This window comes from Burkholderia sp. Ac-20345, from assembly GCF_017104825.1.
Taxonomy (GTDB): Bacteria; Pseudomonadota; Gammaproteobacteria; order Burkholderiales; family Burkholderiaceae; genus Burkholderia; species Burkholderia lata_B.
The window spans coordinates 57,672-110,197 of record NZ_JAAGPO010000010.1 but is presented as its reverse complement, the minus strand read 5'-3'; the positions used below and the strand labels follow the sequence as shown (position 1 = coordinate 110,197).

The following is a 52,526-nucleotide window of genomic DNA, read 5'->3' as shown; positions in this document are numbered from 1 at the left end:
ACAAGTTCTTCAGCGTACGGCCCGGGCCGTACGCTGAAGAACTTGTTCCAGGAGCGCGGCGTGCCCGCCTGGCAGCGCGACGTGCCGCTGCTGTTCGCCGGCGACTTGCTGATCTACGTGCCGCGCCTTGGCGCGAACCGCGATGCCGGCCTGTCCGGTAACGGGGCCTCCGGCGACGGCGGGTGGCGCCGGATCGAGTGGCGTCCGGACCTGCTGATCGCATGACGGCGGCAGGCCGCCGGCGGCGCGATGGCGCGCGTATTTTCACCATTTGGTAAACAGCGCCGGAACGGCCCTGGACGCGGCGAGCGGCTTGTCAAGCGGGCCTCTATCGGGTACGCTCGGTCGTTTGCTCGGCTCGATTTTTGAGCGATTTGTGCAGGTTTTCCGCGTGACGTACCCGGTTTGCGCGGCCTGATCGGCCTTCCGGGCAAAATCCGTCACGCTTGCGTGTTGCGTCCCAGCCGTCCCCCTCGTCGTCCGTCCACAGCCACAAGCCGCGTGACCGAACGGCTACGCGGCCTGCCCAGCGCGCCCGTGCGGTTTCTCCTCCAGTTCAGAACGACAATGGCACTCATCGTACACAAATACGGCGGCACTTCGATGGGCTCGGTCGAGCGCATCAAGAACGTCGCGAAACGCGTCGCAAAATGGCATCAGGCCGGGCACCAGATGGTGGTCGTGCCTTCGGCGATGTCCGGCGAAACCAACCGTCTGCTCGGTCTTGCGAAAGAGATTTCGAGCCAGCCGAGCCCGCGCGAGCTCGACATGATCGCGTCGACCGGCGAGCAGGTCAGCGTCGGCCTGCTGTCGATCGCGCTGCAGGAAATCGGCGTCGAGGCCGTGAGCTACGCGGGCTGGCAAGTGCCGATCAAGACCGACAGCGCGTTCACGAAAGCGCGCATTCACTCGATCGACGACGAGCGCGTGAAGGCCGATCTGAATGGCGGCAAGGTCGTGATCATCACGGGCTTCCAGGGCGTCGATCCGGACGGTCACATCACGACGCTGGGCCGCGGCGGCTCGGATACGTCGGCGGTGGCGGTCGCGGCTGCGCTGGATGCCGAAGAGTGCCTGATTTATACGGACGTCGACGGCGTCTACACGACCGATCCGCGCGTCGTCGAAGAGGCGCGACGCCTCGATCGCGTGACGTTCGAGGAAATGCTGGAAATGGCCAGCCTCGGCTCGAAGGTCCTGCAGATCCGCTCGGTCGAATTCGCCGGCAAATACCAGGTGAAGACGCGCGTGCTGTCGAGCCTGACCGATCCGCTGATTGCGCTCGACGAAGAAATGCGCTCGGGCACCCTGATTACTTTTGAAGAAGACGAGACCATGGAAAAGGCAGTCATTTCCGGCATCGCGTTCCAGCGCGACGAAGCACGCATTGCTGTGATGGGCGTGCCCGACAAGCCGGGCATCGCGTATCAGATCCTCGGCCCGGTCGCGGATGCGAACGTCGACGTCGACATGATCATCCAGAACCAGAGCGTCCAGGGCAAAACCGACTTCACGTTCACGGTCGGCCGTGGCGATTACCAGAAGGCGATGGACATCCTCACCAACCAGGTGAAGGGTCACGTGAACGCCGAGCAGGTGCAGGGCGACCCGAAGGTGTCGAAGGTGTCGGTCGTCGGCGTCGGCATGCGTTCGCACGTGGGCGTCGCGAGCAAGATGTTCCGCACGCTGTCGGAAGAGGGCATCAACATCCAGATGATCTCGACGTCCGAAATCAAGATTTCGGTGCTGATCGACGAGAAATACATGGAGCTGGCCGTCCGCGCGCTGCACAAGGCATTCGAACTCGACCAGGCATCGTGAATTTTTCGTGATGCATTGAAGAAAATGCATCACGGAAATTGACGTGCGGTTCGAAACCCTATATTATTTCGTTCTCGTCGCACTGCCTCCCTGGTGCGAGCGAAAGTTTGGGAGACGTGGCCGAGAGGTCGAAGGCACTCCCCTGCTAAGGGAGCATCTGGGCCAAAACCTGGATCGAGGGTTCGAATCCCTCCGTCTCCGCCAAAAGCGGTGAGAAAGCCCCGTAAGTTCAAGGACTTACGGGGCTTTTTGTTTTTCAGCCCATCAGCAGGCCCATCATTGGGCATTGGCTTGCCCGCTGCCGACCGAGCCCATTCCTCAAGCCATGAAGGGCAGGATTTCGTTTTCGAACTTGCTATAGGCGTGTGTGCGGCCAGTTTGGCTCGGGGAGGGCGTGGGAACATTCCCGCCCCGTTATACTTGCAGAACTTACGAGAGCAATCCAACGGGGTCCAAGTGCAAGGTCGCGTCAAACTTCCATCCGGTCCGCTCATCGAGTATTGGAGCTTCTGCATGGCCATCGCCGAGGCTGTTTGTCCGACGAGTGAGGGACACTACCAAGGTGTCGAGTGCATCGTTGGCAAGCTAGTGAAGCATCATGGTTGGATGGTGCTGCCAGCAGACAACGAGGAGTGGTCGACCCCGGCCGAATTCCAGCCGGTACTCGCGTCCGACGGCGGACGCACACTGGGTCAACTGCTCCCGGATCGGCCCGATGCGCATCAAATGCATGCGCTCGAGTTGCCTCTTGAGCCGGCCTCGTCGCATCAACTGGTTGAGCTACCGACGCCGTATGCGCTTAGTGTGGACGATCGGCGTGCACTGCGAGAGATTCTGCGCGGCCTGCCGCCCCTGCGGTATCCGATCTCGGACGACGAAAAGGCGGCGTTTCTCGATGCCTGGTTCGACTTGAAGGAGCGGCCTTTGTGGGAACCCATTCTGGTGACGGCCGCAGATATCGAGCGCTACAGGAAGGAGCAGAAGGAGATTCAGAATCGCCATCAACAGATCTTACGCGACGAGTTTGCGCGCGGTCAGCTCAGGGCGGTCGATGCTGTACATGCGCCAGTGGCGTCACTGGTGCCGGGCAGTTTCATTCCAAGGGAATCTGCGATTTCCTATTTGAACCGTTGCGGCCTTGTTCCTGACGACGGTGATGTAAGCGTTGATACTGAGCGCAATGAGCAATCGAGGGAGCCCGAGCGTACGCTGGCTCCGGCGACTATGCCGTTTGAGGCTCGAGCGCCGATATTAGAGCAATCTATGGCGCCGCCGCGGGCTGCGGCTGAAGGTTCCGTTGGCGATGTCAAAGCGAATGCCCCGAACTCAAAGGGTACTCAAGTCGATGTAGCCGTGTTGTCAAAGATTGACCCTGGCATTGAGAAAAAGAAGGTCAGCAAGGTTGCCCGCTTGCCGCGCGTGATCGAGCTAACTGGACTTGGGCGCAGCTCGATATACAACCGCATGGACTCACGGTCGAGGTATTACGACCCGACCTTCCCCCGATGCTTCTCTCTAAGCACGAGCGAGAACGGTGCGGTGGGGTGGGACGAAGAACAGGTCTGTGCATGGGTGACTGCGCAAGCCGCGAGCGCTCCAGGTGAAAATTGAAGGGCCTTCTCAAAAGCGCGCTCGAACAACGGTCGCTATTGCGGCGTGAAAGCGGTCAGGCTGCCGAATCGCTTGGCCGCTGGACGCGATCGGGTAAGACATGTCGAGCAATAATAGCGCCGGCTGCAATAGTTGATCATCGACTTTCAAGCGCTGCTGTTCATACACAGCTCGCGCCGATTCTGATAGCACATGAATAACGAAAACGGTAGCTCCGAATATAACGAAGACGACACTGCTGAATCTGCACCGCCTACCTCGGCGGTTGCAAGTGAACTGGACGACGTGGAACTGGTGGATAGTGCTTCTTCTCCGGCAGCGGTGAGCAGGCAAGAGCAGGCTGAGCGCCGGAGCAGGCCTAAGTTTCCCGAATTCGAACCCGAAGATGAGCCGTTTCCATGGCAGGTACTGCCGGAGACTATTCGAGGTGCCGTTATCGAGATTTGCAGGAACGATAAGGTTGCTGTACCGATTGCCGTGCAGGCCGTCATATCGGCCGTATCTCTCTCATGTCAGGACCTGATCTGGATAGATCGTGGCATTGGCGAGAATTCGGTGTGCTCGCTCTATATGTTGACTGTTACAGATACCGGGGCGCGAAAGTCGCGGGCAGACGGCACCGTAACATCCGCCATCGAAGTCTACGACAGGGGGAAACGGGCCGAATACTCTGCACGAATTGAAGAGGGGACGTATCTGTCGAAGGAGCGGCGGCGAACTATCGCGGAACTGGAGAAGGATTCCCGCGCATGGCGGCGGCAGATACGCACACTGACCATTCGCGGGCCGAAAGATGACGGCAAAACAGTCGAGGCCGCCAAGGCAGAACTCGAAGAAGTCGAGCGCAGGCTTGCAGAGCTCAGCCGGGAAGAGTCTGAATACCGTGAACCTCGCCTGCAGCGAGTGCTCTATTCCAAAATTCCGATTCGTCAGCTGGAGCAAAGCCTGGCTGAGAATTGGCCATCCGCCGGTCTGTTTTCAGATGAAGCCGCCGGTATCTTGAATGCCCGTGGCGAATCAGATATGTCGAGTCTCGACAAGCTTTGGGAGGGCAAGGCGATCGATGTTGTCGGGCGTACCGCCCGGGAAAGCTTCTTTGTCGAAGATCCGCGTCTCACGATGTCGCTGATGGTGCAGCCGATCGTATTTGACCGCTTCCTCGAGCGTAAGGGTGAACTGGCGAAGGGGATCGGCTTCATGTCTCGCGTCCTACTATCGAGGCCGGACACACCATACGGAAAAAGGATAATCGACACTTCGGTGCCGAGATTGACCGACTGGACCGAGTTGTTCAACAGCCGGGTCCGTGTACTCCTGTCTCATGGCCATTCCGACATAGCTCTGCGCGCGCAGGGGCGGAAGACGCTCTATTTCTCACAAACGGCGCAACAGGCGTGGGAAAGGGATTTCAACGAAATGGAGAGGGCGACAGCAGATGACGGGATACTGGTCTACGAGCGGGAGTTCGTAAACCGATATGCCGAGCACGTCGCGCGACTTGCCGCGCTATTTCATTTCTTTGAGCACGGGAAGCTGGACGGCGAGAACGGAAGCGACGATGCCGCCGAAAGAGAAATACCAGAGGCGACAGTTACTTCGGCCATTAGGGTGGTGGAGTGGTATTTGAGGGAATTCAAAAGAGTGTTCAATCCCGAAGTGGCAATGCGCGAGATGGCGCGCTATGTTCTCAAGCGATTGAAACAGATGCTGGACGGGAAAAACGGTGGACAGCTTCTGGAGCCTTTGGGAGGAGGGCTGGATCACCCAAATTGCCGGGTTCCCTATCAGGACCTTCGCACCAACTGTTCTCGTTACGGCCTGAAGAAGACGGAGAAGTTTGACCAGGTGGTGCGCTGGCTGGCGAGCAAAGGCAACATCTCGATCAGGGAGAGGGAAGTCAGGCAAGTGGGAATGGTCCGAAACCCTCCAAATCTTGAGCCGAAGTCGATTGAAATCCGATATGACCCTTTGGAGCACTGGAAAGACCCGCGGGAGCAATACAAGTTTCGTTTTGATCTTCGTGACTGATCTAGGAGGGGACGCATGATCGCGTAGTTCGGTGCCTGGTGCGCCGACGGTATGGCACCTATATGTGCGGGCTCCAAAATTAAAAGATATGACCGTGATAAATAAAACCTCGCCTTTTTCGCCCTAAAAGGTGAAAAAGGCGATGTATATATGTTCGATGTAGGAGAATTGTTTCTTGTGTATGCTGCGACGTAGCTCGGGGCAGCGTGATGGCGCACCTCGCTGAGGAATTTCACGAAGTCGAACGGGGGGCAGTCGGACAGGATCAAGTCCAGCGGATGCTGGTGCCTGTCAGGGTGATTCTTCAAGGAATGCCCAATACGCTCAATGCTCGGGCGAAGTGAAAACGGGGAATGGGAATACCTATTCAACCATTCCCCTCATGTTCGAGCTTATTCCTTGATCAGGAAGTCATCCTGAGTTTTCCCTGAATTCAGGCCCTCCATGTACCAGCGAGGCCGTTTGCCATGACCACTCCAGGTTTGGCCATCTTCGGGATTGCGGTATTTGGGCTTGCCTGCCGTTCCCTTTGTCGTGGCCGTTGTGGTCTTCTCCTTCCTGTTCCCCGTAGAGGGGCCTAAGCCCAGGTCTTCGGCAGTCAGTTCGTACTTGGCGATCTCGGCTTTGATTCGCTCAATGGCGGCAGGCTTCTCTTCCGCACGGATCTCGTGCGCTCTCTTGATGAGTTCGTCAGCTTGCTGCAATAGCGCTTCGAAGCTTTCCGACATGGACATTTCTCCCCGTTTGGAATGTTGAAATTAGGCAAGCTGGGATTGTCTCATGAAGTCGTATCGGTGTGTTTGGCCAGCCACTGATAAGGCCACGGGAGGACGTCCGTGGGCATTGGCCGAGAGTGTTTGTGGACTGTGAGAGATTCGGTGATCGATAGTCCAATACGCTAACTCGTCTTGCCGTAGAAGAAACGAAAGCTCGTGTTGACTGGGTTCTTTGACGTGTGACTTGTCGGCGTATCAATGCTTCTTCTGTCAATGAATTCCGGATTAGTACGTTGTTATATCGTTCCTAAAGATAGCAGACGAGTTGGCGTCTACACATCCTTCCGAAGAGGTGGCGAGTTAGCATATCACTATATCCGCACCTACTGACTACTCTCGAGGTCGATGCTGACTTTACATTCCAACCTCATCATCGGAGGACAGCAGTAAGCAACCGATCAGATGAAATCTTCTCTTTGTGTCAAGTTGAGGTGTTTTTTACTGGTGTCCTGAATGCTAGGGAGGAGTGGCGCGCTTGCGGTAGATAGGCTGCCCTCTCAACGATTCGGATTGAGTCGATCGCATGAATCGACGACACCGCGGTTACCTAACGATTCAGGACAAAGAATGAACATCGAGATCGAACTCAATGGTTTTGACCCCCACCAGCTTGAGAACGAAGATCAGACAATCAAGCCGTATCAGACTCTCCGCTTCGATCTGAAAGGAGACAAGGTCGAGTCCGCCTACGGACTGTGTGAGGGAGGTATTGCCGGTGACGTTGACTACATCACGCAGTGCGTGAAGAGGGTGATGCGCAGCGAGCGTCAGCTGTTCCATTTGGTTCCGGTGAGGGCGAATCCAGAGGCTCGGCCGAATACGTTGAGTATCAAGCCGAGTAAACTCGGCGAGTGCTTGTTGAAGTGTTTGAAAATGGATCTGGATCGTGTGATGGACGAGTATCCCGTTATCGGGAAGCACAATCGGTACTTTGATGTGTTCCGAAGTGCGATGACGCGCGAGATCAAGCTCGAGAGCGGCGCAGCACCACTTAACGTTTTCGCCAGAGAACGGTGGCTGTGCTACCGTGACCAGAATTTCTGGTTGGACGAGACGTTGACCTTGTTCGTCGAGAGTCTGAACGGGATCGTGGCGGAGATTCGTCGAGAAGCTAATAGCGAAGCCTTTCGCAGCTGGAAGAAGGCATTCGAGAGGCAGCCCAATGAAAACAAGGATACGTTGTGGTCGCTGATCCTCGCTTGCTTGAATGTGAACCACCATCTATCGATATTGCGGTTTGACTTAGGGTATGCGCAGTACTATTGCGACTCAGAGCTCTCGGGAGCGATGGCGATCACCTACGATGACGTGAGGCGTCATCGAGCCGAACTCAGGCGCTTTCTCAAGCAGGAACTGAAAAAGAGGTTGCGTCCTGGTGCATGCAAGGGCATGGGTTTCGCAATCAAACTGGAGTACGGCTTGGACAAGACGTATCACTTCCATGTCATCGTGATCCTCAATGGAGATGTCGTCGCCGAGGACATTTCAATCACGGAGATGATCTGCGATTACTGGAAAAATACGATCACGAATAGCAAGGGCGGAGCGTACAACTGCAACAAGGCTAGCTACAAGGAGTGCGGCATTGGTTCGGTGCGGTACTCCGATGAGAAGTTACGAATTCTCGAGGCGAAAGTTGTGCCGTACGTGACGAAGCCAGATTTCTATATCGGAATGGTGAAGCCTGAGGGGCATCGCTCGTTCTGGACGAGCCATCCGCCGAAGATAGTGGCAAGAAGAACGGGGAGAAAGCGCAGCAAGGCAGAATCGTGGCGTATTGTCGATAACTCACGACATGCGAAATAGCTCTTCTCGAACTCGCCTGAATGTGACGCCGTGCTCGAGGTGAACGCGCACGGGAATGATCAACTCAACGCGCTCTGGTAAGTTGGAGGCGTGCGCGAGGCAGCGAATGGCGCCGGTGACAGTGCCTTCGACAGCAGAGTCGGGCCGGAAGGTTATCTCCAGGGCATGTGGTTCGTATTGATGCCGGAATTCGTCGCATTCCAGTATCCATTCCGTGGCTTCTTCTGTAGGGCGTTGGGGTTTCCAGTAAAGGCTGTTCGGATCGTGACGTTGTCGTGCCCAGCCGTCTGTCAGGGCAGGAAAGTGGCGTTCGAGGTTGGGTGCAAAGGTGCCAGACATAGCGTGGAGCGCCATAAAGCGATCAGCGATGTTCACATACGCGCCAGCCGGCGCAGTCGGCGGCGCGGTGAACAGCGGTTTCTCTTCATCCTCATCGTCGAGATCGTCACTGTTCACGGGGACGCCGAAGGCGATCGCGCCTTCAGCCTGCAACGTTACGAGTAGATTCTTCGCCGGCTGCTGCCCGGCATTCCCGATTACGAGCGTCGCGGTCGAGAACAAGCCACCGTTCAACCGGTGATGTACGTTCTCGAGCTCGGATCTGATCTGCCGTAACCACTGCGGGTAGGCATTCTTCTGGTAGTGGTCGATCTCCTGCGCGCTTGCCGACTTCCATTCTTGAAGACGACTGACGTATCTTGCAAGGCTGGAAAACTTATCGTGAGGATTCGTTGGCGGCTCCTGAGAAAAGTCGCTCTCCATCGGGAACTGTGCGCGGATCTCACCCATCAGGGTTTCAACTTCGGCATTAGTTAGCGCCGGAAACAGCGTGACTGTCGCCGCGATCCGGTGGTCCGGAATATCGGGTAAGGAAAAAGTAAGTTCGGGGTGTTGGCTGGACAGACGCGAGACTGTTTTGCGCAACTCCTCGATCGTCTTGTCGCGCTCGTCCTTTTCCGGCGCCAACTTCCATTGGGCTGGCAGACGCTTGAAGGGAAGCTGCTCCGACTTAGCCGTCGTGAGCGCCGCCGTGTCATCAGAGAGGAACGTTACCTGAACGCTGGACTGGCGGCGTTTCACCCACAACGCTTCCGCGACGATCTGATCGTCCGAATTCTGCAGGTCCAGTTCCGGAAAATCCTCCGCCTTGATTCTCGGCATGAGAAGTTCAATGCTGACGTTGAAATTCCGGACGGTAGTGGTGATTCGGTTGTCGTCGGAGTCGATCACCTGAGCAAAAAGTGCCCAAGCCTTGCGGGCTCTCGACGCCCTGCGGGCATTGCCACCATCCTTGTGGTTGTCGATTTCACGTTGGACGGCGCGCGGGACGGCGATAGTCACATCGGGGTCCGCTGTAACCATCGACCAGTCGAGCGTATGGTAATCAAGACACTGCAGGAAAAAGTTCGTGTCCGGTACAAAGATGTGCATGATGCGCGCAGGTGTTCGGCTATCTTGGCTTTGGAGCGACAGGATAGCGCTTTTCTGACGCCTCGCATTAGGTAGCGCTCGGAACGGCAGTTTCCAACCGGAGAAGGGCCGTCCGCCGAAACAGCGAGATTCGATGCCGGCACGCTGGTATTGTCGCCGCCGACTGGCATGCTATCGACCACGATTGGTGTTCAGGAAATGTAGACGAGTGCCTCGCGTGTCGAGCGAATATAAAAGGCCGATCAACTGATGTGCTTAATGCGTCTGCCATCCGCGGGCATATTGGCGTACCACACGCAATCCAACGGTAGCACACCCTCCAAGAACAACTAGGTTGGCCCATGTGCTCCCCGATGGGAAGATGACCGGCACCGTATACCTTCCCGCGAAAGGTGAGTCTAATGAACAACGACTCGGACGAAATTGCCGATCTCCGGCGCCTCGTGATTTCATTGAGCGACGAGTTGGAAATTGCCTCTGAGGACGTGTATAGGCTGATGCTGCGTCTCGACGCCTATCAAATGGTCCTGGAGGGGCTGTGCGTGACGCACTCGGATCGGCAGACTGTCTTACGCGAGGTCGATACCCAGATTGAACAGCTCACCCGGATGCCGGCTACTGAGCCGAGGGTACAGGAGCGGTACATTGGCCAGATCATGGAGCACCTGGGACCGCCACTCATTGCTCTCAGTCGACGTCGTCGGCCATCGGACTGAATAAGTCGCGAAGTCCTGCGCAGTCGCGAGAGCCATGACCATGCCGATCCGATCGGCAATGCACTGGGCCAGAATTCAGCGCAGGGAGAACGGCGGTTTCGGGCATCGACGGCCGTCGATGCGTGCTTTTGCATATTCGACCGCAAACTGGCAGGCGGCTTTCTCCGATGCGAAATAGCCGAGAACGCCGAAGGCTTCCTGCTTCCCGCCCTTGTGTGTAACCAGTGCGGTTGCAGCATAGCCGGGCATCGAGACCGCAGCCAGCGGCATGATGGTCGATGTCTTGTATCCCACGGGATCGGCATGCATAGCAGTCTCTCCGTTGTCACCAGCTCAGCAAGCCAGCATAACTCGACAACACTACGTCATGATGATAGACCGGCGGGTGACCGACGCCAACCTATTAATGCCTATCGTCTTGCCAACATATCGGTGACGAAACGCCGACGGTGCTGAAGCTGGTCGTCGTCCGGCGCCGGATACGTGCTTGCAGAGCGTTGCGTCTCCGTAAGGTGAACTGGCCGCCGCGGTTCTTAATGAAGGCGATCCAGATGAAGCGTTGTGCGACCGAACAACACTGGATTGGCGACCGCCTAGTCGCCTGAAGGATCTACCTGATTTGCGATGCGGCGTATCGCCAGGTCGATGGTCGCATAACAGTTCCGTGATCAGGCAGCGTGAATTCCTGGGCGACCTTTCGGGTGGGAAGACGTATGGACGGCTTCGCCGGTCGCCGTACTTGCGAGAGTAAGTGCGAGTCTATTGACATTGGATTTTTGAAGGGCGATAGAATCAAGCGGGCATCGGCGACGCGGGGATTCTGTCAACCATTTGCCTTGTTCAAAACAGCTAAAGCAAAGGGCTGGCTCGGCGCAAAGCGTTTGGGCTGATGCAGACGGAGACCACAATGAATAAAGTAAAGACCGTCGTACTTTTGATCGGGATTTCTTCTTTGCAAGCGTGCAGTGTTCCAGTCGATCTTGGAAAAGGAAGTGTGCTTGGAGAGGGTGGCATCCCATCAACACGTGCCGTGTTACGAACAGAAGGCGTGACGGGGGGAGTTGAGGCGTTTATTACAGCCGAGTCGTCCGAATCGAAAAAGAGCGATCTCAAGATGAAGGTAGATCAGGCGTTGGCACAAGACTTTGCCGACACCCTTGCCGCGTGCAACAAGGTTTTTGCGGGTTACGAGAATCAGGCCAGCAACCTGAAGTGGACGTCATTCGGGATTGCCATGGTAGGCACGGTAGCGGGGGCCGTCATTGTGCCGGCCTTGGCTGCAAGTGCGGCAGCGCATAAGGTCGCCATCGCTGCATGGGGCGGGCTATCTGGTGCGGCAAATTCGGCTCAAAACATCCTGAGCCAGCAAGGGTTATCTGCCCAGGACGTGGTGAAGACCAGGGAGCAGATACGGACGAGGTTCGAAGAGGCCATGACCGCGTATTTCGACCCGAAGAACGACGAGGACGCACGTATTGCGGCCCTGCAGAAGGCCGCAGTGGCCTGTGTCAGCTACGCCATCCAATCGCCGTCAACCCAGGTGCAGGGCGGCACCAAATGATCCTGTCGGATCTGATGTTTCGCGGATAAGGAGACTTGTGATGTCACATTTTGTCGCGTGCAGAAGGCCGGTCCTCGACAGAGGTTCTGCGCCTTACAGCTTTCTCGAGGAACTGGTAACTTGGGGGAAGACGGCCGATCCAGTCATATTTCAGCCAAAACCAATTTACGAAATCTACTCGGATGTCGAAGCCCAACTCGGACCGTACCCGCCGGAGAATCTCGAATACCGGAAAGCGGTGATGCTAGAGGTCTTGCGCGTGCTTGCTGGCTTCGAAAGCTCATGGAAATGGGACGCTGGCAGGGATACAACTAATCCCGGCTCCGATAAGCCATGCACAATGGAAGCCGGTGCGTTTCAGGTGTCAGGCGATTCAATGAACTTCGATGCTTCATTGCGCACGTTTACGAGGAAGGTTGCTGGGACCGACGACTGCAATACTTTCCGCGAAGTCACAAAATCAAATCATTCGTTCGCAATCGAATACTGCGCACGCCTGCTTCGATTCACCATCGATCACCATGGTCCAATCAAGCATCACCAGATTCAGGCGTGGCTGAGCCGTGATGCGGTTCATGAGTTCATCGCTGCTCTCAACGACAATTCGTGAGCCGCATTGTACTAATCCCGCGACTTCGACGATCGCACATAGGCTCGCCACGATCGAGGCGCAGCTGCATCTGATCCTAGGTTTCGTAGGTGTGGTCGTCGTCGAAGGGCCGCCTGCTGCAACTCACGTCTTGCCCTTGCCGAGGACGACGAGATCATTGCAAACCACGCGGTCGGTAGTTCTGCTGTGTCTGCTGGTCAAGGAGATCCACGGAGCTGTTATGGCGGGTCGTCTGACGCGCACCTAGCGTCGACCTTCAAGTTTCTCGAGTGCGCTGGCAACCTAGGCGATCCGGTCGGACCAACTAGACGTGACGCTTAGGCAAGGCGCGCACTCCGGCGCGGCCGGCGCCCCGTGAGTTGCGGGCCATCGAGATAAGCAGAGCAGGGACATCCTCGTTGCCCGTATGAAGCACCGCGTTCCTAGCCAGGATTTGCTCAACATGCACTTGGCGGCCGGGCAGGGCGGCGCTGCTCCGGTGATGCAAATTTCAGTTGACGAATTCCGGAATTTGCACAAAAATCCGGTTGACGTTTTCCAGAGTTTGCATATTTACAAGGTCCCGCACTGATGAATCTGCCGCTTCCGGAAGTTTTTCACGCCGCGCTTCGCGGCGACCGTCTCGAAATCATCGCAAACATCCTGATCGATGAGCATTTCACGACGCTAACCGACCTCCAGAGCGAGTATGACGACGGCTACTCTCGGGGCACCACGCGCTTCGCCCGTCAGAAGAACAGGCTCAAGTCGGTTGCCCTGTCGGGGCAATACGACTGGCTTCAACTGCTGCATGCCGGCAATGACCTAGTTTTCACGATCGAGGGTATTCCGTGCCGGTTTGCGACGGACGATCCGGTGAATCCGACTAAGCCGGCAGTTCTTGATGCGACGCCGATCCAGCAGTCTTTTTTCGATGAGGTGGAAAGCGGCGTGCCGTGCAAGTTCTGCTTCATTCTTGACGGTGGTTATGCAGAAGCAGACGATCCGCGAGTCGTGTTCGTTGGCGAGGACATGACGGGGGGGGCGAAGTGTCGCTGGACGTCGGACGGTACTAAGGCACTTCACGCGGTTTCTGCTAACACCCCGCCGGCGAAGGACATTGGTAAGGCACCGGTCGGTCCCAAGCGGATCGACTCTGACAAGACTGGAACTTCTGACGCACCATGACTTTTATTGGATCGAACCTGCGGGTCGCGCGGCTATTCCATGGTTTGTCGCAACAAGAGCTGGGCGAGCACATCGGTTGTTCCAAGCAGTTTTTGAGTCGTCTGGAGTCGGGGGGCGATGTACCGACGGCGGCGCTTGTGTCAAAGCTCTGCGACCAACTTGCAGTCTTGCCTGAATTCTTCGTTGAGCCGGACCCGATGCCGATCGCCGATGAGCAATGCCACTTCCGAAAACAACTGACGACCAAGGTAGCACTTCACCAGATCGCCCGCGCAAGAGGGGAATTCCTGAAGCGGATGATCAACGTGATGGATGAGCACTTGGAGTTGCCTCGGTATGACTTTGAGGAAGGCGATGCCTCATCCGCGGAGGCGATAGAGCAGGTAGCAGAACGCGCACGTGAGCATTGGGGATTGGGCCTTGGCCCTATCCAGAACATGACGCGCATTGCGGAGAATGCCGGCGCTGTTGTGATGCCGATCAATGGGCTGGCTCCCGAGATTGACGCGATCTCATTTGCGACGCGGCGTCCGGTTATTGCGATGAACTCTGAGGGGCGCTCGTCGTGCCGCGCCCGTTTTGGGATCGCGCACGAGATCGGTCACTTCTGCTTGCATATCGGTATCCAGACGGGGGATAAGGTAACTGAATCCCAGGCGAATCGGTTTGCCAGTGCCTTTATGATGCCTCGTCGGTATTTTGCGGCTGAATGTAAAACAGCAATGCGGGGTTCGCGTCTGAATTGGACCGTGCTTGCCGATATTAAGCTCCGTTGGGGAGTCTCGAAGGCTGCGATTCTCTATCGTGGACGGCAGCTCGGTGTGTTTACAGACGAGCAATATCGAAGTGGCGTGATCGGCCTGACACGGCGAGGGGAAGCGCGATCCGAGTTCGAGGATAAAGACATGCCCCTTGAGTCGGCCGACTTGATCACGGACGGCATTCAAGTCCTGCGCGAGGCGTTTGGTATTTCTCGGATGGCATTGGCTCAGGAGATGAAGGTGCAGACGTCGTTGCTAGACGAACTGCTGTCGGCGCGTTTTGATACGGGGGCGTATGCGGCACCGACCGATAACGTCGTCTCGATGTCCATGGAGCGTCGCGCGCGAAGCGGCGCGGCAAAGAGCGCAAGGCGTTCTTAATAGGCTTGTCGCTATATGCTCGCGCCAGTCCTGGCTTTCAACGGTCAGGGTGCACCGTGACGGTTTATCTGGCGGCCAGTGCGGCGGAACTGGCCGTTTTCCGTTCTGACTACGACAGATCGTCTCCGTAGATATGTGGTGTTCCGTGAGCCGGGAACCGGGCGTCAACGCGTCGCTCTAAGCCCAGATTAGGCGAACTCGTTGGCGCCGAGCTGTAATGGAGTACATTGGTTGGATGGTCGTGTAATTCGATCGGGAGGATCGGTGGGCATCAAAATGGCAACGGCGCTTGATGCGCGGGGTGAAGAATGGCGGGCAGAAGGCTATTCAAAAGGAAAGGGCGTCGAGCCACTGCGGTGCGCACATTGCCCCACCGCAGTTACGCACCAGACTGCCTATACTTGCGAGCGACACAATAAGAGTGTCCAGGTACCCGCTTATTTTCGGTTATTGAAAGATGGCGAGCATGCCGATAACTGTCCGCACGCAGTCGAGCACAATGTGAAGAAGCTCGTAACGCCGTCGGATGGTTTGATTGAAAGTTTGCGCGACGGCAAGTACCGTTTGCGGCTGATGATGATTGCGGAAGCCCTCGGGACGGCACGCAAGCCGGAATCTCCAAGAGGCGGCGGGACGACGCGGCCGGGAGGAACGGTTTACAAGCGTAAGTCGGGAAACTTATCAGCGTACATTAATTCGGCGAAGAAGGTGCTCGCGCTTCGCGCAGCCTGCGACGATGACGAAAGCATCGCCAGGTATCTCGAACTCGTGTTCGAAGGCAACACGGTCGTGCCGTGGTCATCGTTCTACTTCGAAGCAGAGCGATACATGGAGGCGTTCCGTGCGGTATCCCTCCAGACCGTCAAACATCCGATTGCGCTGCATGGAGTCGTCAAATCGAAGCGAAGCCCGATAATTGAAGGGCGACTGACGAATGTAATCAACCTCCACATCCCGAAGTATGTCGACGAGGCAGCGGATGCGATGCATGGAATCAGTGTCGAACCCAGCATCTGGACCGACAATACAGACTGGTTTGAAGGTATCGAGGAAGACTCGGAGGTTGTAGTACTCGGTTTGTGGAAGGCGAAGGCTGGAAAACGCGGACCGGCGAGCGAGCCAGGGAAATATCGGTTTTCGGACTTTACGAAGCATAAGTTGAATCTGACGCTATCTCTGAAGGCCCAAGTTGCTCAGGTCCCTCGAACCAAGAAATAGATGAGGGTCGGGCGACGAAAATGTAACCTCGCAACCGATATAATGCCGGCTACATAGGCATTGTCGTTCCGCTACGCATTCGTCCGGTCACAAGCAGGATCAATAACATCAGGGCCTTTGACCATGCAGCGCACTTTCCAACATTCGTTTTTTCCTCTCGCGGCTGACCCCGTTGGTACCCCAGACGTTAGTCTGTCCGTGACAGAGATTGAAGATGCGGGTGTGCGTGAGATTTTGCAGTCTCCAGGTCCCGCCCTGGCATGTTGGTCATTTATTGATGCACTCCTCGAGCCGACCGGTCCCGGAACTCCGTTTGTGTTTCGCGAACCGCTTGGGCAAGCTCGGGAAGTTAAAGTCGCATTGTCGGGGCTATTCGGGCGCTTTGTTGCTCGGGCTTATCTCGAGAGATACATGGGGCTATCGATATTTGCTCACCTCGGGCAGCGAAATATCGCCTTGAACTCTCGGCGGAGGATAAGCATCTCAAGAAGAGCGCGCGGAGATCTCCCGGATTGGGTTGCCTGCACTTCCAGACTATCGAATTTAACGGTGGCGGAAGCCAAGGGCTGCCATGATCGCCCGGGGCCCGGGAAAGCGCTCGGGCGTGCATGGATTCAAACGGGGCGAGTGAACGTTGTGTGCCACGGACGACCTGCGACAATCAAGCGGATCGCGATAGCTACTCGTTGGGGAGCTGCGAATGGCGGAGCGAGAGATCCGATGATTTTTGTACATGATCCGGAGGAGCCGGGCCTGTCTCTTTCACCGGAGAATGAGCGCGCTATGTTTGTTGGTCTATTACGTCGGCATGCCGCAGCCTTGTTACGCTCCCTTGGACATGTTGAGCTAGCGAATGCTTTGTTGAACCTTGCTGTCGCAAGACGGTCGGAGCGCCAACTGCTCGCGGAGGCACACCAGGCGTTGGATACTGCAACCGTTTGGGGCGTCGGTGCCGAGCAGAGGGCCAATTGGGTTGACGATCTCATCGGGGGTGTGGTGACGCGTCAGGGCCCAATAGCAGAACGAAGACTGTCTCTGTCCGATGAGCGCACGCTCGTGCGGCTGAATCTTCGGCCGTTGTTCGTCGGATTGGAGCGCAAAGTAGTGCGATCGGCGATCGATGGTGATGGCGACGTGCTAGAGGAAATTTTATCTACGAGTCGAGAGCACGTGCGAGCGAGATTCGATGGTTCGGGAGGCTGGATTATGCCGCTCGGTCAATAGAACGGCGGGGAGCCTTCCGCGCGATGATGGTTTTACGTCGCAGGCGGGTGCAGCGTTGCACCGCCGGAGCGGCGGATCTGCGCGAGTCTATCACACGATCTTGCTGGTCGCGCGCTGGCTCGGCGTGACCGAAAAACTACTGGAGTTGCTGCGCGATCTCAAGTCCGTGGTGGTGCATGAAGGTACAGACTTGCTTCGCTTTGTACATCGCAGGACAGCCATCGGGTCCGCTAGGTAGACGATGCAGTTCGAACGCCGCGTGCCGCTTCCGGCAAGGTTGATTTTTGAGCACGGGTGGTCGTGGTTGCCGAAAGGACTGCAACTCGCCGATGCCCGCCTTGATTGCGATTGGTATGCGGGCCAGTATTTGCATCTAGCACGATCTGGACGGGCGGGTTGTGGCCAGTTTGAATATCGTTCCGGGGACCAACATGCAACACTACAGCCAGCGTGTACGAGACAACATTTTGCCGCTTTCCATTGGAGACACGCTCCCGAAAGCCTTCGAGGAGTGGACTGTGACCGAGTCGGTCGTCGACCACGAGACACCTCGAGAAACATGCGAACTGTGCGGGCAGGAGTCGCTGCGCTACCAGTTCGAAATCCGGAACAGCCTGACTGGCAATACCCTTTGGGTCGGGTCGCAGTGTATCTTGAAATTTGGACTGTCTGTTTTCGAGAACGGCCGCATTCTTTCACCCGAGGATGCTAAGAAAAAGATCAACCGCATCATGGAGCAGATGCGACAAGACGCTTGCATTCGGGCACTCGAGGCGGTGGCTATCGCAGAAGAAAACGAAATCCTCTCAAACGCGCTCCAGTACTTCAAGGTGCATAAGTACCTGTCTCCCAAGCAGGCCTTTGTGGTTCTGTGGAGATTAAATCGGCATCGTATCGACCATAATCCATCGTTCTTCAAGATCGACCTCAAGCACGACAGGTTTAAGTCTCAGCTCCGCGAGATGGAGGAGAGCCGTGTGCATGTATTGTGGCCAGCGCTTACGTCGTCACAACGCAAACTCGCCGAACGGTATGGACACCACCCGCCTGCTTCCTGACGTCCTCAATGGGAATGGGAGCGGCCGGCGATCCCGTCTTGACGTGAGATGAGATCGACGTTTTCTGAAGATCGAGCTGCTGTACTCGAACAATTCATTGAAGCGCGAGACGGATCATTTGCCGGTCTTGTGTGTCGAGGGCGAGATCGACAACTTCGGCTACAGCATCTAATAATTCGTCCTCCGATGCAAACGTGTCGGCTAGGTCGCGCACCTCGAAGGGGTGCGAAATCGTTGCCGCGTTAAACATCCCTCGTACGAGCGCCCTAGCGACTGCGTCGGTGGCTTTGACATCGCCAGTGTAAGTCGCTCGCTTGCAGACGATTCGCGCGACCTCACCGAGCGCGGATTCGAGGTGTACCCCGGCTTTACCTCTATTCCCATTTTTTCCAATTTTCACACCTAACGGAGCAACGATGTCTGACAGATCGATGCCAGCAGCGATAGCCTTCATGAGGAACAGGGCGCCACCTTTTCCAGCAGGAGTACCGAGGTCTCTACAGTCGCGTGGTGCATTCCTGTGAACCGAACAGTAGTTGCTGTGATGAGGTACGAAAGTGATTTCTTTGGCTTCATCGAACCGAACGTCGCGTTCAAACATGAATTCCAACGTGTAGTTGTTGTTGAAGTAGTGCGTGTCAGTCGACGCGTCGTACCACCACGGACCGTCTGGCTTGCGCGGATCGTATGAGGGCAGGATCGTCGAACGATCCTGGTCTGTGACTAGGATTCGGCAGGCCGCAATGCCATATGCGATCGACTCGACCCAGTAATAGTATTTCCCTGACACCATCGACTCGAAGTCGACATCGAATCGAACGTTTCCGTAACGGTAGCCGGGCCCCCAAGAATTCGGAGAAAACCAGGTCACAAGGATGCGCTCTTTGTTCAATTTCGACTCGTCAAACACCAAGCCTTTCCTGATCAAGCCCGACTCAACGATACTCATCGCGGCGTCTGCGTGGCTAACGTGTCCCACTTCCGAAAATGGCCTACAACTTGGCTCTGTGAAATTGGATCTTCCAGAAGGGCGCCCTACCTTGAACTTCTTCCAATCATTCATTTTCTGACAATATCCAAGGTGCAATTTCGGATTGATTTGGTCGCAGTTCTCGCGAGTGACCTTCGCAGCTTTGACGACCACAGCTGCCGGTCGCTTGCCGGACCGCCGGCGCCGGATTCTATACCGTCAGAATGCCTACTGGTTCGACACGCGGCCGTTTCGTCTACCGCATCGGACAGGACCCGCGACTGCCGTCGCAGAAGAAGGCGCCGCGCAGGCGCCGCCGCGCCGATCCCCTGACCGTACGGGACGAGATGCTTCGGCGCCGTCCAGACCTCCCGGATAACGTGCGCCGCACGCTCGAGCGGCGTATTCGCGACTGGCGCGCACTCCATGGCGAGGAACGTGATGTTGTGTTCCGTCAGGTGCACGAGCCCGGTCGCCTCGGCTTGCCCGACTTCACCGAGATGGGCAGCCTGGACGTCATCGTAGCCGGTGTCGCGCTGGAGCACCGCCTCTACCACTTTCGACTGGCCTGCGCGGGCTTTGAACACGCGCACGTCAATCTCGGCGGCGAGAGCTATGTCGCACTGGCCGAAGGGGCTGCAGAACGCCCTGGGGGCACTCGGTGGCGTGCCGCGCGAGCATCGCAGCGACAGCCTATCCGTAGCGTTCCGCAATCTTCAACGCGAAGCGCGCGACGACCTGACTACGCGTTACGAAGCAATGTGCGCGCACTACGGCATGCAATCCGGCGATACAACTACCGTGATGTGAGGGAAAGGGGAAGACGAATCCTATGGCTCGCTCTACCCCTCAAGGAGTACATTGTGACAAGCTCTCAACAGTCCTTCTCTTCCTCGCTTACCGCGATGGGAAATGCAATCGGCGGTCTTGGTCCGGGTCTTCAGGCAATCGCCGGCAAAGCGGCGAGCGCACAGACGACGGCTGACGCGGCGATCCCAAAGTCGCAGGCCGGCACGGCGCCTGGCGACATCGTCGTGCTTGACGCAACCGGCCGGCTGCCCGCAGTCGATGGAAGCCAACTCACCAATCTGCCGTCGCCGCACGGTGTCTCTCCCGTGCTTACGATCGAACTCGGCCACTCCGCGCAAGCGAATGGTGGCCGCGGCATCGACATGGGGAGCTGGTATCAGCTCGATTTTCGCGTGGGTGTCGGGGCGAGCAACGGCTTCGAGTACACGACGAACAACGACGGGACGATCACCATCCCGTCCGGCATGTACCTCGTATCGGGCAGTGTGAAGATCATCGCGCCATCGACCGACACGTACCAGTTGCCTGCTCAGATGTATTTCGCGATCGGGCAGGGATATGCCTATCCCGGCATCTATCAATACGCCGTGCAGCATTACCCCGATGCGCCGGTGGGCAGCGTTACGACTTCGGGTGTTCTTGGCTCGCTGGGCATAAGTGGAGTGCAGGCAAGCTGGGGCCCAGGCAGTCCGTTGTGGATGGGATTCGCGAAGGTGTTGGGCTCGCAACATCAGACGCCGCTTGCATTGCAGGGTTACATGTCGATCGTGAAGCTCGGTTGAGCGGTCAGGTTCGTTCCGGCCACCACGGCTGCGGGGCCTCACGAATGAGATAGTCGTCGAGGTTTCTGCCTTCTAGCCACTTCGGACGAGGGCCTTGGCCTGACCAAGACTTTCCGGAATTTGGGTCGTAGTACTTGGCGGGGGCCTTCTGCCGCTTCTGCTTGAGGAAACCAGCAGCGCGTAGTAGCTCGATTTCGGTGATGCCGTACTCTTTCACGTGTGCGCCGATCTCGGCGAGTATGGCTTGCTTCTCCCGTTGCCTGGTTTCTTCAACGAGCAGATTCAATTGGCCGAGCTGCTTTTGCAACTCGCGAATCGTTGGGTTGTCCATGGTGCATTGTCTCGAAGTAGTGCGGATCGGGGTAACCGCGCTGCAAAGTTTTTACGCGCTGCTGAGCATGGTGCCGCGACACGCGGACGCGCCACAGCGACAGTGGTAAGCGGCCCGATCGTCGTGCGTCGTGTTGTCGTCAACCGCGAGCGCGTAGTCGATGAGAAGTTCCTCGCCAGTCTGTATGTCACGCACAGCGCTGACGAATACACGGCCATCCATTTCGACAGCTTCACAGTTCGGTGCGCACGCATGATTCAGCATGATTCAACACCGTGAGCTGTTACCGCCGCGTCCGCCATCAATAACCGTGCCGTCTGACAGGCCGAACAAGAAAGTATGTGCGTCATCGTCGCGATGCTCGTAACGCTGAATTGCTGATTGCCACGTTATGACCTCACCCTTGTATTCGAAGATGCGTTCCCCGGTGCGAAGGAGTTTGGTCGCGAAAACCCCACGCCCGTGAACTGTCGATCGTCTGACTACCACACGTCGCATGCATTTGCCCTTTTGATGGTGGCGACTGACCTAAGCAATTCGATTCGAGCGCGGTGTCGATCAGAGAATGCGTAGGTGGCGAATCTGCGCGATTTGCGGCGACCGACTCAGGATGAGCTCGGTGATGTATTCAGGCAGCAGGGCGCGCGGTATGTTGGCAGGGACGTCGGTGATCAATTGCGAGGCGACCTGGGCGATGAAGTCGTCCGGCACTTGTCGCAGGCTATGCTCGTAGGTGACGCGGTAATCCATGATTGTTCGAGTGTGGCGGCGGGCGAACGCGATTCTATCAGTGCTGCATCGGAGCAAGAGGAAGGCTTGCGTGCCCCGCGCATTTCGGGTCGGAGCGTGTCCGGGACGCGGACTGCGGGATCGACGTGCGAGGACCGTCGGTTCTTTGCCGAACGGCGGCTCCTCGACTATCTTAATAGCTTGCGCTATTTCAGTGCGTTTCCAAATCGGAAGGTGTTCCCCATGAACGCTCCAACGATTGAGTCGCTTTCGGCAGCCGCCCGCGCGGGAGTCACCGTCATCCAGCAGGACGGTAACACGAGGCGGATTCGGGGTGCCGCAGCGTCTGTCGGAACCTCGGTAATCGATGTATTTTTCGATCCCGAGCACGGAACATATGTGTGGGCAGTCGACGGGATCGAGCGAAGCGTCGATTGGGCGCGATGGTTTCTGGAGACCGAGTAGCGTCTTTCGGCTTGTCGAGACGCGAGTCTGGCGATGCGCTGAGCTCGCCGGCCTGTAAGTGGTTCCACGGTCTGTTGGTCGGATGGCTGAGTGGTGGGCCTCCCGTGAGTCGAACACGGCACCAACGGGTTATGAGCCCGCTGCTCTAGCTAAGCATGGGCAGAGAGCCCCGAGGTAATTTGGTCGGAGCGGCAGGACTTGAACTCGCGACCAATCGATTATGACTCGCTTGCTCTAACCGACTGAGTTACGAGTCCGGCGAGTAACCACTCCGTGACAGCACCGTAGTGGTAAGCATGCGATTGTATCGCAGTGCATGAGGCTAGGCGGTGTGCCCGCGCTCGAATCGAATGACTCGGCGGCAAGGCTTCAGTCGGTCGTCAGTCAGGCGCAAGGATGCTTGTCGTCGACCCGGGAGCGGTCGCTCGGCACTCTCCCAAATGGTTATTCGAGAGCGCTATGCAGACTTGCTAACATGGCATTTTGCCCTCGTCCGCTAGATGCGGCGACCTGCATCCACGGAGGAAAACTTGCATGGAGAAATTAAGAGACCATCAGCCATTAGGCGTCGTTTCGGATGATGGAGGCTACTTCCGTTCGGAATATCAGGTTGGCACCAGATTGGTCTGGGTAAGATGTCGCCATCGTCTGGATTGCGTGGAATGCGTCAGTAAGGCCGACGAGATCTTGCCCGAAATATGGGCCGCTATTCCCGGTGCCATCGCCATTGCCGAGGTCTATTCCAGGACAAAGATCCCCGACTTCTGGAGCACGCACGATAGGTCTATACGGAAAGGGGCTCGCTTGGACGTGTGGGGCCTAACCGTTACGCCTGACGTTGGGGAGACACGGTTCGATATTTCTCGCAATTGGAGCTTCGACTATTCGTCATCGACATTTTTCAACGACGACTACTGGAACGAAGAACGTGTTTTACTACCAGAGTTGCCTGACCCGTACCATGTGTACGTTATCCGTGATCGGTCCGGGCGACTTAGCGTCGCTTTCGATAGGGAGGAAGCCAAGTGACGTTGGCAGCGGACGTAGCTCAACGCTGCGTTCGTTCTAACCGGTACACGACCTCACGCCAGTCGGGGATGCTTTGCAATTTGCTCACAATTGCGGCGACTTCCGGCTCGAACTTTGCGCGATGCAATAGTGGGGCTACGGCATATCGCTTTGCTTCCTCGGCAACGTGTTCGAAGTTGCGATGAAAGTCCGCAATCGTTTGTTCTCGTCCAATGCCCTTGGCTGCCAGGCGAACTAAAATTTCTAGCGCGTTGCCTTGCGTCCAGTCATATTCACCCCATGCGATTTCGCGAATGCTATCGAGGGCAGAATCATCAAAATGGACGAGAATCTCGAAGATGGCGAATTGCCAGGCGGCGAGCCATCCCCCCAGGCCTCGAACACTGGGATCGAACGCTTCCGGGGCTGGGTGTGAGGGCGAGTGGAGGCGGGATACCAGCATGTCGATGGCACGTGGGCCCAATCGCGCGGCGACGTCGGCAGCTTGCGAGCCGAACGCTACACGATCATCGACAAGTATTGCGACGGAGTGGATCGCTGTAGGGACAACGTCGATCATTGCGTTTTCAACTGTCCGATCGCGTTTGCGTCGAGAAGATAGTAGATTGAGAATTTTTCGCATTCGATGGTCGGTCACCAAAGCACGGTCTGAATTTGACTCTCGAGCTGCGGGCACGATGCCCCTTTCGATACCGCCTACTTTTTCGGTACGCTCTCATATGAGCTCGTCCACGGAGCACTAGCCATCGATGTTGGTCAGCGACTGAGCGCTTCAGACGTCGTGCGTGCACTGGATGAACTGAGGGGCAAACGCGGAGCGCCCCGCACGCTGTTGTGTGACAACGGCTCGGAATTTACGAGTCAGGTGATGGACCTATGGGCTTACCGTCACAAGGTCGAGATTGCCTTCAGCCGGCCCGGCAAGCCAACGGATAACGCATTCGTGGAGTCGTTCAACGGCACGCTACGCGATGAATGCCTGAACGTGCACTGGTTCACATCGCTGGCCGACGCCAGGGACCAGATTGAACGATGGCGGGTCGAATACAACGAGAGTCGGCCTCACAGGGCTCTCGGTGAAGTGCCGCCTGCCGAATACGTCCGTCAGTTGGGCCTGCAGGCCCAACTGACGGACCAACAGAACGCCGAAGACTAACATTGCCTTTGGCACTGAAAACCGGGACCGCTCAAAAGGGACTTTGCTAGAAGCCCATTGGCCCTATTGAAGGGGGCAGGTCACCAGGAGCCCAATTTGTACTCTCCTTCATGATTTCGGGTAGTTGAACAGTTCCGCGAATGGTGCGCTTCCGCCTAACGACGGGTAAAGGCCAATTATGGCCTAGTCAGGCGGCAATCTGGTGTTGGCATTAGCGTATCCGCCGCTTCGTTCATCCCGAAGCACGCAGCGAGCGCACTCAAGTCGTTCTGGAAATACGGCTACAATCCATCGGCTCGCCTTGCCCGTTCGACTTATCCCACAGAGCGAGATTAGCGAGAAGCGCTCCTAAACCGCTTATGGCCGGTAAAGATACACCGGAGTTTAACGAGAAAGCACCTGAGTGATGTACTCTCGCACCCGATCGTTAGGCTCTGCGCGGAGGGCGTCATTGAGTGCAGCCTCGGCAGCCATCGGCCATCTCTCCTTGCCCCAGGTACTCAAGGTCTTCGACGCCATATTCCGGTTCCGGATCACCGGGCTCCGAAGACCTGCCTCAACCAGAGGCCAGCCTTTGGAAGGAAAGCGTCCCAGTTCCTGGAGGATCGCGCCGAGCACGGCCTGTTGTGCAAACGCCGGCCCAAGACCGGAATCATCCGCCGCCCCAGTCGCGAGATCATCCAAGCACAGTTGCTCCATCGCCAAGGTGACCACGCGATCGACGCGCAGCGAATCAGCATCCCGCATCAGATAAAACCACTGGCTCCCTTGCCCGTCGCGCTGGCGATCGAAGCGAGCCTCCCATGGATCTAACCCTAAGCGCTCCGCCACTGTTGCTGCCGTCCAGAAAGCTGCCTCATCAGATGCGCTAAGGCCTTCAGCGGCCAGCGTTGACCATCTCGAGTCCGCGACGATGGCGCCGGCCAATGCAGCGACGTGCGCCCTACGCTCTGCGGTCCAACCGTGCGCTTCCAACACCTCCCAGGGTCTTTCCTCATCGGTAGCGAACCCCGCGATGTCCGAGGCGACCAGATAGTCATCGAGTCGGGCCGACACGCGTCGCGCCAGGTGACCCAAATACAGGCTAGTGGCCTCGGCACCCTCGGTGTAGTCGCCCATGTCCTGCGCCGGGCCGCCTGCGATCAGCGCCTGCAACATATCACCGGCGCCATTAAGTAACGCATCGTCGGCGCTATTCTCGCGCAGCGCGCGCAGCAACTCGCCGCCGACCGCACATGGATAGGCCAAATATTCGATCATCACCGAATTCTTGTAGCCTTCACGCAGCATCCAAGCCTTGATATCACTTCGTTCAATCGTTGCCAGACGCTCAACTAAATGAATGCGTCCCCATCCGTTCACTCGCTTGGCCAGCGACCACCAGGCATCCTCCCTCTCGGAGGCTGGCAACGTGTTTCCGAGGGCCACAGCGACATAGAGCGTGAACTCCTCATGCAAACCAAGAGTGGTAAGCAACGCCATGTCTCGAGGCGGTTGCAACATTCCGAGCAGTGCAATACCAATCTTGACTGCACCTCTATCCGGGCTTTCGCTGGCGAGCCAGCGAGCCAAGGCATGCAAACGCTCGGGGTCCGTTGGCCGCGATTGCCGCAACGACGTCAGAAAGGGATCGACAAGGCGAAGGGCTTCATCCCCGGCAATCAGGTCGTAGAAATTCTTGACCGCCTCAGCCGATCGTGTGTCAGCCGCGGACACAAGCATGGCAACTATCTGCTCGACTTGCGTGCTGTCATCGCTCGCCGCGTGATGACCGAAGACGCCGTCCATTGCCCCGGGTGCCCATCGCAGTTGTGTGCCACGTCGGATCGCCAGTAACTCCTCGTCAGGCAACGTCGCAGCCGCGTCGGGAAGACATTGGTCATCCACAACCGCAAAACTCGACAGAAAGCGGTAGATCCCAGGCCGCCCCTCTGACCAAGGCAATGGGAATCCGTCCGATATGGACGGCGCAGGCGACAGGACCGACTGCCGGAACAGCTCCTTCAGCCAATTCATTCATTTCCTCCTGAACTATTTCGTTGCCTTCTTCGATCTCCGGTCCTTCGTACCCATCTCACGTAAACGATCATTTCAGTTCGGCTAACGCTTGCATCAGCATCGGTCTTGTGTATTTCTCCACGGGATCGACATCTCGCGAGTCCTCACTATGATAGAACTCTCCATTATCGAACGCGTAGAAGACGGACCACGCAAAGTCTGTAAGGCTCCACTCTGCGAGCGGCATCATGCAATTGGCTACGCAATCGCAAAACGTGAAATCGCGCCGCCCCTCGAGGAACTCGATGGCAAGCCAACGGGCGAGTTCGTCGAAGAAATCGAGTCTTGTGATATTCGCGACGTGGCATGCAGCATCAACGTCTGGCAAATCCAACTTCCGATCTCCACATCGAACGGCCATTTCCTCAATGTTCACGGGAATATCTCTATGTGACGGTCTTTCATTCAAAGGCTTAACTCCAGATTTGTGCCGCTCGCGGCCATCCGCGTCGATATGAGCCTGAGTCGATATTTTTCAATCTTCATAAGCTTCCGCGTTTGGAGTAACCTCAAGTGCGGATATCATGACCTTGAAGAACTCTTCCGCAAGCGAGTAATACTCTGCGGCTTCGGGTCTCGCAGCCGGAGTCTCGCGCATGAAACTTCTGACTCGGTCGATAAGGACGCTGATCGGCTGATAATTCTCACTGTACCAGCAGGCAATTGTGTGATTGACAGAGCTGGACAGCTGATAGATGGGCGCGTCACGCCGATACAGGCGAAGATCTATAAAGCGTTTGTCGTTCAACTGACGTTGCAGTGAGGCAATTTTCTCGCTGAATTGATCGATCTGCATTATCAAAACAATCTCCTCTTGTTGATCCGTCGTCGAACCATTTATCCAGCTTCAGCGAGGCCGTTTGCCTCGAGAAATCGTACGTGTAGCACAAACGCGCGGTGCCGCAGACTCTGCGGGAAACGCCGGTTCTGGGAAATTACTCGCAGTATGTCGTCTATCCCGTCGTCAACGGCTAGACCTTGTTCCAACCAGCCGATCGCAAGGTCACACCAATATGGAGTTGGCCATCGTAGGCCAGTCACGACGATTTCGCGAGCGTGATCGATGCTCGACGAAAATGCAGCTAAGGGACGCTCGAGCGGCTTGACTATTGAGGGCGAGGGGATGTGTAGTTCGGATTCAGGCATTTGGGGAATGCAGTGGAGGCCTTTCGGGCCCGAAAGACACGAGAAATTTCTGGGAAGACAGAGTTATTCCATGCTCCCAGAATCGGTTGTACCAAACTGTCCGTCTTTCCCAATGCGTTTAAGATATCGTCCACATTCACGATTCCATTATCCTGGGATGCTCCCAATGCCGAAAACTTTACTGCGTCCGCAATTTGATTGAGCGGCCCGTCACAGGCAATGAGGCCGTGGTGATACAGCAAAGCCAGTTCGAACTGAAATTGATGTGCAGCATCCGCTGGTAGAGATTGCGTGAAGAGCTGGCTCATCGCTGTATTTGCTAGCCGGTCCGACAGATACCACACGTAGCTATCGCTGTAGACGACTGGGGTACCCTCAGTGAGCGGGGACGCGCCCGCAGAGCAGGATGCGGCACCGATCCATAGTCCCACCAGAAAACGAAAAAGCATGCTTGTCAAATTTCTTGCTCCCGGAACTTCGGAGCGTATCCGATTACCATCCACTCTCTAGTGAAAGACGATTGCGCCGTTGTTTGCGCACATCTCGAAGGCCTTCATCCAGTCGACATAGGACTCGTAGAAGTAAGGCATGGAAACTCGTGATGCCTGATCGCGATACTGAACGAAGTCCCGGTAGATCTTTCGGCAGACTTCTGGTCCTATCGTGCCTTCTGCGTCAGAAAAATCGATCAGCTCCCAGAACGGTCCATGGTCGAGTTTCCATACCGTTTCGTCGTATCTCAATTCGACCGCCTTGTTTCGGACCGACATGCTCGCCTGATATCCGGCTAGCTTTGCCAGTTCATTTCTCCATGCGTTGTACCCTGAATAGGAACCGGCTCTGAAGTCGAAGGACGATGTGAACTGGTACACCTTCCCAACTTCGAGACCACGAAAACGGTCAGGGAAATTGCCGGGATCGAGAGTGATTTGATCCTTTCCCTGATACGTTCCGTCTGACAACACGGCCGGGGATTCGACAATCACCAATCCGCTGTACGCCGTGACATCCAGTCCGGCGCGCGCCGCCGAGGCGCAGATAAAGAGGATCACGGATAGGAGAGCTTGTTTCATGTCGGTATACATTTTGGCAGTGTCAGGCGCCCACGTGCGCAGCATGCCATGCTCTATCGAATCCTACACTTCGGTGTACCGAAGTGCTTGTCAAGCAATGTCAAGGCGGACATGCCTGACAGGTTGACGACAGTTGAAGAGGGCGCTCTCGAATGCCGCCGCCGGCTGCAGCGCGGGAATGCGACGGCTATTTTACGTTCCAACCAGCCAAAAAAAGAAGCAGCGCCGACGCAGAACTGGACGGGCGTGCCAAGAGGCACACCCGTCTATGCCCCTCGTCGATCGGACTGGCACGGTACGCACTCGATGCATGCCTGAGCTGGAGTCGAAGCTATCCGCTGAAATGGAAGCCTGACCGTCGGATGGCGTCGAGCAACGCTGACGACGGCACATTTTCGAAGGCAACTTCAGCCAGCAGCCGCGTACGCCTGGTACAAGCACCGGTGATCAACTTTTCGCGTAATAGATCCTGCTGCGCGAAGCCGTGTGCCGAAGAGAGCGAAAGCAGGGTGTCGAGCAGTTCGAGCGCGTGTTTGCGGCCCCACGCCGGCGTCGCGCTTGCCCGAGCCGTTTCGCCGGCCAGCTGGAGCAGCGCTGCTGCCGCGACGTGGAGCGGTTCAGTGGGAGCGAGGTTGCTTCGTTGCGAACCCATCGTTTCAGGTTGTCTTTTATGGTTGTTCCTGGATAACGGCAACGAACTCCTATCGCCGCAGGATGGAATGCCGGTCGTTACCGCGCAGCTTGCCAGCCATTGTCGGTCTTGACCATGTCGAGCGTCTGCGTGAACTCAACGTCGACGTCATTGCTGTAGTCGGCTCCCTTTCCATTGAAGAAGTTGGTGAGAAGCCGCAGATCAATGCTGGGACATGCCTGAACGATAGCGCGCCGGAAGACCAGGCTGGGAGCGGTGTTGTTGAGTGCCGCGACGGCGTTGCCTACTTCGATTTTCGCATTCGACATCGCCTGGTACTCGTCCTGATGTTGCTGCTCAAACGTGCGTCCTGCGTCTAGATCGTTGGGATTTGCGGCAGCGTAGGCCTGTTTATTGTCATAGTACTGTTTCGCCTTCTGATCGGCGTCGGCGTTCAGGGATTGATACTTTTCGTACTGCTCTTGCCACTGCCTAGCATAGGCCTTGACGTCGCTGTCCGGGGACAGGCGTATGGTGTATTTGACATCCACGCGGTAGTCGTTGCCGGAGTCGCCAGGAATGCCATTTACCTTCTGGAAGTCCCGAAGTTCAAAATATCGGCAGTCACCGAGCGAACTCGCGACAACCTGCTTGGCGTCGCTTTCCGAAGGTGCGTTCTGTCCGCATGCGGACAGAATTGCGGCCGTGGCGGCGCACAATGCGAAGCGGACGATTCTGAAGTGGCGTTTGTTCTTCATGATTTCATTTCCCGTTGCTGTGGTGGTTGATGAAGTGGCGGGCGTTTCTTGGCTCTCGGCGCGTGCCGGGCAGACGGAATAAAAAATGCCGACAGGGAGCGCCTGTCGGCGAATGGTCCTGGCATCCGAGGGACAGACTGCTGCCAGGACTCAGGCCACGGTTACGATGCTTTATCGGTGAACGGCATCGAGTGTGGTCGGTTGCGACATCGATTTCCTTACTCGTTCCAGTCCTCATCCGTGCTATTGGTAAGCGAGGCATCGGGCATCGGGGCAGCATCGGTCGCTTCCGCGGCCAGCCTCGCTAGACAGGCCCGGAAGACCGGAGCCCCGAGCAGGCCGCTGCGCTCGAGCGCGATCAGCCGCTCGCGCCGCGCGGTGTCCGGGTGCGTCGCATCTCCGACGAGCTGCCAGACCGCGTCGACGAGCGTTGCCAGCGCGGTCCGTCGTCGGATCACGTATGCGATCCCGGCTATCGGCCCAGCACAGACGGACGCGACGACCCAGCCGGTCGGCCGGAGGCCGACGCGGTTGGTACGCAGTCGATGCATGTCGAAGGTGATGCCAAGCGCCGTCACGGCAATGCCGGACAGCCAGACGAGCTGAAACATGTAAGCCTCCTCGAATATACCGTATACGCATACAGAATATCCGTTATGTGTATCTAGAATTTCCTCATGACCCATCCGATCCACGATCCCCGCTACCAGCGGATTGCGACGCTGCTCGCAGACTTGCGCAAGCAGCGTGGTCTGTTGCAGCAGGACGTTGCGGATCGCCTCGGCCGGCCGCAGGCCTTTGTGTCGAAGGTGGAGAGCGGCGTTCGCCGGCTCGATGTGGTCGAACTACTGGACTTCCTGCGGGTGCTCGATGCCGACCCGCACGCCTTTATCGACGCGCTGCTGGATCAGCCGATGTCGTCCTTGCCGCGCTGACCACTAGTAGTCGCCCGGTAACAGGAACGTGGTCGAGGAGCGATCCCATTCCGTAATGACCCAAACAGTCTGCCCGCCGGGCAGAACGTAGCAGGACAGCAGGCGCAGCCCTGCGTCGACCGACAGTTCATTTTGCTGGCGGTCGGATTCGGACAGATCGCCCCAGTCGCCGCGGACGTGCCTGATCAACAGATCGATGATTGAGATGCTCGCGTCGGCTACAACTTCTAGGGCAGCGGGTGTCGCGAAGATCCGGCCGAGTTTGAAGCGCGGGCCGGCGTGGTGTGTCGAAGGTAGATTCATGATGATCTCCGGGAAAGGGTGAACAACGGCCTCTGGCAGAACCGGATACACGGTCATGCGAGTGAAAGAGAGTTGGCGGGAATCACCGGCTCGTCGCTTGTCGCCTGTGTTCGACGTGCTTGTCGCTGGGGCGAGTTTGCGTTGCCGGGTAGAAGTCGTAGACCGGCCAGCGGTGGCGGCGCGCAATGACCCGCGCACAATGCACAGCGTCCGGATGCGTGGGTAGATCGGCGCAGCACACGACGCCGCCGGCGACGAAATGCAGGTAGACGCTGAAGAACGACGGATTGTCGTCATCCACCTCGCAGCAGCTTCGTGTCGGATCGGCGGCGTCGGGGAACTGCCGGACGCCGTGGATCTCGACGGCATCGAACCGACCAGGGGCGTCGCGGATCAGTCTGGTGGCGTAGCGGATCGCGGGTAAGGGGCTGGTCGCAGCACGGCGTCGTGCAGTGCCGCGTCGCTTGAGCGTTGCAATAACGGATGACATGACGGTTTCTCCAGACGGGCGAGCGCAAGCCTCCGGCAGGACCGGATGCACAGTCGCACCAGCTGAGGGAAATGCCAGACGCAGGACGCGCCCGACGACGAGGGAACTACCGTGCTTCGGACGCGAGCGCGTTCGGGTAGTGCTTGGCGAGGATCAGGTTCATTTTGTCGACCAGATCAGGGCGCAGAAACGTCAGGTGCCCGTTGCCGTTCTTGAACCAGCGCAGGTGGAAGTAGCTGTTCTCGGCCTCAGTCTTTCGCTGGCGCTGCGCGTCCGAGATGAGACCAGACACGCCGTTTCGATGATCCGGCTCCGGTTTGCCGTCGAGCACACTGAACACCCGAATGAGATCGTCCAATTCGTTCGTGATGTGATGGTTCGAGCTGCCTTGCGAGAACAGGTACTTGACGATGATCCGTTTGCCGAACAGAAACGGTTGGTTCGTTTTGTAGCTCCACGAAAGCCGCTTGAAGCACTGAAGCACGCCGCGCTCGAACATGTCGCCACGCGCACCGTAGAGCTGGGCGAACGTGGCTTCGATGTTGGCGGCAGTCAGTTCGGGCACGTCGCCCTCGGCAATCTGGTTGCCCCATTGCTCGCGGGCCTTCGCGTCCATGAAGGTGCGCAGCCCCGATTCCGACAGCAGGTAGTCCCAGCCGCGGATGTCGACGATACGAACCATGGAGGCTTCGGCCTCGTCGCGTTTTGCATATTCTCCGGTAATGGTGGGCCGACCGCGACAGCCGTAGCTTTCGTCGAGTACGAGCCGGGGGAATCCGAGATGCGCCGCCTTGGCAAGCTGCTGGGCTTCGCCGAGCAGATCGAGGGCGGCGCGCACGCGCTCGACGACGGCGACACGCTGGTTGGCGAGATTGGTGATGCTGACGCTTTTGACGAGATCGGTTGAGTCCATGTTTCATGACGGTGTGAAAGTGATGGGGAAAGAGACAGCAGGCCGGGCACGAGGCCCGGCCTCCTATGCCGTCGATGCGTGTTCGGCAAGCTGACGACGTAGCTCTGCTGCGCGCGCTTGGGAACAACCAAAGTGCTGACGGATGGCGGCGACCGTCGGCCGGACTGATCCGGCGGCCACGTCTCGGACGAGCTGCGACAGGTGGTCATCGATGGGAGCAACTTCGGGTAACGGCGCGACCGGATCGTCGCGCGGAGCATGACTGCGGGTCGTGCTGTCGTGACGTGGCGCTACGTTTTTGCGACTAACGGTCTCGGCAGTGTGACTCGCCGTGACTGGCATGACTACCGGCCGAGTCATGTCAGGCGCGTCCGTGACTGTTGTGACGACCGGCGGAGTTACGTCGGCCGGCACCGTGACCACCGGGACAATGGTTGGCGTGACGCTCGCCACGGCGGATTCGGTCACCGGTAACGGAGACCGAAGGATGACGGTCCACAGCAGGCACGCGACTCCCTCGAGTACGGCGGCGAAAATCAACCCCGACAGCAGATCGATGCGCGCTGTCGTGACTCCCAGTAACGTGGCGAGTCGCGACGTGACCGGATCGATGAGTAATGCGTCATGCTGGGCCGTGACTCGATCCGTCGTGACCTGCTGGCGTCGAACATCGTCTGCTTCGGCGTTTAACGCATCCAGTCGTGCGGTAAGCGTCACCCGACGAGTTTTCAGCGCCTTGCAGGTTCCGATGCAGTCACGCGCATTCGCGGTGGCGAGCTGTGCTGTCACCGTCGCGCGTTCTGCCATGACCGTCGTGAGACTGCGAGCGGGCGCCGGTACCGAGGTTATCTGTACCGTCGACGCTCGCAGCTCACCGGCATGCTGTTGGGCGAATGTGAAGAACATCGCGTGACCGAAACACGCTGCCATCAGACACGCACCCCATAACACGCTACCTACGCCACGGACGACGCGTGGTGTCTCCCGGAGCAGCGCCGGCAACAGGTGCGCGCTCGTGACGAGCACCAGGCCGATCGCAACCCAGACGAACCGTTCCGGGAGCGACCCGCCGCGCTGCCAGCCGGCGAGGACCGATAGGCAGAGCGCGGTGGACATTGCACCGATCGCCAGGATGAACGCCCAGCGACGCGTGCTCATGCTGCCTTGCCGCCGAGCAGCGCGGCCTTGCGTTCGAGCTTGTCGCGAAGCGTCGTGGGCGGGCCAGCCGCATCGCCGTCGTCCGCTTCAACATAGTCGGGCTTGGCGTTGGGGTAGAACTCCTCGACGAGCGCCGCCCGTTCGTCGGGGCTATCCTCAAACGCGCCATTGGCAAAGCCGAGCCGAGCGGCGGCGTCGAGCGCAGCCTGATCGAAGCCGGCGGCACGGCGGCGCGTGTCCAGTTCCTTCGCCTGAATCAAAGCCTCCTCGAACGTGCCCGAACGAACGCCGAGATCAACGTAGTAGATCGCAGCCCTGTAGCTCTGGGTGGTACTTTTTCCCCTAAGACGCAGTTCAAGCGGCAGGCAGGCAAGCAAATTGCTGGACACGGCGCGGAAGTAGTGCAGTCGTGCCGCGAGCGTCCGGATGCTGTTATAGGACGTCGTGCGGAAAATGAACGAGCCCATTTCGTCCTCGTCGCCGACGATCACGTTCAGGCGCCCATAGGGCTTGCAGCCGCCTGTCTGAGCGTAGGTGCAGCCGTCCGGCGACGGGCAGGGCAGAGATTCGATGCCGGCGTTCGTCACGCGCCGGCAGGTCTCTCCGTTGCCGACACAGACGGGTCGTCCGGTATCGCGATCGAACAGCGTGTATTCGGCCCGCAGGTTCAGGTCCGGTTCGTTGAACAGTACCCGGACCGGAATCGAGCGTAGCTTGCCGGGAGTCGCTTTGCGCAGCGTTTCGTTGAGCGGATGCGGCAGCCACTCGCCACGCTGCTGCACCTGGGTTGTGAGCGTGAATTGATCGTCCTTCTCGGGCAGACGCTTGCCGTTCTTCTCGACAATTTTTCCGATCGTGATGCGACCCACAACAGGCGGGGTAATTGCCAGACCTTTGAGCATGGTGGTCCTCTAAATAGAAAAGGGAAGGGGAGCTGCGATTGCCAGCAAGCTGTGCCGGCTACCGAGCGAAATGCGATTCGAGCTTCGTGTGAATCTCTTGCGCGACGCCATGCCACGCTGGTGCGCTGACCAGCGGGTGATCGCCGAGTTGCTTCTGCAACTCATCGAGTGGGAGCTTGGCAACGTGTTCGGCGTGCTTGCTCAGCGCATCCATCACGAACGCCTGCGCGAGCGCGCCGTACCGCGAAAATTCCATGATGTCGGTGACGCATTCGAGATTGGTCATGTGTTGAGCCATGATCGGACTCCCGTCAGGTGGAAACCAGAAAGCGCCGGGAACCTGGCTTCGAGGTGGCGTACTGCTGTTGGAGCGCGGGGTGATCGGTCAGCAGCCGATCCAGGTCGACCGACGACGAGTCCTTGCTGCGCTTGAATGACACGGTACCGGTCTGGAATACGGCCTGGGTTGTGTCACCCATCGCCTGCTGGATCATTTGCTTGAACTGCGCCTCGAGCTGCTGGCGCGTCTCGATCTCGGCCCGTACCGCGACCAGATCGGCAAAGACGGACGACAGGCGGTGGTCGTCGGTGAAGTCGACCGTTTCGCTATAACCCGGATAGAGATGCCGCAGCGCACGGTCGGCCGAGTCCGAACCATCTGCCGGTGGCGGCGTGTCGCTTTCCACGAAACGCCAGAATCGAGCTTCGAGTTCAACCAAGCGCCCGATGAGCGCGTCATCCCGATCGATCCGATGAACTTCGAGTGCTTGCCCGCAGAGCAACACGGCGACGTGTGCGGACGCTTTCCCTGTCACGGCCAACTGATGCTGCACCTGGATTTGCACGTACTCCGGGGGACCATCTCGCCACAGTCGCGTGCCGTGTTCTCCAGCTGTCTTGCATTCCAAAATCTGAACGTCCGGAACACCGACAACTTCCCGATCGATGTTGGCGAGCATCCAGGGGATCGTCGGGTGGCGCAGAACCGCATTGACCTTGCGGACCTTATTGCCGGTCTGCTGGGTATAGACGGCCGCGACGATGGGCTCAAGCAGCGTCCCAAAATACGTCGGCGACGTTGTATCGGCCGGATCGGGGCGGGGCAGGCCGTCCGCGCGGCCGGTCTTGTCGAGCCATAACTCCAAGGCGCTCATGTAGGGGTTCAGGCCGACAGCGGCAGCGGCGTCTGATCCGCCGATGCCGGTTCGACGTACGGCCAACCAGTCGTCGCGACTCAGCTCCTGCGTCTTGACGAGCTTCAGTGCGGGCTTACGCGCGCGGGGTGGTTCGAGGTGAGGGGTCTTCATAGAACCTCGTAAAACAAAAAGCCCGGCAGAGCGAATCTGACCGGGCCAAACGTGAGTAAATACGGGGGAACGACGCTACGCTGAGTGAGTGCGCCGGAATGCGTCTTGCAACGCATCGTTGGCGAAGGTCACGAGCTTGCCGTTTCCGAGGTGGACAGTCGTGCCTTGGGGTTTGATTTGCAGGATACGTGGCGTATCGACCGCCGAACCGTAACCCAGCTCCGCGTGGAATCTGAATCCGCATGTCGATTGCCAGGGGCAGGATGGGCTTGGTCATGCGACAAGCTTCATGGCCTCGTCCCAGGCTTTCTGCTTCAATGTCGATCCAGCACCGAACCAGGCGGCATCGAGACGGTGATCGTCGCTACGTGCGCGGCGATGGTGATCGACGTATTCGGTCACGCTATTGAGCAACCCCCACGCTGTACCGGATGCCGAAGCCAGATCCGCCCCTTTGCCACGTCCGGAATAGAGCTGACCAACTGCCTTGATGGCCCGCTCGTTCACGGCAACCGTTTCGCGATCGGGCAGATTGGCCGTCGAGTAGGTGAGCACGCGACGCAGGAACGCTTCGGCCGCCGAGTCCGTCACCTTCAGCTCGGACAGCGCTTTGGTCCGTGCCATGAACGCATCCCACGTGGAGACGGCCAGGCCTAATTGGCGTTTGACGGCAGCAGCATCGAACTGCGAGCGATGCGAGACCTTGACCGCACCAACGTTGTCCCCTCCCAACGCAATTTGCAGGGTGTTATTGCAGACGACGCGCACCGAAGTAAACTGAGCAGTAGTACTTAGCGATCCATCGCAGGCGGTTGCCAGTAGCAGGTAACCGTTGATCTCGTCTTTACCCTTGAGCGTGCCGGATTGCCCGGTACGCGCGAGTGCCCACAGCTTGCGTCCTTCCTTAAGGACTCCTGCTGTCTCAAGTTGGAACCCGCCGATTTCCGTCAGATCACGATAAAACTCCAGTATCTCTTCGGGTTGCACGACCTGATAACGAGCCGACACGACGGACAACGGTGCCTTGTTGTCTGACCGGTACAGCACCTTCTGTTCGGGAAACGCGTGGATCGAGCCGAGGCTGCGGTTGCCAGCCGCGACGAAACGGACTTCGGCTTCTTCGATACGCCAGTCCATGCCGGCAGCGCGAGCCCAGACTTCGAGCGGTTGTTTGGGTGCGAGCTGGTTGCCGAGGCCGTGCCACGGTTCCTGACCGACATAGGCCATGTTCTGTACGAGATGCATTTTGGGGGCTCCGTCTGAAATGAGATGCATAAAGCCCGGCATGAGCCGGGCCGGAGGAAAGGAACGAAATGGGAAGGTAGGAGGCGAAGCGTCAGCCGGGGCGGACAGTGAAAGATCGTCCGCATTCGAGGCACTGCCAGTTGTCGAGAACCTTTTGGTCGATGGCTTCGCCCAAGGCGGCACCTGTTGCGCAACCTGCTGCGCCCGCGACCAGGCCGGCGAGGATCGCGCCGGCTACGCCGCCACACACGGCACCAATCGGCCCGCCCAGAGCGCCGATGGCCGCGCCGGTCTCGACGCCGGACAGCGCGGCGGCAGCTCCGCTCGTCGCACCTGCCGCAGCTCCCACCGCACTGCAGATGCGCCGGGCAATGTGGCGCTGCTCGGTACGGAACGACTCGCACGCCGGACACGGATACACCAGATCGCCTTTACCGGGTCGATAGCGTGGCGATTCGCTTTCGTCGGATTCGGGATGCTCGTGCATCTGACGAAGCCGGTTCAGGGCTGATTGCCACGCTGGACTGTCATCGTCGTCCTCGTCGTCGTACGGCAAGAATGGACGGCGATCACGCATGGACCGGAACCTCGTACGCTCGGGTCCACGTATCTCGCCGGACCTTGCCGACGTACCGGCAATGACACGCGGCCACCAGCGCGCCGCCAAGGAAGGCGAGCGCGAATGCCGCCAGATACTCGAGGGGTGAAATAGGAAGCATCGCTTGGCTCCTGTTGAAGGAATGTGACTCGGGCGCACGACTGTGCTTGCGAAGCCAAGGCTTGGCCTGGGCACGCAGCAGTCAAAGTGCCGGGAATTGGTTCACTGGAAAGGCGAGGGAACGGGGGTTATCGACGCGGGGCACTGAACGCATGACCGCGCGAGCGGCACTGGCAGCCGTGCTGGCGGCGGCGGTCGATCGCGCTTCCGGCAGCGGAGCCGATCGTGCTGCCTGCGGCACTGCCGGCCAGCATGGCGATGAGCGCGCCGGCGAGTCCGCCGAAGACTGGTCCGGCAGGCCCGGCGATGATGCCGGCGACCGCGCCTGCTTCTGCTCCAGCGAGGGCCACCGCGATGCCGCCGGTGGCGCCGACGAGGCTGCCGATGGCGCTGCCGGCCCGGCGGGCGCGATCGCACGGGGCAATGCGGGACGAGAGGCAGCGAGGACAGTGGACCGGGTGCCCGGCCATGGTGGACGCGGTCTGGTCCTGAGCAGCGGCGGACGTCGGGGACGGCTCCTGGGCCTGATGGAAGTGATGCGCGTCGTGGGTGAAATGTGACCCGTCGGGGGCATCGTGCCCGACGTGCAGGCCGTATGGAGGACGGGCGTAGGCGTCCCACCCGGCATCGTCGTACGGTGTATGCGAGCGGGAAGCCGTGCCGGCAGGCGGAGGTATATCGGGGGGCGGACGATGCCGGTTCGCTTGCCGGTATGCGAAGAATGCGACTGCTACGGTGAGCACTGCGGACAGCGCTGCCAGCAGCGAGGTGGAAGAAAGGGTCATCGCGGAACCTCGTGAGCGATATGCGCCGGAGCAGGATTGCAGCGGCGGAGCGGCCTTGATTGGCCGTGCTCACGAAGGGTTATATGTGGGTCAAAAATTCTGCATTCCGGAGGCGAGTGCGCCCCACTACTGAGCGAAGCCTTGTTGCAAATTGGAGACACGCTCCATCGCGCGGACGACTACAGCCACGAGTAGGTAATCGGCAGACCCATGCTGGCGGGAAATGTCAAAGCATCCTATTTGAGATGGTGGGTATTTTAGTAACTCGAATGGCTTTGCTGAATTTACGCAAGAACGGCACGATTCCGCTCGCTCTTTCACAAACGTGGCGTGGGCGGTGATGTCGGCATGCCGATAACTCAATAAATCAACGATCCATTCGCATTGGTAGCGTAGCGACAGCGTTACCCAGTCGGCGGTTGCCTTGGAACTACTGAGCGTCCCAGGTTCGGTGCTGTTTATCAATTAAGGTATTCAAAGTGTCAAATTTTATTTTCAGATTGGCGGGCATTTTGTTTTGAATTTGTCGTAATTGCTGCTCATGTGGCGATGGGGGCTGGCTTCACCCTTGTGCACCTTAGTGGGGCCTTGCAATTTCTGACAGTGCGGCGGAGCACATTTCGATACATTCGCGGCGAGAGACCCATCATGCCACCGCGAGCACGAGTGAAGAGGAATCGAGAGACTTCGACAACGTTGATTTCGACGTTGAGAAGCGTTTCCGTACTTGTGCAATGCGTTTAGCCACTGTTCCTTGACGTTCGATATGAACGTTTGCCGCATTCATGAATAAGAACCAATATCGCCTGGTATTCAGCCGCATGCGCGGCATGTTGATCGCAGTCCAAGAGACTGCCAGCTCGTCGGGGAAAGCAAGCACGGGGGAAACCGCGCGGACTGCGGGAAGCGGTGTGCTGCGTGCCCTCGCGCAGTTTGGAATGCGTCACGCGGCATTTGCCGCGTTGATGGCGGCGGGCATGATGCCGACGTGGTCGAGCGCTCAGGTCGTGGGCGCGGGCGCAAACGCGCCATCAGTCATCCAGACGCAAAACGGTCTCCAGCAAGTCAATATCACCAAGCCCTCGAGCGCGGGCGTGTCGCTGAATACCTATTCGCAGTTTGACGTACCAAAACAAGGCGTTATTGTCAATAACTCACCTACCCTGACGAACACGCAGCAAGCGGGCTATATCAACGGCAACCCGAACCTCAGCCCGAACGGTTCGGCCAAGATCATCATCAACCAGGTCAACAGCAACAACCCTTCACAACTGAAAGGTTACGTTGAGATTGCGGGCCAGCGTGCCGAGATGATTATTTCCAATCCGGCTGGATTGGTCGTTGATGGTGGTGGATTTATCAATACTTCGCGAGCAATCCTGACGACCGGTACACCGAATCTGAATGCGGATGGGTCTCTGGCGGGCTTCAGCGTGACACGTGGCCTCATCACGGTGCAAGGCGCGGGTCTGAATGCCACGAATGTGGATCAGGTTGATTTGATTTCCAGAGCCGTTAAGGCCAATGCGGCTATTTATGCATCAAACCTGAATGTGATCGCTGGCGCAAATCAGGTCAATCACGACACGCTCCAGGCGACCCGAATCCAGGGCGATGGTGCAGCCCCTGCCGTTGCAATTGACGTGGGTCAATTGGGCGGTATGTACAGTAATCGCATCTTTTTGGTGGGAGCAGAGGGGGGCGTGGGGGTCCGAAACGCCGGGACCATCGCGGCGGATGCGATGGGGCTGACGTTGACGACCGACGGGCGGCTGATTCAGTCGGGCAAACTTTCGTCGACCGGTAACGTCGCTATTTCGGCGGCCGGTGGGGTCGAGAACAGCGGCACGACCTACGGCCAGCAGTCGGTCTCGGTGAATACCGGTGCCGATGTCGTGAACACCGGCGCGCTGGCTGCGCAGCACAACGTGGGCGTGACGGCGGGCACGCTGAATTCGACCGGTCTGCTCGGCGCGGGCGTGAACAGTGACGGTACGGTCACGCAGGCCGGTGACTTGCAACTCACCACGACAGGTCAGCTCAATGCGACCGGCAAAAACGTTGCGGGTGGCAACGTGTCGGCGACCGGTTCCGGCGTGAACCTCTCCGGCAGTACGACGGCTGCGAACGGCAATCTCTCGCTGAATGCGACAGCAGGTGATGTGAACCTGACGAGCGCAACGACGAGCGCACAAGGCGCCATCAACGCGAACGCTGCGGGCACGGTCATCAACGACCATGGCAACCTGACAAGCGGTGGCGCCACGACGCTGACGGGTGGGAGCGTATCGAACCAAGGCGGCAATGTATCGTCGCAGGGGGCGCTGTCGGTCACGGCGGCGGGGCAACTCGCCAACCAGTCCGGCGTGTTCGTTTCGCAGAGCACGATGGCGCTGCATGGCGGCACCATTGCGAACAACCAAGGCACGCTTCAAAGCGCCGGGCACGCGACCGTCGACGGAATCACGATCGACAATACGGCAGGCCGCATGACGTCGCTCAATACCGATGGTCTGGTGCTGAACGCGACAGGCCAACTCACGAACGCGGCCGGCACGACGGCGACTGGCGCGCAAGGTGGCGTGATCGGCGGCAATGGCGATGTGACTGTGCAAGGCGGCACGATCGCCAACCACGGCACGATCACGTCCAATACGAATCTCCATGTTGCCGGTCAGTCAGTCGACAACAGCAGCGGGACGCTGCAGGCCGCGCAGAATGTGGCGGTCGACGCTGGCGCACACCTGACCAACAGCGGTGGCACGATTGCGGGGCAGACGGCGACATTGAGCGGCACGACCCTCGACAACAGCGCGGGCACCGTGCAGGCTGGACAGGTTGCGTTGAACGCATCCACGGTTGTGAACCATGGCGGCACGATCACGCAGACCGGCACCGGCGCGATGGCCGTCAACGTCTCGGGCACGCTCGACAACTCGAGCGGCGGCACGTTGCAAACCAACAGCACGGACCTGACACTCGCGCCGGCTGCGCTCGTCAATGATGGCGGCACGATTACGCATGCGGGCACCGGTACGCTGACGCTGGGCAACGGCACGGGCTCGGTGTCGAACGTTGGCGGTACGATCGCGAGCAATGGGCAGGTTGTGGCTCAAACCGGCAGCCTGAACAACACATCCGGCTCGATCAACGCTCAAACCGGGCTGACGGCTACCGTCGGCGGCGCGTTGAACAATACGAACGGCAAGCTGCTGTCCAACACGGCCGTCGGCTTGACGGCCGGCACGCTGACGAATGACGGCGGCCAGATCGGCGCGAGCACGAACGCGACGATTCACACGGGCTCGATGACGAATCAGGGCGGTTCCATTGTGGCGCCGAACCTGTCGGTCACCGCGGATTCGACGCTGGACAACAGCGGAGGCAAACTCGAGGCGAACCAGCTTCAGCTGACCGCGACGGACCTCACGAACCACGGCGGCACGATCACGCAGTATGGTTCGTCTCAAATGGGCGTCAACGTGTCCGGCACGCTGGATAACTCCGCTGCGGGCGTGATCCAGACGAACAGCACGGACTTGACGCTTGCTCCGGGCCAACTGAACAACTCGGGCGGGACCATTACGCATGCCGGCACGGGCACGTTGACGATCAAACCGGGCAATGGGGCGAGTGCGCTGAACAACGCGTCGGGCACCATCGTCACGAAGGGCAGGGCGGTTGTCAACGCGAACACTTGGGATAACTCGAGCGGTATCCTCGCGGCCCAAGGTGGTGTGACCGGAACGATCGCAGGCGACGTGAACAACGCGCAAGGGCTGGTGCGCTCCGGCGCATCCCTGTCGCTGACCAACGGCGGCGCGCTGTTGAACCAGGGCGGCCATATTCAGGCCGGCCAGTCGACGGCCAGCGACACGAGTACGCTGAGCATCCAGTCGGCGTCGATCAACAATGCTGATGGCTCGATTGCCGACCTCGGCACGGGTGCGATGACCGTGCAAGGCGGTAGCCAGATCACGAACAGCCATGCGGGCGGCGTATCGGGCATGGGTGCAATCACCGGCAACGGCGACGTGACGGTGAGCGCGACATCGATTTCCAACACGCAGGGCGGGCAACTGAGCGGCGCGGCACTGCACGTCCAGGGCAACACGCTGGACAACAGCGGTGGCCAGATCGGCAATGTCACGAATTCGAGCGGTGATGTTGATGTGGCGATGAGCGGCGCAGTCACCAACACGAATGGCCAAATCAGCTCGACGCACGACCTCACGGTAACCGCTCCGACACTGCAAGGCGGTGGCACGTATAGCGCGGCGCACGATGCCAACGTAAATCTGCAAGGCGACTTCTCGGTCACGCCCGACTATCAGTTCAACGTCGGCCATGATCTTGCCTTCATGCTGCCGGGCACGTTCGACAACAGCGGCAACGTCCAATCGGTCAACAACCTGAGCGTCAATGCGGGCAACATCGTCAACTCCGGCGCGCTGTCGGCTGGCGGACTGGTGCATACGCAGTCGGGCAATCTGACCAACACCGGCGCGATCGTCGGCGGCAGCGCATCGCTCAATGCAACGGGCACGGTCTCGAACCTCGGGCCGACCGCGCTGATTGGCGCATCGGACAGCAACGGCAAGCTCGAAATCCTCGCGCACGACATCGAGAACCGCGACGACACGACGGCCACCGACACGATGGCGACGACGGCCATCTTCGGCATGGGCAAGGTCGTGTTGGCGGGCGGCAAGGACGCCAGCGGCAATTACACGAACGCGGCCCTGATCAACAACGCGTCGGCGTTGATCCAGTCCGGTGGTGACATGGAGTTGCACGCCAATCAGATCACGAACACGCGCCGTGTGATGACGACCTCGACCGGGTCCGTTGATCCGGCGACGCTCGCACCGTTCGGTATTCCCATCACTGGTCAAACCGGCCAGGTGGGCGTGAAAGACCCGACCAGCATCGGCGGGGTGTATACCGATCCGCCCCACGGCGGTCAGTGGAACAGCACGTATCAGTACACGACTTTCTACGCTGACAGCGCGACGGCGACGACCGTGACGGGTATCAGCCCGGGCGCGCAAATCGTGTCGGGTGGCAACATCGATGCGTCGACGACCGGTAACCTGAAAAATTACTGGAGCAGCATCACGGCGGTCGGCAATATCGCCATGCCGCAGCATTACGACGGTGACGGTTGGGCTGCCACGGGTCAGCAGGCACCGAGCGTGACCGTGTCGTACTCGGGGCAGTATCACTACAACAACTACGACAACAGCGAATACAACTGGCAGCTGCCGTTCGGTAACGCCACGTTCGTGACGAGCCACCCGGGTGGCTATACGCAGGCGGCGCCGGCATCGGTCAAGCAATACACGTTGCCGGACTACCATTCGACCCTGGGTTCGAACGGCACGATTTCGGGCACGGGCGTCAGCATCAACAACACGGCCGCCAACGCGTCGATTCCGTCGCTGGGGTTGCTGCCCGGTCAAGCGGTGCAAGGTCTGACCATCGGCGGCCTGAGCGGCAGCGCGAGCGGCACGAAGTCGGGTGCGTCGTCGGTGCATGGCGGTGTGACGACGGTCGATCCGGTCATCGCGAGCGCGACGGCGCTGAATGTGCTGAACAACCTGACGATCCCGCAGGGTGGCTTGTATAAACCAGACACGTCGCCGAACGCGAGCTACGTGATCGAGACGAACCCGGCGTTCACGAACCAGAAGAACTTCATTTCGAGCGACTACTTCTTCGGTCAGCTCGGTGTCGACCTCGCGCACATTCCGAAACGTCTGGGTGACGGTTTCTACGAACAGCAACTGGTGCGTAACGAAGTCACGGCGCTCACCGGTCGCGCGCTGCTGGGCCCGTACGCGGACCTCCAGACGATGTACCAATCGCTGCTGGCAGCGGGCGCGGCGCTGGAGAAGCAGCTTGATTTGCCGATCGGCGCGAGCCTGTCGGCCGACCAGGTATCGAAGCTGACCAGCAACGTGATCATGATGGAAACGCGCGTGGTTGACGGCCAGTCGGTACTGGTGCCGGTCGTCTACCTCGCGCGGGCGAACCAGCAGAACATCAACGGACCGCTGATCACCGCGACCGACATCGATCTGAAGGACGCGCAGAACTTCACGAACAGCGGCACCGTGAAGGCGGACAATACGCTGTCGATTCAGGGCAAGCAGATCGACAACGCGTTCGGCGCGCTGCAAAGCGGCGGGCTCATGTCGCTGACGACGACCGGCAATGTCGATTTGACGTCGGCGAAGGTCAAGGCCGGTAGCCTGAACCTCGATGCAGGCGGCGACCTGATTCTCAATACCGCGGTGAAGACCGACACGCGGGTGAGTCGTGACGGCGCGACGAGTGTGACGACGACGCTTGGGCCGACCGCGCAACTCGACGTGGCGGGCGATGCCGGGATCAAGACGGGCGGCAACTTCCAGCAGAACGCGGGCAACCTGACGGTCGGCGGCAACCTTGGCATGAACGTCGGCGGTAACTGGGAGCTTGGCGCGGCGCAGACGGGCGAGCACAAGATCGTGCAGCGCGCGAACGGTGTGTCGAATACCGACATCAACAGCGTGGTCGGCAGTTCCGTCAAAGTGGGCGGCGCTTCCGCGATTGCGGTGGGCGGAGACCTCACGGCGACGGGTGCCAAGCTCGACCTGGACGGCGGTGGAGTGGTCGCGGTTAAAGGTAACGTGACGCTGCAATCGGCGACCGCGACGTCGACGGTGGACAGCAACAGTTCCGGCAGCGATCATCACGGCAGCTACGCAGAGACGCTGCACACATCCGACGACAAGGTGACCGGTACGACGCTGCACGGCGGCGACAGTCTTGTCATCGCGTCCGGCAAGGACATCAACGTAACGGGCAGCACGGTCGAACTGGACAAGGGCGATGCGGTGCTGATGGCGAAGGGGAGCGTGAACGTCGGCGCGACGACGGAGACTCACGTTTCGAACACCTACGAAACCCATAGCCACAGCGGCGTGGCGAGCCATGCGAGCGCGGTCAACCAGGTCGATCAAACCGCGACGTACTCCGACGGCAGCACGATTTCGGCAGACGGCGTGTCGGTCATCAGCGGCAAGGACATCAACGTGACCGGCAGCAACATTGTCGGTACGCACGACGTCGGGCTGGCCGCGAAAGGCAACGTCAATATCGTCGCTGCGACCGACACATTGCAGGACAGCGAGTATCACCAGGAGAAGCACTCCGGGCTTTCGGGTTCGGGCGGCCTCGGGGTGACCATCGGATCGAGTGAGCGGAGCGACCGATACAATGGCAGCTCGTTGACGCAAAGCCAGTCGCGCAGCACCGTGGGGAGCGTCGAAGGCAATGTCGCCATTTCAGCCGGCAAGGACGTCCATATCGGCGGCAGCGACATCGTTGCCGGCAAGGCGGCAGGCGACGTGGCGGGCGCGACGGGCAACATCGGCATTGCGGGCCAGAACGTCACGATCGATCCGGGTCAGGACAGCGCTCAGTCGCACGATCATCAGGAATCCCGCTCGAGCGGGCTGACGGTCGCCGTGACCGGAACGCCGCTCGATACGGTGCGGAACCTGAAAGCGGACGCGTCGTCGGGCAACGGCTTCCATCGGGCACAGAGCGTCGGGAACGAGATCGGCGCGAGCGCGCTTTCGGTGCCGTCGGTATCCGTCTCGTACGGCAGCAGCCACAGCTCGAGCACGACCGACATGTCGAGCCTGACGAACGCGGGCAGCACGATTCGCGGCGGCGGCGATGTGTCGGTGACGGCTACCGGCGGCGCTTTGAAGGACGCGAACGGCCGGCCGATCGATGGCGACCTGTCGGTGATCGGCTCGACGATCAGTGCGGGCGGTACGACCGCGCTGACGGCCAATCGCAACGTCACGCTGCAGGCGTCGACCGACCAGCTTCAGCAGAGCTCGCAGTCGAGCAGTTCCAGCACGGGTATTTCGCTGGCGTCGCCGAGTCTGGGCGATCTGGGGCGTTGGGTGGGCGGCACGGCGAACAGCGGCGGGACCAGTCCGTCGCCGTACAACGCGAGCCGCAGTAGCTCGAACGGAGCGCAGACCGCGACCACGCAGACGGCGACGGTCGTGTCCGGCAACAGCGTGGTGGTGAAGAGCAAGACCGGCGACATCAACGTCGTGGGCTCGGGCATCAGCGGCACGCAAGGCGTCGATCTGGTCGCGAGCCAGGGCGCGATCAACGTGCTGGCCGGGCTCGACACGAGTACGAGCCATCAGGAATCGAGCAGCCAGCAGATCGGCAGCCTGGGCAGTAACGGGACGGCCACCGGCTTCAGCGTCGGCGTGGCGAAAAGCCATAGCGTGCAGGATACGGCGTCGCAGACGCAAAGCACGATGCGCAGCCAGATCGTCAGCGGAAAAGGTGATGTGACGCTCGACGCGAAGCAGGACGTAACGGTTGCGGGCTCCGATCTGAGCGCGGGCAAGGACCTGACGCTGATCGGCAAGAACCTGAATCTCGATCCAGGCACGGATGCGACGCAAAGCAGCATGAGCCAGAGCTCGAGCCAGTTCGGGGTGACGCTGGCGCTGGGCGGCGCGGTTGGCAATGCGGTGGCGGCGGTCAATCAGAGCTTTGACCATTCGGTGCGCGGCGGGGATGCGCGATTGGGCGCGCTGGACAAGGCGCAGGCCGGCCTGGCCGTCTACAACGCCTATCAGGTCGCGGATGCGATGAGCGCCGGCAAGGCGACGGGGCAGCCGTTGATCAAGGCCACGGTAAGTATCGGGGGCGGCACGAGTCATAGCGACTCGCAGAGCAGTTCGCTGGCCAACGACGGCAGTACCTTGCACGCGGGCGGCAACGTGAACCTGATCGCGACCGGCAGCGGTGTGAAGGATGCGAGCGGCTTTGCGACGGATGGCGACATCAACGCGCGCGGCACGCAGATTTCCGGGCAGAACGTGACGCTGAACGCGGCTCGCGACATCAATCTGCAAAGCGCGCAGGACACGAGCCAACTTGCGAGCCACAACAGCAGCAGCGGCGGCAGCATCGGCGTGGGGCTCGGTATCGGCGGACAGCAGAACGGCTTCACGCTGGAACTGGCCGCGAACGCATCGAAAGGTCATGCGAATGGCCAGGGTGTGACCAATCGCGATACGCAGATCAACGCCGGCAACACGCTGTCGATGACCAGTGGTCGGGATACGAACCTGCGCGGTGCGGAAGCTGCGGGTAACACCGTCGACGCGAGCGTGGGTCGTGATCTGAATATTCAGAGCCGCCAGGACACCAGTACGTACGACAGCAAGCAGTCGAGCGCTGGATTTCAGGCCAGCATCTGCGTGCCGCCGTTCTGCTTCGGGCAGACGGTGAGTGGCAGCGCAAGCGTCAGCCAGCAGAACATCAAGGCAGACTATCAGTCGGTCAACCAGCAGAGCGGGATCTACGCGGGGAACGGCGGCTTCAACGTGAACGTCGGGAACCACACGCAGCTTGACGGCGGTGTGATCGCGAGTACGGCGAGCGCGGACAAGAACAGCCTGTCGACCCAGACATTGGGCTTCACGAATCTGGAGAACCACGCGAACTACTCGGGAGACACGGTCGGGTTTAGCGCAAGCGGCGGCTTTGGCAACAGTACGCCGGGCGGTGTGAACCTCAATACGCCGGTGAAGCAGACGGCGGGCAATACGTCGGGGCCGCAGAATTCGCAGGGGCTCGGGCCGAGCGGATTCTCCGCTGCGGGCACGAGCAGCGATGCGTCCGGCACGACGTATGCGGCAGTGAGTCCCGCGACGATCACGGTGCGCGGCGACGCGGGTACCGGTCGGGATAGTACGGCGGGCTTGAGTCGCGATACCGCACATGCGAATGGTGCGGTGCAGAACACCTTCGACGCGCAGAAGGTGCAGAACGACATGGCGATCCAGCAGGGAGTCGGCCAGGTCGGGATGCAGGTGGTCGGTGACATTGCGACGCACCTCGAAAATCAGGCGTCGGAGAAATTCGAGCGCGCGAAGCAGGCGAGGGATGCGGCTGAAGCGGCTGGCGATACGCAGGCTCAAGCTCAGGCCCAGGCCGATATGGACGCAGCAAGTAGGCAACAGTCGCTGTGGAGTAGTGATGGCGCGGCTCGGATTGCATCGCATGCCGCGGTGGCGGGCCTTGGTGCTGCGATGGGCGGGGGCAACGTTGCGGGCGCGATGGGCGGGACGGTGGCGGGCGATCTCGCGGGTAATGCCGTCGGCGGTGCGCTGGACGATACCCTTGGCGGCAAGCTGCTGTCGAACGTGGCTGCGGGGCTGGCGGGGGCGGTGGCAGGCGGCGCGTTGGGTGGTTCGGCCGGTGCTGTCAGCGGGGCGGGCGGGGCGTTGAGTGCTGATTTGTACAATCGGCAGTTGCATCAGAGCGAACGGGATTGGGCGAAGTCGAAGGCCAAGGACTTTGCGAGGTTCTACGCGGACAAGACGGGCAAGGCGATCAGCGCAAGCCAAGCGGAAGATATGCTGTTGGCGAACGGCTATCGCTTGGTGGATGCCGCGGCGAGCAGGGGGCCGGGCGGGGACACGGTAGCAGTGGCGTACATCAGCCAGAATGGTGGTGGGCTATTCCAGGCGACATCGGCTGAGTACAACAATCCGTTCTTGTATGGCAACAGGGACGGGTCGCTGACGCCGGAGCAACGGGCGTTGCCTGGGGCGGTCGCGAATCCGGCGGTGGGGATTGCGATTGCTGCCGGCGCGGCCGCCGCGATTGGGGCAGAGCCCATCGCCGGGGCACTTGCTGCTTGGTTACGGGGGTGCGCGGTTAATCCGGTGCTTTGTGTCAATCAAGCGGGCATCGCTGCCGGAGAGTTGGCAGCGGGTAGCGCAATGCCTGCGGGTACTGGCGCCGCTCCTGCTGGAAGCCTTGCGTCGGAAACTAGCTCGGTCGCACGAAATGGTGATCGACTCGTTCTCGATCAGAGGTATGTCTCAAACATTGGAGACGTCGCGTGCGGCCCGACATCATGCGCGATGATTATGAACGATCGTGGGCAATGGGTGAACGTTACACAGCTTGCGAAAGACAGCGGCCTAATACTGGGTGAAGGTACCAACGTAGTCGGACTTACCAAAGCGTTGCAGAACAATGGAGTAAGTTCGGCGCGCTGGACATTGAATGCGACAGTTGACGATTTGGCAGCGGCGACATCCAATGGCAATGCGGCAATCGCGCGAGTGACCCTAGGAAACGGAGAGGGACATTTTGTTGTGGTCGATGGTGTTACAACCCGTCTCGGGCAATCTGTTGTTGCTGTTCGCGATCCTGGGACTGGGACGCAGTATTTTGTACCCGCGAACGAATTCTCGAAGAAGTTCTCCGGCCAAGTGGTTTTTACGCACTAACTGAATTGGGTGATGTAATGAATATCTCTGAATTAAGATCGCAAGATCACGACTGGGTCGATGGCAAGGAGGTTACTCTCGACGGTTTTTTTGTAATGGTGAGTGGCACGGGTTATTTCGTCGCCAGCAGGGATGAGAGGGATAATCAAGTAAACGGAATTTTCATAGATCATCCGAATCTTGAGCGTTGCCTACTCTCTAGTGTTCCTGCAAATGGTGGTAGTAAGTACAGCTATTGCAGTCGAGCGAAAATCACAGGCACGCTCAAGCTTCATGCGGGCACTGATTTCTTTGGCAGCATTAGCAATATTCATGACTTTATCGTCTATTTGTTCGATGAGCCCATGGAGGTTGGCCTGCAGAAGTAATAGCGATCTGACGTGGCGCAGGAGACAGTCAATGTCCTTGGTGATGATGATCGAGATGGATCGCCGTGTGAGCGCCGATGTGGTTCGCCAGGTATTGGTTCGATGTGGTGTCGACGTCCTGACTGATAGCAACGACGGATTCAGGGGAATTTTCCGTCCTCGAATATGTCCTTTTCTTTTTGAAAAATTGGAAACGGAAAGGTGGGGGCGGAGGACTTTGAGGGTGGCTGGGATGTGGGCGCTGAAATGACGTTCGTATATGTCGCGTATTCTGGTTGATTTGCATCGACAAATTTTTGCGAAAGTTGCAGAGCACGGGCAGAATCAGGGATTAAATTAAAAATGAAAATAACTAAACGGCTGGCGGCGCTGCCGATCACAGCCTTGGTATCGCTCGCCGTGCAGGCGCAACAGGCTCCCATACCTGCCGACCAAGCCGCTGCCGCGAGGGCGAACGCGGAACAGGATCGACAGGCGCAACAGCAACGTGACGCGCAGCAGCGCGACGCGACCGTGCGCGCACCTTCCGTCCGCTCGGAAGTGCCGCACATCGAAGCGTATCCTGCGCTACCCGCCGAAACACCGTGCTTCCGCATCGACCGCTTTACACTCGACGTGCCGGGCTCGTTGCCTGACGCGACGAAGGCGCAAGGCGCGTCGGCCCTACCGATGGATCGCTTCGCCTTCGCGCGCGACTGGCTGAACCACTATGCTGGCCAATGCGTTGGCAAGCAAGGCGTTGAGGTGCTGATCAAGGGGCTGTCGCAGGCGATTCTGGCGCGCGGCTACGTCACGACGCGCGTGCTCGTTCCGGAACAAGACCTATCGACCGGTACGCTCAAACTCTCGCTGATTCCCGGTGTGATCCGTCACGTCCGCTTTGCGGATGAAAAACTCCGTGGTACGTGGAAAACCGCATTCCCGACCGGTGACGGTGAAGTGCTGAACCTGCGCGATCTTGAACAAGGTCTGGAGCAGATGAAGCGCGTGACAAGCCAGGATGTGTCGATGCAGATCGTTCCTGGCGAGCTGCCGGGCGAGAGCGACGTCGTGCTCGACGTGAAGCGCGGCAAGCCTTGGACCGTTGTCGCATCGATCGACAACTCCGGTACGCGCGCCACCGGTAAGCTGCAAGGCAACCTGTCGGTCGGCATCGACAACCCGCTCGGTCTGAACGACGTGTTCAACGTCGGCGTTAGCCAAGACTTGGAGTTCGGCGACAAGCGCCTCGGGTCGCACGGCTGGAACGGCTTCTATTCGATCCCGTGGGGTTACTGGACAGCCACGCTGTCCGCATACACGAACACGTACTACCAGCAGATTGCAGGTGTGAATCAGACGTTCGTGGCGAGCGGAAACTCAAAGACGGTTGATTTCAAACTGGCGCGCGTGCTGGCGCGTAACCAGAACGACGTGCTCGGTGGATATTTCAAGCTGTCGCGTCGCTTCGGTACGAGCTTCATCGAAGACACCGAGATTTCTCAGCAGCGCCGCAACAACACGATCATCGAACTTGGCCTGACCGACCGTCATTATTTCGACGGCGCGCAGTTCGATGGCTCGCTTGCATATCGGCAGGGCGTCGGCGGATTCGGCGCGCAGGACGATACGCTCGCCGCTGGTGGTGGTCCGACCTATCGCTTCAAGATGGCGGTGCTGGATGCGAACCTGTCGGTACCGTTCGCGATCGGAAAACAACCGTTTCGCTATGTCGGCACGTTCCACGGTCAATATACCGGCAACACGCTGTACTACCTCGACGACGTGACCATCGGCAGCCGATACACGGTGCGCGGCTTCGATGGAGAAACGATGCTGGCGGCGGCGCGTGGATTCTATTGGCGCAACGAGCTGCAAATGCCGATCGGCCAAACGGGGCAGGCGGTGTATGCAGGGCTGGACTACGGACGCGTATGGGGACCACAGCCGATTGTGCTGGTTGGCACACAGCTGGCGGGC

The 52,526-nt window shown here is 59.0% G+C and carries 45 protein-coding genes, 2 tRNA genes and 3 pseudogenes (1 of these 50 only partly in view); 23 read left to right on the top strand and 27 right to left on the bottom strand.

Annotated features, from left to right (window positions below):
* The 5 genes from tilS to G3O06_RS07295 form a co-directional block, all read left to right on the top strand.
* On the top strand, nucleotides 1-225 hold a 225-nt coding region (gene tilS, locus G3O06_RS07315), incomplete at its 5' end, for a tRNA lysidine(34) synthetase TilS (RefSeq protein WP_205815575.1).
* Between the two features lie 342 nt (nucleotides 226-567).
* Nucleotides 568-1,821 carry an aspartate kinase gene (locus tag G3O06_RS07310; protein ID WP_174918723.1) on the top strand — a complete coding sequence of 418 codons (1,254 nt, stop codon included), beginning with the start codon at nucleotides 568-570 and terminating at the stop codon, nucleotides 1,819-1,821.
* Nucleotides 1,822-1,931: 110 nt separating this feature from the next.
* Nucleotides 1,932-2,025, top strand: a tRNA-Ser gene (locus tag G3O06_RS07305).
* A 309-nt stretch (nucleotides 2,026-2,334) separates the two neighbouring features.
* Nucleotides 2,335-3,432 (top strand): AlpA family phage regulatory protein, encoded by a 1,098-nt coding sequence (locus tag G3O06_RS07300; protein WP_205815574.1) that lies wholly within the window; start codon nucleotides 2,335-2,337, stop codon nucleotides 3,430-3,432.
* Between the two features lie 192 nt (nucleotides 3,433-3,624).
* Nucleotides 3,625-5,460 carry a YfjI family protein gene (locus G3O06_RS07295; RefSeq protein ID WP_205815573.1) on the top strand — a complete coding sequence of 612 codons (1,836 nt, stop codon included), beginning with the start codon at nucleotides 3,625-3,627 and terminating at the stop codon, nucleotides 5,458-5,460.
* A gap of 392 nt (nucleotides 5,461-5,852) precedes the next feature.
* On the opposite strand, the gene G3O06_RS07290 is transcribed toward G3O06_RS07295, so the two are convergent.
* Nucleotides 5,853-6,188: an H-NS histone family protein gene (locus tag G3O06_RS07290; protein WP_205815572.1), complete on the bottom strand. Its 336-nt coding sequence runs from the start codon at nucleotides 6,186-6,188 to the stop codon at nucleotides 5,853-5,855.
* A gap of 615 nt (nucleotides 6,189-6,803) precedes the next feature.
* Between G3O06_RS07290 and G3O06_RS07285 the strand changes: the two genes are divergently transcribed.
* Entirely contained in the window at nucleotides 6,804-8,042 is a 1,239-nt protein-coding gene (locus tag G3O06_RS07285) for an inovirus-type Gp2 protein (RefSeq protein WP_205815571.1), read from the top strand.
* On the opposite strand, the gene G3O06_RS07280 is transcribed toward G3O06_RS07285, so the two are convergent.
* On the bottom strand, nucleotides 8,025-9,473 hold the full coding sequence (locus G3O06_RS07280; RefSeq protein WP_205815570.1) for a PIN domain-containing protein: 1,449 nt from the start codon (nucleotides 9,471-9,473) through the stop codon (nucleotides 8,025-8,027). The two genes, G3O06_RS07285 and G3O06_RS07280, sit on opposite strands and share 18 nt — an antisense overlap.
* Nucleotides 9,474-9,874: 401 nt before the next feature.
* On the opposite strand from G3O06_RS07280, the gene G3O06_RS07275 reads away from it, so the two are divergent.
* Nucleotides 9,875-10,189: a hypothetical protein gene (locus G3O06_RS07275; protein WP_205815569.1), complete on the top strand. Its 315-nt coding sequence runs from the start codon at nucleotides 9,875-9,877 to the stop codon at nucleotides 10,187-10,189.
* A 75-nt stretch (nucleotides 10,190-10,264) separates the two neighbouring features.
* On the opposite strand, the gene G3O06_RS07270 is transcribed toward G3O06_RS07275, so the two are convergent.
* Nucleotides 10,265-10,498: a hypothetical protein gene (locus G3O06_RS07270; RefSeq protein ID WP_205815568.1), complete on the bottom strand. Its 234-nt coding sequence runs from the start codon at nucleotides 10,496-10,498 to the stop codon at nucleotides 10,265-10,267.
* 598 nt (nucleotides 10,499-11,096) lie between these two features.
* On the opposite strand from G3O06_RS07270, the gene G3O06_RS07265 reads away from it, so the two are divergent.
* From G3O06_RS07265 to G3O06_RS07235, 7 genes are all read left to right on the top strand, one after another.
* Nucleotides 11,097-11,750: a hypothetical protein gene (locus G3O06_RS07265; RefSeq protein ID WP_205815567.1), complete on the top strand. Its 654-nt coding sequence runs from the start codon at nucleotides 11,097-11,099 to the stop codon at nucleotides 11,748-11,750.
* A gap of 40 nt (nucleotides 11,751-11,790) precedes the next feature.
* Nucleotides 11,791-12,360, top strand: coding sequence for a hypothetical protein (locus G3O06_RS07260; protein ID WP_241019570.1), 570 nt, complete (start codon nucleotides 11,791-11,793; stop codon nucleotides 12,358-12,360).
* Nucleotides 12,361-12,930: 570 nt separating this feature from the next.
* Nucleotides 12,931-13,527 carry a hypothetical protein gene (locus G3O06_RS07255; RefSeq protein WP_205815565.1) on the top strand — a complete coding sequence of 199 codons (597 nt, stop codon included), beginning with the start codon at nucleotides 12,931-12,933 and terminating at the stop codon, nucleotides 13,525-13,527.
* Complete coding sequence (locus G3O06_RS07250) at nucleotides 13,524-14,669, top strand: XRE family transcriptional regulator (RefSeq protein ID WP_205815564.1); 1,146 nt, start codon at nucleotides 13,524-13,526, stop codon at nucleotides 14,667-14,669. The genes G3O06_RS07255 and G3O06_RS07250 overlap by 4 nt, the downstream gene beginning before the upstream one ends.
* Nucleotides 14,670-14,933: 264 nt before the next feature.
* Nucleotides 14,934-15,887: a hypothetical protein gene (locus G3O06_RS07245; RefSeq protein WP_205815563.1), complete on the top strand. Its 954-nt coding sequence runs from the start codon at nucleotides 14,934-14,936 to the stop codon at nucleotides 15,885-15,887.
* Between the two features lie 720 nt (nucleotides 15,888-16,607).
* On the top strand, nucleotides 16,608-17,111 hold the full coding sequence (locus G3O06_RS07240; RefSeq protein WP_205815562.1) for a hypothetical protein: 504 nt from the start codon (nucleotides 16,608-16,610) through the stop codon (nucleotides 17,109-17,111).
* Between the two features lie 431 nt (nucleotides 17,112-17,542).
* Nucleotides 17,543-18,169: a hypothetical protein gene (locus tag G3O06_RS07235; RefSeq protein WP_205815561.1), complete on the top strand. Its 627-nt coding sequence runs from the start codon at nucleotides 17,543-17,545 to the stop codon at nucleotides 18,167-18,169.
* A gap of 94 nt (nucleotides 18,170-18,263) precedes the next feature.
* On the opposite strand, the gene G3O06_RS07230 is transcribed toward G3O06_RS07235, so the two are convergent.
* Complete coding sequence (locus G3O06_RS07230) at nucleotides 18,264-19,118, bottom strand: hypothetical protein (RefSeq protein ID WP_205815560.1); 855 nt, start codon at nucleotides 19,116-19,118, stop codon at nucleotides 18,264-18,266.
* Nucleotides 19,119-19,396: 278 nt separating this feature from the next.
* Here G3O06_RS07230 and G3O06_RS07225 point away from each other — a divergent pair.
* Nucleotides 19,397-19,922: pseudogene (locus tag G3O06_RS07225) on the top strand (IS21 family transposase); the annotation flags it as partial.
* 80 nt (nucleotides 19,923-20,002) lie between these two features.
* The gene (locus G3O06_RS07220; RefSeq protein ID WP_205815559.1) at nucleotides 20,003-20,731 is read left to right on the top strand and encodes a hypothetical protein; all 729 of its coding nucleotides are present in this window, start codon (nucleotides 20,003-20,005) and stop codon (nucleotides 20,729-20,731) included.
* Nucleotides 20,732-20,735: 4 nt separating this feature from the next.
* Here the strand turns inward: G3O06_RS07220 and G3O06_RS07215 are convergent, their stop codons facing one another.
* The 5 genes and pseudogenes from G3O06_RS07215 to G3O06_RS07195 form a co-directional block, all read right to left on the bottom strand.
* On the bottom strand, nucleotides 20,736-21,062 hold the full coding sequence (locus tag G3O06_RS07215; RefSeq protein ID WP_205815558.1) for an H-NS histone family protein: 327 nt from the start codon (nucleotides 21,060-21,062) through the stop codon (nucleotides 20,736-20,738).
* Nucleotides 21,063-21,113: 51 nt separating this feature from the next.
* A pseudogene (locus tag G3O06_RS07210) lies at nucleotides 21,114-21,560 on the bottom strand (SET domain-containing protein).
* Nucleotides 21,561-21,620: 60 nt separating this feature from the next.
* A complete protein-coding gene (locus G3O06_RS07205) occupies nucleotides 21,621-21,812 on the bottom strand; it encodes a hypothetical protein (protein ID WP_205815557.1) in 192 nt (63 codons plus the stop codon).
* A 535-nt stretch (nucleotides 21,813-22,347) separates the two neighbouring features.
* A tRNA-Ile gene (locus G3O06_RS07200) sits at nucleotides 22,348-22,426 on the bottom strand.
* A gap of 878 nt (nucleotides 22,427-23,304) precedes the next feature.
* Complete coding sequence (locus tag G3O06_RS07195; protein ID WP_205815556.1) at nucleotides 23,305-23,844, bottom strand: hypothetical protein; 540 nt, start codon at nucleotides 23,842-23,844, stop codon at nucleotides 23,305-23,307.
* A gap of 177 nt (nucleotides 23,845-24,021) precedes the next feature.
* Between G3O06_RS07195 and G3O06_RS07190 the strand changes: the two are divergent.
* Nucleotides 24,022-24,441, top strand: a pseudogene (locus G3O06_RS07190) (integrase core domain-containing protein); the annotation flags it as partial.
* A gap of 384 nt (nucleotides 24,442-24,825) precedes the next feature.
* Here G3O06_RS07190 and G3O06_RS07185 read toward each other — a convergent pair.
* Nucleotides 24,826-26,457 (bottom strand): hypothetical protein, encoded by a 1,632-nt coding sequence (locus G3O06_RS07185; protein ID WP_205815555.1) that lies wholly within the window; start codon nucleotides 26,455-26,457, stop codon nucleotides 24,826-24,828.
* 151 nt (nucleotides 26,458-26,608) lie between these two features.
* On the opposite strand from G3O06_RS07185, the gene G3O06_RS07180 reads away from it, so the two are divergent.
* The gene (locus tag G3O06_RS07180; RefSeq protein WP_205815554.1) at nucleotides 26,609-26,893 is read left to right on the top strand and encodes a hypothetical protein; all 285 of its coding nucleotides are present in this window, start codon (nucleotides 26,609-26,611) and stop codon (nucleotides 26,891-26,893) included.
* An 81-nt stretch (nucleotides 26,894-26,974) separates the two neighbouring features.
* Here G3O06_RS07180 and G3O06_RS07175 read toward each other — a convergent pair whose 3' ends face one another.
* From G3O06_RS07175 to G3O06_RS07150, 6 genes are all read right to left on the bottom strand, one after another.
* A complete protein-coding gene (locus tag G3O06_RS07175; protein WP_205815553.1) occupies nucleotides 26,975-27,295 on the bottom strand; it encodes a hypothetical protein in 321 nt (106 codons plus the stop codon).
* Nucleotides 27,296-27,605: 310 nt separating this feature from the next.
* On the bottom strand, nucleotides 27,606-27,953 hold the full coding sequence (locus G3O06_RS07170) for a hypothetical protein (RefSeq protein ID WP_205815552.1): 348 nt from the start codon (nucleotides 27,951-27,953) through the stop codon (nucleotides 27,606-27,608).
* Nucleotides 27,954-28,151: 198 nt separating this feature from the next.
* The gene (locus G3O06_RS07165) at nucleotides 28,152-28,718 is read right to left on the bottom strand and encodes a hypothetical protein (protein ID WP_205815551.1); all 567 of its coding nucleotides are present in this window, start codon (nucleotides 28,716-28,718) and stop codon (nucleotides 28,152-28,154) included.
* 331 nt (nucleotides 28,719-29,049) lie between these two features.
* Nucleotides 29,050-29,370 carry a hypothetical protein gene (locus tag G3O06_RS07160; RefSeq protein WP_205815550.1) on the bottom strand — a complete coding sequence of 107 codons (321 nt, stop codon included), beginning with the start codon at nucleotides 29,368-29,370 and terminating at the stop codon, nucleotides 29,050-29,052.
* Between the two features lie 77 nt (nucleotides 29,371-29,447).
* On the bottom strand, nucleotides 29,448-30,107 hold the full coding sequence (locus G3O06_RS07155; protein ID WP_205815549.1) for a hypothetical protein: 660 nt from the start codon (nucleotides 30,105-30,107) through the stop codon (nucleotides 29,448-29,450).
* 218 nt (nucleotides 30,108-30,325) lie between these two features.
* Nucleotides 30,326-30,718: a hypothetical protein gene (locus G3O06_RS07150; RefSeq protein WP_205815548.1), complete on the bottom strand. Its 393-nt coding sequence runs from the start codon at nucleotides 30,716-30,718 to the stop codon at nucleotides 30,326-30,328.
* 66 nt (nucleotides 30,719-30,784) lie between these two features.
* Between G3O06_RS07150 and G3O06_RS07145 the strand changes: the two genes are divergently transcribed.
* Nucleotides 30,785-31,042, top strand: a complete 258-nt coding sequence (locus G3O06_RS07145; protein WP_205815547.1) for a helix-turn-helix transcriptional regulator — start codon at nucleotides 30,785-30,787, stop codon at nucleotides 31,040-31,042.
* A gap of 3 nt (nucleotides 31,043-31,045) precedes the next feature.
* Here G3O06_RS07145 and G3O06_RS07140 read toward each other — a convergent pair whose 3' ends face one another.
* The 11 genes from G3O06_RS07140 to G3O06_RS48925 form a co-directional block, all read right to left on the bottom strand.
* Nucleotides 31,046-31,345 carry a hypothetical protein gene (locus G3O06_RS07140; RefSeq protein WP_205815546.1) on the bottom strand — a complete coding sequence of 100 codons (300 nt, stop codon included), beginning with the start codon at nucleotides 31,343-31,345 and terminating at the stop codon, nucleotides 31,046-31,048.
* An 82-nt stretch (nucleotides 31,346-31,427) separates the two neighbouring features.
* A complete protein-coding gene (locus G3O06_RS07135; protein WP_205815545.1) occupies nucleotides 31,428-31,835 on the bottom strand; it encodes a hypothetical protein in 408 nt (135 codons plus the stop codon).
* Between the two features lie 106 nt (nucleotides 31,836-31,941).
* The gene (locus tag G3O06_RS07130) at nucleotides 31,942-32,748 is read right to left on the bottom strand and encodes a DUF4942 domain-containing protein (protein ID WP_205815544.1); all 807 of its coding nucleotides are present in this window, start codon (nucleotides 32,746-32,748) and stop codon (nucleotides 31,942-31,944) included.
* Between the two features lie 63 nt (nucleotides 32,749-32,811).
* Nucleotides 32,812-33,906: a hypothetical protein gene (locus tag G3O06_RS07125; protein ID WP_205815543.1), complete on the bottom strand. Its 1,095-nt coding sequence runs from the start codon at nucleotides 33,904-33,906 to the stop codon at nucleotides 32,812-32,814.
* Nucleotides 33,903-34,808 (bottom strand): phage capsid protein, encoded by a 906-nt coding sequence (locus tag G3O06_RS07120; protein ID WP_205815542.1) that lies wholly within the window; start codon nucleotides 34,806-34,808, stop codon nucleotides 33,903-33,905. Before G3O06_RS07120 ends, G3O06_RS07125 begins: the two co-directional genes overlap by 4 nt.
* A gap of 58 nt (nucleotides 34,809-34,866) precedes the next feature.
* Nucleotides 34,867-35,094 carry a hypothetical protein gene (locus G3O06_RS07115; RefSeq protein WP_085561470.1) on the bottom strand — a complete coding sequence of 76 codons (228 nt, stop codon included), beginning with the start codon at nucleotides 35,092-35,094 and terminating at the stop codon, nucleotides 34,867-34,869.
* Between the two features lie 25 nt (nucleotides 35,095-35,119).
* A complete protein-coding gene (locus tag G3O06_RS07110) occupies nucleotides 35,120-36,115 on the bottom strand; it encodes a lambda-exonuclease family protein (RefSeq protein ID WP_205815541.1) in 996 nt (331 codons plus the stop codon).
* 273 nt (nucleotides 36,116-36,388) lie between these two features.
* Complete coding sequence (locus G3O06_RS07105; protein ID WP_205815540.1) at nucleotides 36,389-37,360, bottom strand: DUF932 domain-containing protein; 972 nt, start codon at nucleotides 37,358-37,360, stop codon at nucleotides 36,389-36,391.
* Nucleotides 37,361-37,451: 91 nt separating this feature from the next.
* Nucleotides 37,452-37,937 carry a hypothetical protein gene (locus G3O06_RS07100; protein ID WP_205815539.1) on the bottom strand — a complete coding sequence of 162 codons (486 nt, stop codon included), beginning with the start codon at nucleotides 37,935-37,937 and terminating at the stop codon, nucleotides 37,452-37,454.
* Complete coding sequence (locus G3O06_RS07095; protein ID WP_205815538.1) at nucleotides 37,930-38,079, bottom strand: hypothetical protein; 150 nt, start codon at nucleotides 38,077-38,079, stop codon at nucleotides 37,930-37,932. Before G3O06_RS07095 ends, G3O06_RS07100 begins: the two co-directional genes overlap by 8 nt.
* A gap of 127 nt (nucleotides 38,080-38,206) precedes the next feature.
* A complete protein-coding gene (locus G3O06_RS48925) occupies nucleotides 38,207-38,863 on the bottom strand; it encodes a hypothetical protein (protein ID WP_241019569.1) in 657 nt (218 codons plus the stop codon).
* 785 nt (nucleotides 38,864-39,648) lie between these two features.
* On the opposite strand from G3O06_RS48925, the gene G3O06_RS07085 reads away from it, so the two are divergent.
* From G3O06_RS07085 to G3O06_RS07070, 4 genes are all read left to right on the top strand, one after another.
* Nucleotides 39,649-50,199, top strand: a complete 10,551-nt coding sequence (locus tag G3O06_RS07085; protein ID WP_241019568.1) for a hemagglutinin repeat-containing protein — start codon at nucleotides 39,649-39,651, stop codon at nucleotides 50,197-50,199.
* Nucleotides 50,200-50,216: 17 nt separating this feature from the next.
* Nucleotides 50,217-50,567 (top strand): hypothetical protein, encoded by a 351-nt coding sequence (locus G3O06_RS07080; protein WP_205815537.1) that lies wholly within the window; start codon nucleotides 50,217-50,219, stop codon nucleotides 50,565-50,567.
* 31 nt (nucleotides 50,568-50,598) lie between these two features.
* Entirely contained in the window at nucleotides 50,599-50,817 is a 219-nt protein-coding gene (locus G3O06_RS07075; protein WP_205815536.1) for a hypothetical protein, read from the top strand.
* 92 nt (nucleotides 50,818-50,909) lie between these two features.
* On the top strand, nucleotides 50,910-52,526 hold the 5' portion of the coding sequence (locus G3O06_RS07070) for a ShlB/FhaC/HecB family hemolysin secretion/activation protein (RefSeq protein ID WP_205815535.1). Its footprint extends 144 nt past the window's final position; 1,617 of the gene's 1,761 nt are visible here — the first part of the coding sequence; it begins with the start codon at nucleotides 50,910-50,912; its stop codon lies off the right edge, out of view.

What these genes read in the sequence shown, in the direction of transcription:
- G3O06_RS07310 (WP_174918723.1), top strand. Translation starts at nt 568, where the DNA reads ATGGCACTCATCGTACACAAATACGGCGGCACTTCGATGGGCTCGGTC.
- G3O06_RS07300 (WP_205815574.1), top strand. Translation starts at nt 2,335, where the DNA reads ATGGCCATCGCCGAGGCTGTTTGTCCGACGAGTGAGGGACACTACCAA.
- G3O06_RS07295 (WP_205815573.1), top strand. Translation starts at nt 3,625, where the DNA reads ATGAATAACGAAAACGGTAGCTCCGAATATAACGAAGACGACACTGCT.
- G3O06_RS07290 (WP_205815572.1), bottom strand. Translation starts at nt 6,188, where the DNA reads ATGTCGGAAAGCTTCGAAGCGCTATTGCAGCAAGCTGACGAACTCATC.
- G3O06_RS07285 (WP_205815571.1), top strand. Translation starts at nt 6,804, where the DNA reads ATGAACATCGAGATCGAACTCAATGGTTTTGACCCCCACCAGCTTGAG.
- G3O06_RS07280 (WP_205815570.1), bottom strand. Translation starts at nt 9,473, where the DNA reads ATGCACATCTTTGTACCGGACACGAACTTTTTCCTGCAGTGTCTTGAT.
- G3O06_RS07275 (WP_205815569.1), top strand. Translation starts at nt 9,875, where the DNA reads ATGAACAACGACTCGGACGAAATTGCCGATCTCCGGCGCCTCGTGATT.
- G3O06_RS07270 (WP_205815568.1), bottom strand. Translation starts at nt 10,498, where the DNA reads ATGCATGCCGATCCCGTGGGATACAAGACATCGACCATCATGCCGCTG.
- G3O06_RS07265 (WP_205815567.1), top strand. Translation starts at nt 11,097, where the DNA reads ATGAATAAAGTAAAGACCGTCGTACTTTTGATCGGGATTTCTTCTTTG.
- G3O06_RS07260 (WP_241019570.1), top strand. Translation starts at nt 11,791, where the DNA reads ATGTCACATTTTGTCGCGTGCAGAAGGCCGGTCCTCGACAGAGGTTCT.
- G3O06_RS07255 (WP_205815565.1), top strand. Translation starts at nt 12,931, where the DNA reads ATGAATCTGCCGCTTCCGGAAGTTTTTCACGCCGCGCTTCGCGGCGAC.
- G3O06_RS07250 (WP_205815564.1), top strand. Translation starts at nt 13,524, where the DNA reads ATGACTTTTATTGGATCGAACCTGCGGGTCGCGCGGCTATTCCATGGT.
- G3O06_RS07240 (WP_205815562.1), top strand. Translation starts at nt 16,608, where the DNA reads ATGATTTTTGTACATGATCCGGAGGAGCCGGGCCTGTCTCTTTCACCG.
- G3O06_RS07235 (WP_205815561.1), top strand. Translation starts at nt 17,543, where the DNA reads ATGCAACACTACAGCCAGCGTGTACGAGACAACATTTTGCCGCTTTCC.
- G3O06_RS07230 (WP_205815560.1), bottom strand. Translation starts at nt 19,118, where the DNA reads ATGAGTATCGTTGAGTCGGGCTTGATCAGGAAAGGCTTGGTGTTTGAC.
- G3O06_RS07215 (WP_205815558.1), bottom strand. Translation starts at nt 21,062, where the DNA reads ATGGACAACCCAACGATTCGCGAGTTGCAAAAGCAGCTCGGCCAATTG.
- G3O06_RS07205 (WP_205815557.1), bottom strand. Translation starts at nt 21,812, where the DNA reads ATGGATTACCGCGTCACCTACGAGCATAGCCTGCGACAAGTGCCGGAC.
- G3O06_RS07195 (WP_205815556.1), bottom strand. Translation starts at nt 23,844, where the DNA reads ATGATCGACGTTGTCCCTACAGCGATCCACTCCGTCGCAATACTTGTC.
- G3O06_RS07185 (WP_205815555.1), bottom strand. Translation starts at nt 26,457, where the DNA reads ATGAATTGGCTGAAGGAGCTGTTCCGGCAGTCGGTCCTGTCGCCTGCG.
- G3O06_RS07180 (WP_205815554.1), top strand. Translation starts at nt 26,609, where the DNA reads ATGATAGAACTCTCCATTATCGAACGCGTAGAAGACGGACCACGCAAA.
- G3O06_RS07175 (WP_205815553.1), bottom strand. Translation starts at nt 27,295, where the DNA reads ATGCAGATCGATCAATTCAGCGAGAAAATTGCCTCACTGCAACGTCAG.
- G3O06_RS07170 (WP_205815552.1), bottom strand. Translation starts at nt 27,953, where the DNA reads ATGAGCCAGCTCTTCACGCAATCTCTACCAGCGGATGCTGCACATCAA.
- G3O06_RS07165 (WP_205815551.1), bottom strand. Translation starts at nt 28,718, where the DNA reads ATGAAACAAGCTCTCCTATCCGTGATCCTCTTTATCTGCGCCTCGGCG.
- G3O06_RS07160 (WP_205815550.1), bottom strand. Translation starts at nt 29,370, where the DNA reads ATGGGTTCGCAACGAAGCAACCTCGCTCCCACTGAACCGCTCCACGTC.
- G3O06_RS07155 (WP_205815549.1), bottom strand. Translation starts at nt 30,107, where the DNA reads ATGAAGAACAAACGCCACTTCAGAATCGTCCGCTTCGCATTGTGCGCC.
- G3O06_RS07150 (WP_205815548.1), bottom strand. Translation starts at nt 30,718, where the DNA reads ATGTTTCAGCTCGTCTGGCTGTCCGGCATTGCCGTGACGGCGCTTGGC.
- G3O06_RS07145 (WP_205815547.1), top strand. Translation starts at nt 30,785, where the DNA reads ATGACCCATCCGATCCACGATCCCCGCTACCAGCGGATTGCGACGCTG.
- G3O06_RS07140 (WP_205815546.1), bottom strand. Translation starts at nt 31,345, where the DNA reads ATGAATCTACCTTCGACACACCACGCCGGCCCGCGCTTCAAACTCGGC.
- G3O06_RS07135 (WP_205815545.1), bottom strand. Translation starts at nt 31,835, where the DNA reads ATGTCATCCGTTATTGCAACGCTCAAGCGACGCGGCACTGCACGACGC.
- G3O06_RS07130 (WP_205815544.1), bottom strand. Translation starts at nt 32,748, where the DNA reads ATGGACTCAACCGATCTCGTCAAAAGCGTCAGCATCACCAATCTCGCC.
- G3O06_RS07125 (WP_205815543.1), bottom strand. Translation starts at nt 33,906, where the DNA reads ATGAGCACGCGTCGCTGGGCGTTCATCCTGGCGATCGGTGCAATGTCC.
- G3O06_RS07120 (WP_205815542.1), bottom strand. Translation starts at nt 34,808, where the DNA reads ATGCTCAAAGGTCTGGCAATTACCCCGCCTGTTGTGGGTCGCATCACG.
- G3O06_RS07115 (WP_085561470.1), bottom strand. Translation starts at nt 35,094, where the DNA reads ATGACCAATCTCGAATGCGTCACCGACATCATGGAATTTTCGCGGTAC.
- G3O06_RS07110 (WP_205815541.1), bottom strand. Translation starts at nt 36,115, where the DNA reads ATGAAGACCCCTCACCTCGAACCACCCCGCGCGCGTAAGCCCGCACTG.
- G3O06_RS07105 (WP_205815540.1), bottom strand. Translation starts at nt 37,360, where the DNA reads ATGCATCTCGTACAGAACATGGCCTATGTCGGTCAGGAACCGTGGCAC.
- G3O06_RS07100 (WP_205815539.1), bottom strand. Translation starts at nt 37,937, where the DNA reads ATGCGTGATCGCCGTCCATTCTTGCCGTACGACGACGAGGACGACGAT.
- G3O06_RS07095 (WP_205815538.1), bottom strand. Translation starts at nt 38,079, where the DNA reads ATGCTTCCTATTTCACCCCTCGAGTATCTGGCGGCATTCGCGCTCGCC.
- G3O06_RS48925 (WP_241019569.1), bottom strand. Translation starts at nt 38,863, where the DNA reads ATGACCCTTTCTTCCACCTCGCTGCTGGCAGCGCTGTCCGCAGTGCTC.
- G3O06_RS07085 (WP_241019568.1), top strand. Translation starts at nt 39,649, where the DNA reads ATGAATAAGAACCAATATCGCCTGGTATTCAGCCGCATGCGCGGCATG.
- G3O06_RS07080 (WP_205815537.1), top strand. Translation starts at nt 50,217, where the DNA reads ATGAATATCTCTGAATTAAGATCGCAAGATCACGACTGGGTCGATGGC.
- G3O06_RS07075 (WP_205815536.1), top strand. Translation starts at nt 50,599, where the DNA reads ATGTCCTTGGTGATGATGATCGAGATGGATCGCCGTGTGAGCGCCGAT.